Origin of the sequence: Mesonia maritima, from assembly GCF_042433895.1 — a bacterium.
Classification (GTDB): Bacteria; Bacteroidota; Bacteroidia; order Flavobacteriales; family Flavobacteriaceae; genus Mesonia; species Mesonia maritima.
Genome location: NZ_JBHLUA010000015.1, coordinates 27,995 through 85,665, shown reverse-complemented (window position 1 = coordinate 85,665; position 57,671 = coordinate 27,995). Strand labels below are relative to the sequence as shown.

Sequence of the window (57,671 nt, the reverse complement as noted above, 5' to 3'; positions counted from 1 at the left end):
CAACGGTTTCCATCATTCTTTCATCTAAATTTCCCCCTGAAATATCATTGATTATCGCCGCACCGATTTTTACAGATTTTTTCGCAACTTCACCTCTAAACGTATCAATAGAAAGAATTATTTCAGGAAATTCTTTCAGTAAGATTTCAATTACCGGAAGCAAACGTTTCATCTCTTCATCTTCTGAAATATGCTTTGCGCCGGGTCGAGAACTATACGCGCCAACATCTATAAAAGTTGCGCCTTCGGTGAGCATTTTTTCGGTTTGCCTTAAAATATCTTCCTCATTTTTGTATCTTCCGCCATCATAAAACGAATCTGGAGTCAGGTTTAAAATTCCCATAATTTTGGGTGAAGTAAGGTCAATCAAGTTTCCGCGGCAATTTATTGTCATAAAGAATCAGATTACTTTGAATATTTTAAAATTTTCTCCGAAATTTACGCAAAATACAGCGTTTTCATGCAAAATACTTCTGCCCAATATGACGCGGTTATTAAAAAATGCCGCGATTTATTTTCAAAAAAAATGAACGATTACGGGAGTGCGTGGCGCATTTTGCGACTTCCTTCGTTAACCGACCAGATTTTTATAAAAGCACAACGTATTCGCGGGTTGCAACAAAATGAAGTTCGAAAGGTAGATGAAAACGAAATTCCGGAATTTATCGGAATTATTAATTACGCGATTATGGCGCTTATTCAGTTAAAAAAAGGTGTTGTAGAACAACCCGATCTAGACCTGAAAGAAGCGTTAGAATTATACGATGAGTGTGTAGCTGAAACCAAACAATTGATGGAAAATAAAAATCATGATTATGGTGAGGCGTGGCGAGAAATGCGTGTAAGTTCGTTAACCGATCTTATTTTGCAAAAATTACTTCGCGTAAAACAAATCGAAAACAATAAAGGAAAAACCTTAGTAAGTGAGGGAATTGATGCGAATTATCAAGATATGATTAACTATGCGATTTTTGCCTTAATTTTACTCGATAATCAAGATTAAATATGTCGAGGCTTGCTTCGAAATAAAAACTAAATTATAATAAATACGTTATGAGTTTGACTTGAGGTGATTTACTCAAGCAAGATCAATAAAAATTTTTTACTATGAAATATATTGTAGGAGTTGCCAGAATATTTGTAGGAATTTTATTCATTATCAGCGGTTTTGTAAAACTCAACGATCCGCTTGGGTTTTCTTATAAACTACAAGAATATTTTAGCGAAGGCGTTTTAGGCTTAGAATTCTTGCAACCTTTCGCATTAGGCTTGGCAGTATTTCTTGTAGTTTTTGAATTATTACTAGGTGTAATGCTAATTCTAGGATACGCCAAAAAATTTACCTTGTGGAGTTTACTCTTAATGATAATTTTCTTCACCTTTCTCACTTTTTATTCCGCATATTTTAATAAAGTAACCGATTGTGGTTGTTTTGGTGACGCGTTACCCTTAACGCCATGGGAATCTTTTACTAAAGATGTTATTTTACTAGTATTAATACTCCTATTGTTTTTTCAGCGGAAATATTACACGCCATTATTTCAACCGGCTTCTTCTCATAAATGGATTGTCTTTTTAACCTTTACAGGCTGTTTATGTTTCGCTTATTACGTGTTAATGCATTTACCGCTAATCGATTTTAGAGCCTATAAAGAAGGCGTAAAAATTGAAGAAGGAATGCAAGTTCCCGACGGAAAAATTATTCCGCCAATTCATGATTTTGGTTTTTATAATCAAGAAGGCGATTCTACAGATGAAATATTAAATGAAGATAAAGTCTTGGTGGTCGTGGCTTATAACTTATCGAAATCTGAAAACCAAGGTTGGTCAGCAATAAAAAGTGCCGTAGAAAAAGCACAGAAAAAAGGCTATCGCGTGGTTGGTCTTTCTGCTTCTGGACCGCAAGAAATTCAGAAAATAAAAGATACTTATGGGTATAATTTCAACTTTTATTTTACCGATGAAACGGCGATAAAAACAATAGTACGTTCAAACCCCGGCTTAATGACACTTGAAAATGGAACAATTATTCAAAAGGAACACTGGAATGACGCTGATGATTTAAACTTAAACTAAGTGAAAATGAAAAAGGCGCTTCCATATATTTATCATATTCTATGTTCACTTGTAATAATATTATTATTTATTTCGCTTAGTAAATATGTATTTAAAATTGAATTAACACCTATTTTAATAGCAATTTCAACAGGAATTATTTTTCTATTAACACCAAAGTTTAATTCTATTGAAACCCAAAGCGGAACAAAAATTCAAGTAAAATGGTTTTTATTCAAAAAGCCTAAATTCATTTAAAAAGAAAGATTTTGGTCGGTTATATTTTTCAAAAAATAGGCTATTCGTTACTGACCATTTTGGGGGTGATAACCGTTATTTTTTTGCTGTTCAATATTCTGCCCGGTGATCCGGCGCAAATGATGTTGGGGCAAAATGAAAGCGAAGAACAATTAGAAGCGGTTCGCGCTAAATATGGGTTCGATAAATCGTTAACCACCCAATATTTTTATTATGTAAATGATTTATCGCCAATTTCATTTCATTCTACTAATTCAAAAGATTATACTTATTTAGAAAAAGGGAAATATTCAGCAACTAAACTTTTTCAAGTAGCCGAAACAAATGTCGTTTTAAAATTCCCGTATTTACGAGAATCGTTTCAAAAAAATGGTAAAAAAGTTTCCAGTGTTATTGCAGAAACTCTACCAAATACTGCAGTCTTAGCGATTTCAGCAATTACAATTGCTTTAATAATTGGTATTTTTTTCGGAATAATTTCAGCCTTAAATAAAGATAAACCAATCGATAAAGCTATTCAAGTTTTTAGTACATTCGGAATGAGCGTTCCCTCGTTTTTTAGCGCGATTTTATTTGCGTGGTTTTTTGGTTATGTGTTACACGAGTACACCAATTTAAATATGACGGGAAGTTTATATGAATTAGATGATTTTGGTGAAAAAAATCAAATTCAACTTAAAAATTTATTACTTCCGGCAATCGTATTAGGAATTCGTCCCTTAGCCGTTGTTATTCAATTAATGCGGAATTCTCTCTTAGAAGTATTACAACAAGATTACATTAGAACCGCAAGAGCAAAAGGACTTTCAACCCACCAAATTGTGTATCGTCATGCATTAAAAAACGCTTTAAATCCGGTGGTCACTGCAATTTCGGGTTGGTTTGCTTCGATGTTGGCGGGAGCCGTTTTTGTAGAATATATTTTTGGCTGGAACGGACTCGGAAAAGAAATTGTAGATGCGTTAAATACCTTAGATTTACCCATAATTATGGGCGCAGTATTAATAATCGCCCTTTTATTTATAATCATAAATATTATAGTAGATATTATTTACGGATGGCTGGACCCAAGAATAGCCCATTCTTAATTTAAAAGTAAAGAATATGAGAAGAAAAATAGTAGCCGGAAACTGGAAAATGAACGGAGATCTTGCCGAAATGGAAGATTTATTAGGAGAAATTAAAAATCAATTAGGTTCTGTAGACGAAGAAATCACGCTCATTGTTTCGCCACCATTTCCTAACTTATATCCCGCTTTTCAATCCTTAAGAGAAACCGATGTATTAATTGCCGCTCAGAATATGAGTCAACATGAAAAAGGCGCTTTTACAGGCGAAGTATCTGCAGATATGCTAAAAGGAGTTGGTGCGAAAGCGGTAATTCTAGGTCACAGCGAACGAAGAAGTTTATACCACGAAACGAATAAAGATTTAGCTGAAAAAGTGAAAACCGCCCTAAACCATAAAATGAATATTATTTTTTGTGTAGGCGAAGAACTTGAAAGTAGAAAACAGAATAAACAAGTAAAAGTTGTAAAACACCAATTAGAAGAAGGACTTTTTCATATAAATAGCAAAGATTGGGGACATATAATAATCGCTTACGAACCCGTTTGGGCAATCGGTACCGGTGAAACTGCATCTCCAGCGCAAGCACAAGAAATGCATGCCGAAATTAGAAAAATGATCGCCGAAAAATTCACGCCAGAAATAGCCGAAAAAGTTTCTATTCTCTATGGTGGAAGTGTAAAACCTGCCAATGCAAAGGAAATTTTTGCTAAAAAAGATGTCGATGGCGGTTTAATTGGTGGTGCTTCCTTAAAAGCAGACGATTTTCTAGCAATAGCAAATTCTTTTTAAAAATTTATAGCGCAACCCCACAAAAGAGTGGGGTCGGGCTTTCATTACTCGCTTTTTAAAATTTTAGCTACCGCAGAAATTCTAAAAGAGCTCAAACACGAATTCAATCCCTTGCGCGAGAAATAACAAAAGTTAAAGAATTTCCTTGTCTTTTAAATATTTTAAATTTAATTTCAGTAATCTATAAATTAAGTTAAAATATTATCATGAAAAATAAAATATTATTAGTATTCCTGTTTGCTTTTATGAGTTTCAGCTTACAAGCGCAAACTTCTCAAAATCTAACTTTGCAAACGTTTATAAGCGCTGATGAGGTTTTATTCCTCCATGCAAATAAAGAAAAAGTCGCTACTTACAATCTTAAACAAGATTTTTTTGCAATGGAAGAATATGAGATAAAAAACAATGTAGTCTATTTCAAAAATGATTCTATAGCCAATTTAAAAGGAAATAAATTAATCTTAGATGGCAAAGAATATAAGTTTAAAACAAAATTTCTTTCTTTTAAAAAAGCTAATGTTATAGCTGAAAATAATACTTTGCTAGCGATAAAAAGAACTGAAGATAGACTTACTATTGATAATTTTTTAAAATCTTCTTCACAAAAAAATGAGATTTTAAAAGCTTGGGTTATCTACCATTCTTATAATTGGGCTAAAAAGAAAGAAACCAGTCAAGATACTTGGGTATTGGGAGTTGCAGGTGGCGTTGCTGCTTCAGTTGCCGCAGCCTTTTTATAGTTAAATAAAATACATAAAAATATTTTTTAAACATCCTGTTGTAAAGCAGGATGTTTACTTTTGCAAAAAAAAGATGAGTTCATCGTATAAAGGATTTTATTTTAAAGTAAATCCGCTTCAACCCGCCACCGAAATATTAATCGCTCAACTTAATGAAGTAGGTTTTGAAAGTTTTGTGGAAACCGAAGAAGGATTGCAAGCTTTTATTTTAAGTTCAGTTTATAAAGAAGGTTTACTAGAAGAAATTCAGATTTTAAAGTCAGAAGAATTCGAGATAGAATTTACTTCAGAAGATATCGAACAAGTCAATTGGAACTCAGAATGGGAGAAGAATTTTACGCCAATTCTCGTAGCAGAAAATTGTCAAGTTAGAGCGCCATTTCATCCAAAATTAGATACAGAATTCGATATTGTTATCGAGCCTAAAATGAGTTTTGGTACCGGTCATCACGCCACAACACATATGATGATTCAGCATATTTTAAACGAAGATTGGAATGAAAAATCAGTTTTAGATATGGGTTGCGGAACCGGCGTTTTAGCAATTCTTACCGCAATGAAAGGAGCTAAACCGGTAGAAGCAATCGATATAGATAATTGGTGTTACTTAAATACGCTTGAAAATATTGAACGCAATAATTGTTTAGATATTTCAGTTTATGAAGGAGATGTTAGTTTATTAAAAGGCAAAAATTTCGATGCTATTATTGCCAATATCAACCGAAATATATTGCTTAATGATATGGAAAGTTATAATGATTCTTTAAATAATAATGGCTCGTTATTTTTAAGCGGATTTTACAAAGATGATTTACCGGTTATCTTAGAAGCGTGTGAAAAATTAGATTTGAAATATGAAAGTCATTTAGAACGAGAAAATTGGGTTGCTGTTAAATTTGTTAAATAGTTGACTGAAAGTATCTTATTTATTAATTTTATCTTTTAAAATATAAAATATAATGAGTGTTCAAGAGGAAGTTTTAGAAGAAGTTCTTACCGAAACCAAAGAAAAAAAGCAAAACGAAATCGTGGTTTTTAACGACGATGTAAACACGTTTGATCACGTGATAGAAATGCTTATGGACGCTTGTGAACACGATATGTTACAAGCCGAACAATGCACATTGTTAATTCACTATAAAGGAAAATGCGCTGTAAAAACAGGCGATTTTGAAGATTTACAGCCGCGTTGTACAAAATTATTGGAAGCTGGAATTAGCGCTGAAATTCAGTAATTTTTTCTTAAACAACTTATGAAGAGAAGTTTTTTCCTATTCTTGCTATAATAGGAAATTTTACTTCTCTTTTTTTATTTCCCCAAGTGTCATGTATTTGATTTGCTATTAATAGCACCGGATTCTCATTATTTTTTTCTTCATAATGTTTAACAGCCGACCAAGTGTTGAGGTAATTTAAAAGATCTTCATCGTTCCAATTATAGTTTATTTCAAAAGAAGGCGTTTCTAGTTCTTTAAATGGAAACGGAATAGTTTGGTAATTTTGTTCAATATATTTTCGTTCTTCATCCCAATATTCACCAATAATATTATCGTAAAAATGATGAATTATTTTATCAATTTCAGGATTAATCGTTAGTAAACCGTAACCGATAACTGCTATAATTCCGTTGGGTTGAAGCGTTCGTTTTGCTTCTTTAAAAAAATCATCAAATTCAAACCAATGAATGGCCTGTGCCACTGTAATTAAATTAAATTGATGATCGGCAAAATTGGTTTTTTCCGCTCGTTGAACAGTATAATTGATGTTAGTTAACTTAGGTGCTTCCTTCAGTTGATTTTTACTAATATCTGTCGCTTCCACTTGCTTAAATTTTTCAGCGAGAATTTTAGCAACTTGCCCATTTCCTGTTGCGCAATCCCAAGCCTTTTCAAAATTATTGCAAAGTGAAAATAAATATTCGTAAAGTTCTGCGGGATAGTGCGGTCGGTATTTCGCGTACTTATCTGAATCTTGTGAGAAATTATCTTTCATAATTAAAGATAAAAAAAGACTGGCAAATTTGCCAGTCTTTTACGCCTTTTGATTGATGAATGAGAACAACTAACTAATTAAATATCGGCGTTTACTATTCCAGAATTTTTTTCGGCTATTCACGGTAGAATAGTGGTTGTCGTCAGTTTGGGTTTCTAGCGTTTTTTCGCTCATTTCGTTTAAAACAGTCTTTGAAATTTTCATGATGTATCGTTTTTTAATTTGATGTCTTACTTACAAGACGCTCAACTTTTAGGTTTGTTACAGTACTGGGTATTACAAAGTAGCAATTTAAGAAATGTTTAACATTATAGAGCATGTGGAACTATAGATATTTTTCGCTTAAATATTTCCAATAACGTTTAGGAACGTGCTGATGGTGGAGCTTTGTATTTTTTCGAGATTTAATATTTGTGCTGTCAAAATAATTTTTCCAAAGCTGCTGAAATTGCATTTCTTCAGGAGTGAAGAAATCGGTTGAGGTGTTTAAAATGGAATTCGGAAGTTCTAACTGAATTATTTCAACTGAATTTAAATCATAATAAATGCCATAGTTTCTTTTAAGATCATAAATACACCAATATTGGTCGGCGTAACGATTTTTAAAATGTTTAGCGTTTAGCGGTAAAACATTAAAATCAGGTTCAATGGTGGCAAAATATATATTATCTTTTGTTTTTCTAAAACGAACAAAAGCATCCATTCTATGTTTTTCTCTGCCAACTTTTTTCACGATTTGCGAAACTTCTAAAACCGCTTTATTCGCATAATCAGTAGTGATATTTTTAGCTGAATTAATCGCGTGCTGAATATATTGAAAAAGCGTATTTTCCACCCCTAATAATTCACTTAAAAAAGCCCAATAAATTTGTCGGCTTCCTTTTGTGCCGGTTTTTTGCTGAATTTTTTTCCAAACACGATTTGCTTTTTCTTCCGAGGTTATTACTTCTTCTGTTTCTTCAAATAAACTTTCAACGTGTTCATTTTCCTTAACAATTGTGCAATTTTCACATTTAAACTCGTAAGCAGAGAATACCGCGGTTAAAAAACCTTCAAAAGAACCATCGTATTTAAAAATCATTTTTTATTTCAATTTGTAGTTTCGCCATGCTGAACTTGTTTCAGATCTCATAAAGATTTTAAAACTATGTGAGATTGTTTTAAGTGTGCTTCATATTAACGCATCCTGTTTATCAAATAAATTCAACTGATTAGAATAGGTGTTTCTGAATTTACTCGCCGAATTATGAAGAATTAAACTTTTAATTGAAGCCGCCGATAAATCTCGTTTTTCATAATCGCTAGAATTACAAACCATAAAATAGCGCGCTCTATTTAAAGCAACGCCAATTTTTTTAAGGTGTTCCCAATTGAGATTTCTATATTTTCGAGCGCCTAAAATTTTATAAACGGATTTCATTCCCAATCCGGGAATTCTGGCTAACATTTGCTTTTCAGCTTTGTTTACATCTACAGGAAATAAATGTAAATTCCGTAGCGCCCAACTCAATTTCGGATCAATATCACTATCTAAATTCGGGTGCTCTTTATTCAATAATTCTTCAATAGAAAAACCGTAAAAACGCATTAGCCAATCGGTTTGGTACAATCTATTTTCACGCAACATCGGCACTTCTGTACCAATAGAAGGTAAACGCGGATCGTAACTTATAGGAATATACCCCGAATAATAAACGCGTTTCATTTGATATTTTTTATAAAAATAGGCCGCGGTGTACATAATTTGCGCATCGGTTTCTTGTGTTGCACCAACAATCATTTGCGTGCTTTGTCCCGCCGGAGCAAACTTTGGCGTACTTTTTATCAGTTTCTTTTCAGCTTTATATTTTATAATTTCATTTTTGACTTTTTTCATCGGTTGTAAAAAATCTTTCCGCTGTTTATCTGGCGCTAATAATTTGAGTCCTTCTTTAGTGGGGATTTCAATATTAACTGAAAGTCGATCGGCATATAATCCCGCTTCATGCATTAATTCGTCACTCGCACCGGGAATTGATTTTAAATGAATATAACCATTGAAGTTTTCTTCTAAGCGCAATTTTTTAGCCACTTGCACTAAACGTTCCATCGTAGTATCAGGACTTTTAAAAATTCCTGAACTCAGAAAAAGACCTTCAATATAATTTCTTCGGTAAAAGTTAATCGTTAAATCGACCACTTCTTGAACTTTAAATGCCGCGCGTTTTATGTCATTACTTTTTCGAGTTACGCAATACGCACAATCAAAAATGCAATGGTTGGTAAGTAAAATTTTTAGTAATGAAATACAACGTCCATCTTCGGTATAGCTATGGCAAATTCCCATTCCGCTGGAATCGCCCAATCCTTTTGTGGTGTTTTGTCGTTTGCTTCCACTGCTAGAACAGGAAACATCATATTTAGCGGCATCGGCAAGAATAGTTAATTTTTCTTTTATTCGATCGAAGTTCATATTTTACCTTGGAATTTATACGAAATTACGGATTAATTCCTTTTTAATGGATTTATTCCTAAAATTATTTCGGAAATATTCCGTTAAGATGTATATTTGAGTTATGGAAACAGCAATTGAAATAAAACGGTTTAAAGAAGTTCGGGAAGAGAATCAGTTTACACAAGCTGAATTTGCTGAAAAATTAGGTATAAAAAGTTCAACTGCAGATATTGAACGCGGAAGAACAAAACTCGCCGGAACTGTGGTGATGGAATTGTTACGGCAATTCAGTATTAACCCGATGTGGTTATTTGGGCAAAGTCACCAAAAACATCTTAATATTCATCAAGTAGATACGATGCCGAAAGTAATTACGGTAAATTCTGAAGAAGATGAAAATATTATGATGGTAAATCAACGCGCTGCAGCCGGGTATCCGCATAATATTCAAGATGTAGAATGGTATAAACAATTGCCCGCTTTTGATTTTCCGTTACCACAATATAGAAATGCAACGTATCGTGGTTTTCAAGTAGAAGGCGATAGTATGTTGCCAAATTTACGACCAGATGATTGGGTGTTGGCGAAAGCAATTCCGAGCTTAGCAGAAGCTACCGATCATAAAATTTATGTAATTGTAATGTATGATACGGTTGTCGTTAAAAAGCTTCATAAATTAACTGATCCTTCAAAAATCAGATTAGTTTCGTTAAATGAAGAATATGCGCCATTTGAAGTCAAGGTTTCTGATATTCAAGAAATTTGGCAAGTTACCAGTAAACTAACCTTTAGTTTAGATGCCAATTCTGAAAATAGTATGCTAAAACAATTGCAACAATCTATGGAAGAATTAAAAGCGCAACTTGGCTCGCTAAAAAGATAAAATTTGATTTCAATCATTTTACAACAGTAATTTTAAGGCTTGGGCTAGAACCCCTTCTTCTAATCTGAGCAGTTTTGTCTTCTTAACTGATTGCTTTTTAGGTGTCTTTGTGAAAACCGTTTGTCGTTAAAAAATTACTTTATATCAAATAAAAATTTTTTTAATTGAAGAATTTTTAAGGTTGAGTAATATTTGTCTCGGAAATTAATAGTTCTGTAGAATATTTATTAATCAATTAATTCTTTAGCATGAAAAAAGTAATTTTGAGCGCTGCTGCGCTTATGGTTGGGGCAATTACATTTGCACAAAACGATAGTAAAGTTGGTCAAGTTGGTAACGATAACGTTACTAACGTTAAGCAAACCGGAAATCTTAATGATTCTGATGTTATTCAGGGAGACGCTAACACGGCTGGATACTCTAATATCGCAGAGGTAAAGCAAACAGGAAGTTCTAATACTTCTGCAGTAAATCAATTTGACGGTGATAATGGGGAAAACCGAAATAATGAAGCTGTAGTAAATCAAAACGGAAGTTCAAACCATTCTACTGTGAATCAAAGTGAAGATGATCAAATTGCGAATGTTTTGCAAAATGGAACTTCTAACACTTCAACAGTAAATCAATCAGGAAGTGAGAACAAAACTGATATTGATCAGTTAGGGAATTCAAATAAGGCAACAGTAACTCAAAACGGAAACGATCAAGCGGTGAGTGGAGTAGACGTAGAGCCAAACAATTTGAGTACAATTATGCAGAATGGAAATGATAATACTGCTACAACTTCACAGTTAACTGTAAACGGAGTTCAGGCGGATAGAAATACTTCTGATATTATTCAAAATGGAAACTCAAATACAGCTTGGGTAGAGCAAGCAAGTTCATTAAACAATTCTGATATTGATCAGTTAGGAAATAATAACACTGCAACCGTTTATCAAAACAACGATCTTCCGGAAAATGGACAAAATCAAGCGCAGATTTTACAAACAAGCGATTATAACAAAGCGACTATCGACCAAGATAGAGATAATGGTGGAAACACCGGTGGAACTGGAAACTCTGTAGCTTATATTGAACAAACCGGAGGAACTTATAATGAAGCGCTTACTGAACAAAGAGGAGAAGATTTAAGTTCTACTATTTTCCAAAATGGAAGTGATAACTATGCTTATGATGAACAACAAGGAAGAAGAATGACTTCTGAAGTTGACCAAATAGGAAACGATAACTACAGCAAAGTTTACCAAATAGTAACTGATAGTGATTCTAAAGTTTGGCAAGAAGGTGATAATAACAGCAGCAATGTGTGGCAAGAAGGGAAATTTCATACTTCTACAGTTACGCAAATGGGCAATGATAATTTTTCTTCTGTTAAACAAAAAAATCAAGGGCAAACAAGTACAGTAATGCAAAATGGTAACGGAAACTCTGCAACCGTTTTTCAGAAGGGGAACTAATAACCTATTAATTCCTTAATAATAAAAGAGCACCGATTTTTGGGTGCTTTTTTATTATTAAAATTCATTTTAATTATTCTTTAGGGTTATATGACGTTTTAATATAGGTTAGTTTTAAATATTTATTAACCAATTATTTACCGTTTATCTGATTAAAATGAAATACATCAAATAAAATCCTGTTTGATTGTCTATCTCTTAATCATTACTAATATTCGTTGTAGAAATAATTTAATAATCAATAAAATTTTTTTGAAATGAAAAAAGTAATTTTAAGCGCTGCTGCGCTAATGTTCGGGTCAGTATTATTTGCTCAAAATACGAGTGATGCCATACAAGAAGGAAATAATAACATGGCTACAATTAATCAAACAGGAGGAAACACCAGTAATGTTGATCAAAGAGATCTTGACAACGTGGCAACCGTAACACAAGACGGTGAAAACACAAGTACTGTTAATCAAGATTTTGAGGGGCATACCGCTACAGTAAACCAAACTGGAGAGAATACTTCTTTAGTAGATCAACACGGGGAATCACACGAAGGGTATGTTACACAAACAGGAACTAATAATAACTCTACTTTGTTACAGGGAAATCATGGGGCTGATGATGATCACGTAGCCAACATAGATCAATCTGGTACTGATAATGTTTCTTATGTAAGACAAATAGACAATAAAAATATTGCAGATGTTGATCAAGTTGGAGATCGTAACGATGTAAATATTAATCAAAGTGGAGATCATAACCATACTAACAGTAACTCTTCTGTAATTTCTCAAACTGGAAATGATAACAAAACGATGACTGATCAAACTGTTGTTACTTCGGCTAATGCAGTTCCAAGTAATACAGAGGTTGTGACTCAAAACGGAGATTATAACTGGTCTAACTTAGTTCAAAATGGAGATTATAACTCATCAAGTGTAACTCAATCTGGTGGTACTTCTGGTGGTTCTAACGGATATTCTAACGAAGCAGATGTAATGCAAACAGGAGAAGATAATACTTCTACTATTACACAAGGAGCTTCTGGAACTATTTCTGCAGATAACATGGCTACAGTAAATCAATCAGGTATGTTAGGAAATACTTCTACCATTACTCAAAACGGAGCGAATACTGCTACTGTAACTCAATCTAACTAATAATTTAGAAAATTCAATTGTATAATATCAATTGAATAACAAATATTAGGTCTTTTAAAAGGGAGGTGATTTTATAATTACCTCCCTTTTTTATTTGATTTTATTTTAAAAATTCTGATTAAAAAAGACCAATAAATTTTTAGTATATCTATGAATATCAGTTTCTCAGGCAGTGCTTAAAAGTTTCTTCTGTGGAAACTTGAGCCAGGTAGTCTTCAATCCATTTTGGTTGTTGGCTTTTGCTATAATTTTGTGAAATGATCCTGATTTAAATTTTCATCAAAAGCCCTAAAGGTGGAAGTAAAGAATGTGGTGTTGTGTATTTTTCTTCTTTCATTTCACTTTTTTAGCTTTTTATCAAGGTATTCTCGGTGATGGTTAACCAACTAAAATAACCAATATTCTTACTTTTAATTTTTAGAACGTTTAGAAAAACTACAAAGGGTTTCTTTTCAAGGTGATTTTTAATAATTTTTTTTCAGCTTCTTTACAGGTAGTTATAATTAGTATAGCAGCATCATTTTTCATTCGTTGCTTCTTCGAAACTTCTTCGAATTTTCCTCGAGTGAAGGTCTATATTTCCTGGAATTATCGAATAAAACTCGAAGAAGTTACGTAGCAGTGGTGGCTTTTCTTATTAAACCAGATAAGAACCCCTGCGTTTAAACGGCATTTTTTCAGTATATTTAAAAGAACTATTTTAAAATTAATTAACTACTATGGCAAGAATCATCAACAATCCTTTAGGGGACCTGTCCGGAAAAGCGGGTTCGGTCGTGTTTAAAAAAACGAAGTATGGTACATACATAAGTAGTTTACCGAATGTAAATTCTCAAAAGTCCTCGACCTTACAAAAAAAGCAACAAAGCAAAATGAAGACGGTAATGCATTTTTTAACACCACTTCAGTGGATTTTAAAAAATACCTACTTCCCCTTACAACAAAATTCCCCCACTTTTAATCATATTAAATCTTACTACTTACGACATGCTTTAACGTCTAACGGGGAAGGCTATCATATTACCTATTCCCAATGTTTATTGAGTTATGGGGACCTTCGGATACCTGAACAGGTGGAGCTACAAAGGGAGGAGTCACAAGTTCACTTAACCTGGCAGCCTCAAGTGGAACAAGCCATGGCAAAGGCAGACGATCAGCTTTTTGTGGTTGTGTACCAACCGGATTTACATCAATTTTACTTTGTGGAACAATTGGCGGAAAGACAAGCCGGACAAGCTACTTTTGCCATACCGGAAGTTTGGAGTCCTACTGCTGAATTTCATGGATGGGTAGGCTATTACCGTCCGCAAGAACAACAAGCATCACTTAGTGTGTACCTTGGCGAATTATAGATTGTACTCGAAGTTAACTTATCGACATACTTAGGATGACTTACGAGAATTAGACGTTTTCTCGATATAATTTTATTTCGTAGCATTTCCTAACATTACTTCCACTGAGGAGAAGTAAAAGAAAGTGAACCCACGCGTTGCATGTTAAAATACTTAGTGAGTGTAACCTGTACCTCACCTTGCGGGTGTGCAAGCACCCTCGATAATTATTTTAATTCTAAATTTTAAATCATGTTTTATTCTTTTGCATTGCCCAAAAGAATCAAAATTTTAGGCTTATGAAACTAATGCTATTTACTTTTTACAAACGTAATCCTCTCCTTACAGTCGTCGGTTACGATAAAAAGTAACAAAAAGATCTAGGCTTACGAAATTAGCTCTAAATTTATTGATTGGCTCCTAAATTTTAGGAACTCACTTCGTTCAAACAGCCTAAAATTTTACGAAGCCGGCTCTTCAAATTTTACGAGCAATTTTCGATAGGCCGTTTTTATCTTAAAATTAAAACTAACTTCTATTTTCTAAAACTACTTCTCGATACAATTTCACCCTCGCTAAGGCTCGGCTAAAATCACTCGAAGTGACAGGCTAACTATTCAACATTTAAAATTCAAAATTTAGCATTTTATTTCTCATTAAAAAAACAGTCTCTATCCTCTAGCTTCCTGTCTACTGAATGCAGAACACTGAATAAAGAATATCCAACTTCTAGATTCTAGGCTCTAACCTCTAGTTTCCTGTTTGCAGAACTACTTCTCGATACAATTTCACCCTCGCTAAGGCTCGTCTAAAATCACGAAGTGACAGGCTAACTATTGAACATTTAACATTGTTAATTCTTCATTCTATATTACTCATTAAAAAAAACAGTCTCTATCTTCTAGCTTCCTGTCTACTGAATGCAGAACACTGAATAAAGAATATCCAACTTCTAGATTCTAGGCTCTAACCTCTAGTTTCCTGTTTGCAGAACAACTTCTCGATACAATTTCACCCTCGCTAAGGCTCGTCTAAAATCAATCGAAATGACAAGCTAACTATTCAACATTTAAAATTCAAAATTCCTCATTAACTCTTACCTACTAACTACTCAATACTCACTACTCACTACTAATTACTCCCTACTAAACTCTAACTACTAACTTCTCACTACCCAACGATGACTTCAATCCCGGCTTTATTGGCTTTGTATTTTATGTTGGTGATTAATTCGTAATAGCTCCAATTTCGAAATACAAATTCTTCTTTCTTGGCGATGCCTATTTTATCTTCTTGATTCATCAGCATTAAAGTTCCTGCTTGTTGTTGAACGCAGAAATCGATTAATCTTCGGCTATAGACGTGTAAGCGATTTTTGATATAGTTCCGCTCCATTTGATGATAGGTATCTAAAGCTTTTAACTTCCGTTTGCGTCCTTTCCCTGATTTGGCATACGTCACGCCCACCTGTGCGCGTTTTCGAGCGGCTTGAATGGCGAGTCTTCGGTGTAAAAACTCTTCTTTGGTACCGATGGGGAATCGTTTGGTGCCGACTTTAACCACGAGGGGATATTCCAACGAAAGCGAAACTTCCGCTACCACCCCCGGTTTTAAGGCATGCTTTTCTTTTTCCAATTCAAATACCGCCAGCCAAAACGTTTTTCCGTTTTTCAGTTGTAAATGCGAAGTGCATAATTTCAGTTCTCCTTGCGTGACACGCTTCAACAATTTCCACTTATCGCTATGATCCCTGCCTAAATAGGTTTTTAACGGAATCTTAAACAAGCGAAAGCAAAAGGCTTTCTTTTCGTTGTCGTAGACCAATTTGCTCATCCCTTCGGTGGTAAACGGAAAAGGCATATCCCGTTTAAAATTCATCAGCGAACACTCGCCCCCCCAATAGGCATCACGGTTCTTTTTAAAATTACTGTATAAACTTGCCTTTAAGCAAGAGATAATGTTGGTGGGCATCTTGCCTTTAAAACGTTTTGAGGTGACCTGATAGATGGTATTCATCCGGGAGGTTTGTAAGATACCGTCGGGTTCTTTTTGTTCATCGACTAATTTATATTTAATCCCTTCCGATAAATAGAAGAACTCTTTCATCATATCCTGTACATACAGGTGCGCCAGCATGATATTAGCCGTTCTATAGGCGCGATCCTGCCAATCGTAAAGTTTTCCGATCGCTTCTTTACGCTCTTCCGCAGTCGGGAGATCGATGAGTACCTGTATTTTTCGGGTAAGTTTGATTGTGTTCTTTTTCATCTTAGATTCGGTTTTTTGGCACCGCCAACGGGATTACTCTACCGAGGCTTGCCTTGAAATTGAAAATTTGTTTCTAACGGATGCCTTGAAGGCTTGCCCCGAAGGAGTTTGTTTGTTGTTCGTGTTGTTGTTGCATAAAGCTATAGGCGGTCATAAACTCCTGTTGCGCTTCTTTTTGGGAGCAGTTTAATTCTTCCGCAATGCGCGCAAAGGAATACGCCTCTTCACAACGCAGTTGAAACACCTTGGCCTGTGCGGTGGTCATTTCGCCCTCTAACTTTATCGTTTCGCCTGAGTTTTGTTGCCGTTCAAGGGCGTTGTCTTGCTGAAGAATAGTTTTAAGTTCAGCAATGGCACGTTTTACCTCATTAGCGGTTTCGGTAATTCCTTTTCCCATCACCTCGGCAATGGCTTTATACCGAAAGCCATAAGTAATGCAAAGCTCGATGAGCCGACTTCGTTCGGCACTCAAGTAGGGGAGTACCTTTTTAACCTGTTCAAAAGCTTGTTGTGTAGCTTCCTGTTCCAATAGATGTTCATCTTCTTCCGCCACCGGATCGTGCCCCAGCATATAATCTTCATAATTGCCGTAAAAACTGAGTCGGTTGATGGAACGGTTAAACTTATTTTTGGGCCGACAGTAGTAATAGGTGCATTCCCGTTTCATGACATAGCGCAGGAAAAAGAAGATATGCTCGGGTGTTTCTAGGGTCTCCCGATGTTTCCATAGTTTTAAAAAACTTTCTTGTACTAAGGTCTCAATGACAAATTCATCCCGTATCAATTGCTTGCCCAGCCAAAAGAGCATGCGATTGTATTTTTGATAGAGGTGTTCTAAAGCGATGGGCTTGCCTTGTTTTAGGTTTTGGAAGTCTTGGGTTTGCATAGGATTTCGTGTTGAATAAGAGCGAAACCTTATAGAATGCTAAGAGAAGTTAGCTTTGAGGAAAGTTGAGAAGACCTATTATTATATTAAAAAAGGCGTGATACTTAACTTATAGCATCAAGGTACTGGTATACCGCACGACAATAAGTAAGCTCACGCCCGGGCCGTGAGCATTTACACTCATCATCTCGTCGTTAAAAATTACCAGTTTTTGATGCGAGAATCAAAGCGAATGCTTCTAATATTTTTACTTAAAGAAGTTTCGCAAATATATTAATATGGGATAAATATATAAAAAATATTAAAGTAAGCCAAATGGCTTACTTAATTTTTATGTTGTTTTTGGAAATTGCCATATGGCTGAACTTTCAAAAGAAAAAATAATCCTTGCTAATAAGATAGCTACCAGAATAAAAAATCTTCGCGAAGAGTTTACAGGTTCCAAGCAAATGGATTTTGTAAGAAAATATAATGTTGAGAAACAGATTATAAGTAGGTGGGAAAGTCAGATTAAAATTGATGAAAATACTGGTAAAAAGTCTGGAAGAGGAATCACAATTTATACAGTTGATGAGTTTTGTAAAATCATAGGAATTACACTTAAGGATTTTTTTGATGATGATTTATTTAAATGAAACATGGAAAAGTTATTAATTTCTGTGATTGGAAAAAGGAATTCAGGAAAATCTTCAACTTGGAATTCATTATTTGGTAGAACTGTTAAGACAGGAACTAAATTGAAAAAATTATATCTTAATGAAACTGAATATGTAAATGTTTTTTTAGTAAGTGGAAGTCCTGAAGAACGTGAAACTTATGTTGGTCAATTAATAACTGTTAATAATCCTACAATTGTTCTTTGTTCGATGCAATACAGAAAAGATGTTTGCCAAACAATAGATTATTTTATTGACAAAAATTACCACATTTATACTCATTGGTTAAATCCAGGGTCTAAAGATCAAAATGAAAAACCCGAATTGGACACCCTTGGAATTTTTAATTATTTAATTGGACTAGAATTAACAGTTGGAATTAGGAATGGAAAAGTTGATTTAAATAATAGAGTTCAGGAAATTCGTGAATATATCTACGGATGGTCAAAATATAGAAATTTAATATTAAGAGACTAGTAAATATGAATTGATATTATTTATAGAATTCAAATATCTTTTGTAAAATGGAATTTTTTAAAGCTAATTAAATTTTTAAACTGACTAATAAATTCTTTCTAATTAATCTATATTAGAAAATGTTGTGACAATTTGAATATGAAATGCTAGAAAAACCCGAAGAAATAAGAAAAGTAGTTTATACTACCTGTGAAATTCTAAAGGCAGATGGAAAAAATCAATTACTAGAACTTCTAAATGATTCCGAATTAAATGTCGAAGAAACAGGTTATGATAATTTTAATGGTGGTATTTATTTCTTCACGGTTTATTTAAATGTTGATGTTGAAACATTTGTAAAGGTTAGAGACCGAATTGAAAAGATAGAAGCAGAACTTTTAGAGTCATTTGAAATCGGAACTCGTCATTTGGAAAGTGAGTCAATTTCAAGTGTTAGAATCGTGCCTAAAGCTCAACCCAAGATTGATTGGACGAAGATTTTAGGTTTAACCTCAAAAAAAGACTTGATTAGAGATATAGAATTTCTAAAAAACACAATGATATCTGTTTCAACAGGGGGTCAACGAATACAGGAAATAAATGATGAATACAAACTAAAATTTAATGCTGTAAATAAAGCTTTACAAAGATTAGGGTTTCAAAATCCTAATCACTTCAAGGACTTATGGGATTGGTATGGGAAATGGAGTTCTGACTTTATAACTTATCGAGAAAGGCGAGCATTTATTAGAGAATTATATAGTTCGTTAGTTCAAATTCTTCTTGAAACTGAAGAAGCAGAGTCTATTAATGTGACAATAGATTTAAAAGGCTGGGAACGATTGGAAAGGTCAGTTCAAGAAATTAGAAAAAGACAAAGTGAAGCTTCAAAAGAAGAACAATTTCAAGTAATCGGATTACTTTGCAGAGAAACCATTATAACATTAGCTCAATCAGTCTTTATTGAGGATAAACACCCTATTTTAGATGATACCCAAGTAAGTAAAACGGATGCTAAGAGACTGCTAGAAGCATATATCGCAGTTGAATTATCTGGTTCCTCTAACAAAATACTGAGACAGTATGCTCGTTCGACTTTAGATTTGGCAAATGCTTTGACACACAAAAGAACTGCAACCAAAAAAGATGCATCATTGTGTTCGATAGCCACTCTATCATTAATTAATTTTATTGGAACAATTGAAGGAAGAATATAAAAATATAAAGAAGCAGCCGTAGCTCAGCAAGGTAGAGCGCTTGCTTTTAAAGCAAGAGGTCGCAGGTTCGATCCCTGCCGGTTAATACTGTTTTGAGAATGGCGTTAACCGGTGTGGTAGAACAAAAAATTATGCCAGACGCAAACACACATAAACACTATGAGGCATATGTGAAAAATGTCCAAGATTTTCTAATTGCTGAAAAGGAATTAAAGAGAACAATAAATCGTGCATTAAAAACAGGCAAAACTCAAACGGTTGAGATTCAAACTAAACTATATGCTTTGCTTTATTCTACTTTTTCAGAATCACGTTTTATGAAAGTGATTCTAACACCTTATGGATTTGAGCAAACTGAAGTAGATGAAATTTTAAAGCAACCCTCTAATCTTGAGAAATGGTTAAAGTGTCTAGAGTTAGCTTTTAGAAAGTTCAACCAAACAAAAAAAGGTTCTGAAATTCCAAATAAAAAACTAGAGCTTTCTCGGATAATAGAAGCATATGTATTAACCCCTAGTATTTTAAGAAACAAGATTGCTCATGGTCAATTAACTGTTGCATTAAATAGTAAAAATACTTCTCTAAATTATACTATCACTGGCAAAATACAAGCGTTAGATTTTGTAGAAATCAGCAAATGGTTTGTTATAAATAAATCTTTATGTGATATTTTGGAAGAGTTAATCGAATCGCCAAATAAAGGTCATTTTAATAATTACTACACTAGATTTCAACTACTAGAATCTTTTATCTCAAGAACAAAAAAATGGACAACTGAAACAAAAATGGGTACAAATAAAATGAAAAAAAGACCCCCACAAAGACTTATATAAATCTATATAATTAAAAAAATAAAATAATGCTCAATCAATCCTTCTCAAGTGAGAACTTCAATTATATTTTTAAAAGAAAACAGAAAAGGAAATTTTGATAAATCTCATTTTAATAGAGAGTATTTAAGGAAGCGTCAAGAGTTTAAAAAAAATTTAAGAGAAAAATTAAATCTAAAAAGTGTTAGATAATTTGCAGAAAGGATAGAGTAGAGAAATTAATAAGGAAAAAGATGATATAGGTTGATTTTTTGTGCAGAGTTAGATTAGTCTAATCTTTATAAAAGACCATTTAGTAAGTTTAAATCGGATATTTTAACAGAATTAGGAATAAGAGTTTAAAAATACTTTTCGGTTTTCTTAAATTCTGTAATTTCACTATAATCTTTTAGTTTCTATTTTTAATTAACCAATCATAAATATTTTCAACAAAAGAGAATTCTTCTTCTGAAACATAATAATCATGTACTGTTTTATTTCTTATCTTCTCTAAATGTACCATCCATTTAGTTTTATCTTCCTTATTTCCTGATTTTTTCCCTTCCTCTAATCTAGAATATTCCTTTTCAAATATAGGTCTCCAGTTTTTTAAAGCAATAGAACGATACGCAATAATAGTTAGGCAATCCCAGTTTTCTACTTCGTTATCCTCATCTTCTATTTGCATATTTTTTTCAAAAGCTAAATCATGCGCTTTTTTTAAAGTACTTGGGGGAACTCCTTTTTTCAGCCAACCTCCTCCAAATTCATTAATTAGCTTTTCTTTAAAATCTTCTTTAAAAAAAGTTTCTATCTCCCTAACATATTCGAATGTTTTCGTATTATATTCTTTCTCTTCTTTTTTCCTATATTCTTCTAATCCCGAGGGACTAAATTCAGGGTGATCATCCTGAATCACTTGTTGCAATGTTCTCCAATATTTTGTATCACCCGCCGTACCATATGCTTTACGTAAATTTTTTTCAGTCTCTTCATCCATATCTTGAAAAAATATAATTAATGAGTCAAGATAAGTTTTACTTTCATCGAAAATTACCTTTGGTTTATGTGTTTTTGATATTATCTCTTTATGAAGTAAATGATCAATTATATCACTTTGAATTTTAATGATTGCATATATCCCTTTATTTATAACAATAATACTATTGGGATCATCCCAAAGGTTAGGAACACAATTCTTAAAATAATTAAATGTAAATCTGAGTAATTCAGACAGTCGATTATAACATTCATCTAAATCTCCATTGTAAAATGAACCTAATCTCTCTATTCTATTCTTAGAAACCTTTCCTAAAAAATTGCATTTCTTCAATGCATTCTCGAAAGCTTGCTGAGTAATTATTTTGTTATCTTCACCTATTGAAATTTTATCATATAAAGCGGAATTTCTACTTTCTCCTAAAAATATTGCAATTCTAGATCGTAAAGCTGTTAATTGTTCAGTATAGTTATCTGATGTCCATAACAAATCAGCATTCAAAGTATTTCTCAAGTTTTTCGAAACTGCTTTTTGGTTTTCATTTATTTGCATAAATAGTTTTACCTGTTCTGTTCTATTCAAATTTAGAAAAGCAACTACAGGGATAGAGTTACTAGTTTTGTAAATTGAATTGGCATAGCCATAAAGTCTATGTTGTCCATCAATTATAAAAGCAGATCTATATTTTTTTGGTAAGTAAAGAAGGCCAATTTTAGATATACTTGAATCACTCTGGGTATTAGCTTTTTTAAACTCTAAATCATTTTTATTGCCTGAATCAATACTAATTATTATAGAATTAGGAAAATAACCTTTTTTATCATCTACAAACTTATGAACAGATTTAAGTCTATTTCTTTTTATAATACGCTGATAGGTGGGCATCATGTTTAGATTAGCTTTATTTCTATGTAAAACATAACCTATTTTCAAAAGCTTTTCGGGTTCAATGGAAAATGAGTAATAAGTATGTCCTCCCATTTTTCCTTTAATGGCAGGAATTTCATTATTCATTTCAGGTATTTCTTGACCATAAAAGATACCGCCTAAAAGTTGATATCGTGTGGCTAGACCTATTTGTTTTAACATTTCATAATAGTAACTAATTGCTTCATCATCAAAATGAATTCCATTAATACCTTTCAACCGCTCCATGTCATTATGAGATATGGAATAATTTTCAGTTGCTAAAATAAATTGAAATTTAAGTTTTTCATCAGGAAAGATTTGCCGTAAAGAAGTCCTTATACCGTGCATTTTACTTTTATAAGCTTCTAACTCCTTTTTGAAATCCCCATTCTTATTTTTTTCCTTAGTTGATTTACACTCAAGGAGGATAATTGATTCTTCGTCTTTTGCTAAAACATCTATTTGCTGAGTAAGGTTTGGATTATGCTTATCATACGGTATTTCTAACTTTCTATTTAGATTCATAAATTTAAATCCTAAAGAAGCAAATAAAGACCAAACTTTATCTTCAAATAAGATATCATGACTTTTTTCCTTTTTGAATCTTTGTTTATTAATAAATTCTTTATCTAAAAGCCATCCATTCTCAGTATATTCTTCTATTTCTGCTACATTTTTTTTGGGAATACTGACAGTAAAGTGATCTTTTTTTCTTTTTCGAAGTTCCTTCGCAATGTCATTTTCAGAAATGATTTTTTTAAATAATTTCAATTTTACTTCTTCTGTCATAATTAAATATTAGTAAAAATGTATTCTTCAATAATTCCCCTTTTGGAATTATTGCCTCCGATTAAACTAGCTCTATTTTTCACAAATCTTTTATCACCTTTATGGAAAATTTCTTTGACTTTCTCATGAGCTGCATTTGTTAAAATATAGTAAGCATTTCTATTTTTAATGAAGTCAATATATTCACTGAGTCTATATTGATCTTCAAGTGAAAAAAGCCTTTGATTATATTTTATAAATCCATTTTTATTATGTGAAACTGTATAAGGAGGATCTAAAAAAACTAGATCTCTTTCTTGTATATAATCCTTATTTATCTCAAAATCGCCCCATTCAATTGTGGAATTAAGAAATCTTTCACTTAAACGGTAAATTTTTTCTTCTTCTATAAAATTTTTAGTCCTATGTCCATAAGGAACATTATATTTTCCTTTCAAATTAACTCTATATATGCCATTGAAAGAAGTTTGATTCAAATAAATGAAACGCGCTGCTTTAGCATATTCATTATTTAGTTCTTGTTCTCTTAAATGATAATAAAACTCTTTAGTGTTTTCAAATGTTTTAAGATTATCAATTACGTTTTTTGGATTTTCTTTTACAGCCTTATAGGTGTCTATAAGGTCTTTATTTAAATCAGAAATATAGGTGTTATTGGATGGGTTAACTGCCAAAAAAATAGAAGCCCCTCCAATAAAAGGTTCATGATAATTATTGAAATTTTCAGGTATTAGTTTATTAATATGCTTAACTAACCAATTTTTCCCACCAGCCCACCTTAAAATTGGACTAGCATCTGTAGCTTTATTTTCTATCACCTAAATTAATTTATTAGTTTTTAAAACTAAACTTTTTTTAAAACAATAGAAAATGTATCTGTTAAAAATTTAACAGGTGACTTGATTTTTTATATAAATTGAGGCTAGAATATTATTTAATAATTCCTTCTAACAAATTAAACCTTGATATTGTATGGTATTAGACTTTGAGGTTTTATTAATTTATTATTTACTAAGTGAAACTATATAGTATTTAAATATTTTTTTTAGTGAGATTGAAATTTGATATATTATTACATATTAGAGGATTTTTACTAATAATTTTAACGCTTCACGAGCAATTAGGGTATATACTAAAATTAAGGGTTGAATTCCTATAAAGAAATTGGAATATATAAAGAGAGGAGGAGGTTAAAGTAAAAATTTTTTTTAAATAATTTTTTAGCTTTTTTGACATAGCATTAAAAATCTAAACTCTTATTTTGGGACTAAATAATTAAAATAAAAAACGCAATTATCTAAATTTAAGATAATTGCGTTTTTGTTTAGTGACCTTGCCAGGATTCAAACCTTTTATCTTAAATTACAATAAATATATATAAGACCTTTTGTTTTAGGATTTTGTAAGAATTGTAGTTGTCTCTTAATTTGATATTACAACAATTTCTATTAGATTTGGGGGAAATAATAGGGGAATATGGCAAGTATCAATTTTAGACTTAAGGGAAAAAATGATATATCAATTGTTTATATAAGATTTAAACAAGGAAATCAGTTTGACTTAGAAACATCTACTAAATTAAAGGTGAAAACAAATGATTGGAGTAAGGCTAAACAAAAATTAAAAATAAACAATTCTGATTATACTAAAGAAATCAATCAAAAATTAAGTAAACTAAAAACTTTTGTTGAAGAAGAGTATTTTAAAACTTTAGGTGAAGGGGAGACGCCGGATAAATTTTGGATTAAGAATGTTATTAATAAATTTTTCAAAAAAGATATCATTCAAACGGATCAACAAATAAATTTAGATAATTCATTCACTGGTTTTATTGAAAACTTCATTGAAGAAGCAAAAAATAGAATCAACAGAAAAACAGGAAAAAGAATATCCGATAAGACCATCCGTTGGTATAAGATTACGAAGAAAAAAATAGAAGCCTATGAAAAGTCTATTAATAGTAAATTTAGTATTCATGAAATTGATTTGAAGTTTCATAAAGGTTTTATTTCTTTTTTAGAGGATAAACAAAAGCTAAATGAAAACACTATAGGCGGTCATATTAGACGTATACGTTTATTCTGTGGTGAGGCAGAGCGGAAAGGGCTGAAAATTAATATTGAGTATAAACATAAAGACTTTTATATTCCATTTAAAACCACTGAGAATATTTATTTAAATGAAAATGAGATCGAACAAATCTTCAAGCTAGATCTTTCTTTCAGTGAAAAATACGATAATGCTAGAGACTGGCTAATCATAGGTCTCTGGACTGGTTTACGCATATCTGATTTATTTTCTCTAAGCATGAATGATATAGAGGATGGACTTATCTTTAATTCTAATAAAAAAACTGAAATTCCAGTAATAATTCCTATTCACCCTCAAGTAGATAAAATCTTAAAAAAAGGAAATGGTTTTCCAAAACCTATTAGCGAACCTAAATTAAATCAACGAATAAAAAAAGTTTGTAAAATTGCTAAAATTAATAAACTAGTAAAAGGAGCAAAGATGGTTAAGCAATCTCAAGAAGGAAAGAAAATATACAGAAAAAAAAGTGGAATTTTTCCAAAATACGAACTGGTTTCTACACATATTTGTAGAAGGTCTTTTGCGACTAATCACTATGGAAAATTAGATACTCTTACCTTAATGAAAATTACAGGTCATAAAACTGAACGCCAGTTTTTAGATTATATTAAAATAACACCTAAAGAATATGCTCTTAAGCTGAAGGAGTACTGGAAGGAAAAAAGCATAAATTAATATAGAAATAAAATGACTATATAAGTTATTGCTTGTATTGATTACTATTTTTAATTTCTATTACTTGTTAAATAAATCGTTTTTGGATGACATTAGCAAATAAAAAGGCTGCAGTTTCCCACAGCCTTATGCTCTAACATTAACTTAACTAAAATTTAATAGAGTTTGATATTGGTCAGTATTTGCTATACGTTTTATATACTCTATAAATTTTTACCCCAATTATTAAATTGAAATGTTAGAAATTTATTTTTTACTCAAATAAAATTTAAAAAACATTTACTAGCATTTAATCTATAATTTTTTTAGCCGAAACAGCTCCAACTATTTTCTAATATTTATAACTTGGTTTTTAATGGATTAAATGGGTTTTTAAAATGTTCTTCAAAAATCTATAATAATAATGAGTTAGACAATACGTGATTTTACGTATTTGTTAAAATTAAATTATTGGTTGTTAGATAATAAAAAAGCGCTTAGTTTCAATAACATTTATTTTAGATAATTTTGGATTGAATTGGGATTAGCAGTTTTAATGCTGCTGCTTTTTATGATAAGCAATTTTTAATAAATTTAGGATCTCAACAAATTTGCTATTTAATGAACTTTTCAGAAAGATAGGTTCGTGAATTCCCGTATTGACAACTTCAAATTTAAATTAGATATTTGTAAATAAAGCCTTTTTATATATGCATTCATTAAAAGAAATAAAGAATATGTATTTAGAGAAATTAAAAACTAATCTTAATAGCCTAAAAAAAAATCCTACCTCTTCAGATCTACTTGGAATTTCTAGTATGCATAAAAATATAATGACTGTCAAGAAGGATGTTAGAGATCTCGCGGAAAATGTGAACGATCAATTTGTTGATGCTATAAATAATGATAAAATTGCGGATGAATTTACGGATGATGAGCGGATGGTTTGTTATGATGAATTTAGAAAGGAGTCAATAAAAATAGTTTCACATTTTAATCGGAATTTTCTCAAAAATAATTAAATATTTATGAGGACATTTTCTTCTTTTAAAGTTTTAAACAATGGAAAGTCTTTTTTAATTTTATTATTTTTTATAATGTACAACAATTCCAAATAAACCTCTTTAGATATTGGTACCAATTTTAATGTTTTTTTATTGAGAATATAATAAACACCAGCTAATTTACCAATTCCATACCATCTATTATTAAAAATTGAAGTATTACTTAGATTGTTAATGGAAGCATTATTATTAAATTCTATAAAATTGTGATAATAGAACCAACCTTCCCACTGACCTGGTTCTTTAATTAATAAATTTTCGAGGTTTCTAAAAATTTTAATTGTACAATCTTCTAATTCCTTTTTATTCTTTCTATTCTTGGGAAATTCGATGTTATCGCAAAATATATCAACAGAATTTGAATTAATATCTCTGTTCAAAAGAATTGTACAAATAGGGACTTTTAATAAGCTTGCAATTACTGCAATCCCCTTTCTAACATACATTTCAGATTCTAAGAAAGGAATTTTAATAAGGTTTTTTTGATTTTTCGTCATTCCTCCAGTACCGGAATTTCCATCAGCATAAAATACAAGACTATAACCTTCCTCTATTGCTTTAAGACATTTGAATACTACTGTTCTCTCTTCTGCATTTATAATTTCAAAATCATAGGCATTTACATTTAATTCCTCAGCAATTTTATTGTAAGATTCTACTGTAGAAGTTCCTTGATTCTTTATATAATTATCATCAGCAATTAATTTAAAAGGGACTGACCAAGAAATTAATAATGAATTTAATAATCTATACGATGAATAATGAAAGGTTACTAATATTCTATTTTTTAGATTAAAATCTATTTTTTTAACTCTGCGTATTAAATCATAATTTCTTTCATCTCTAGATGATAATATTTGATAGAAAGCACTTTCTTTAGCAATTTTTATGTGCTGATCAAAATTTAAGTCTGGTAAAAGTGCGCCAATTGATGCAGATATAAAATTAAAGTCATGTATCCATTTATCTGATTCAAATATATTAATATTTTGGATTGAATTATACAATTCATTTATTTCGTTACTTTTCATAAAAGAAGTCTATTATTTGGATTAATAAATCTAAGAAAAAATGAGTGTCAAGTACATTATCGGATTTAAGGTTTGCTTCGACAATGTCTAAACCAATAACTTCTAATTCACTAAAAATAGTTTGAAGTCCTTTCATTAACACATTAGGGGAAATGCCATTAGGTAAAGGATCTGTTACACTAGAATAAAATTTTGGATCGAGTACATCCATATCTAATGTTATATACACTTTTTTTTTATTTATCTTAGTTATTATTTCACTAACCTGATTCAAAAAAGCTTCGTTAGAATTACTAAAATGAAAAAAATAATTTGGTATTTTAGTCAAATGTAAAGAGTCGATATTTACATAATCTCTAAGTCCCAAGCTATGTACCTCATTCTCCTCAAGTAAAAGTTTAGCAATTACCGAACTATGACTTGGTACCAAATCATAAAAAAAACATTCTGAACTTAAAAAAAGGTCATTGTGAGCATCTATGTGAATACACACCAAATCATTAAATTTTCTTTTTACACCATTAAAAAGGGGGTATGTGATAGAATGATCGCCACCTATAGCTATAAATTTATTATCTTGATTTACAATCTTTTTAGAAAAATTGGAAATCTTTTTAAATGATAAGTCACTGAATTCTCTAGGATTTATAAAAACATCTCCTATATCACAAACATTTCTATAATCGTTTTGTAAAGTTTTCTTTTTTATTTCCGCTGAATAATTATAGGAATGAATATTTAGATTATATTTATTACCATACTTTCTTGCTATAGTATTATTTTTGTTTAGATTAGATTCGCTGTCATTTCCTAACTTATAAGGGACTCCGAAGAGGGCTATTTTATCAAAAACCTTATCAATGTTCATAAATGGAAGTCCTAAATAAGTTACTTGAGGCCTCACAAAAAAAGAAGATATATCTTTATAAGTAGTTCCTCGTTTTAAAATTATATTTTCTTCAATAAGTACTTCTAATAATTCATTTGGGATTGTATAAATTATTTCTCTTTCAAGTCCAAATAATTTATTATAGGGCTCAGAAAATAATTTTGATAATTCATTGGGAATAACAATAATTTTCTTTGTAAACTTATGTTCTAAATAACATTTGTTAAAAACATTCTTTACGCTAAAAAACGGTGACAAATAATAATTATTCATAAAATAAATAAGTCCTCTTTTAATTTTAAAAGAGGACTTTGGTTTGAAAATTTACTATCTCTTTAGTCGAGTCTCCACACTCATTGCAGGTACTTCCAAATCAGTATCGTTACCATTACAACGATTATTGCAACGTTTGGTTTCTTTCTCTACTTCTTCTCCATTTTCCCAATCCATTTTCATTAAAATTTCTTGCATTTCATCAACAGAAAGACCTCCTGGAAAAGTTGGTTTCTCATACTTAAGTTTTACTTTAGTGATTTTCATAATAATAATATTTAAATTAAACAATAGATTAAAGTTTTATTTCATAATAAGCTCTTTTACTTTTTTTAAAGTTTTTTCATCATCATCAATCAAGATTTCGGGAGCCACACCTTTTTGATCTATACTTTCACTTTCAGTAGTAACATAATTGGCATTTGGCACAAATAGATAAAAGTTGTCAATTAGTTTCACTTTTTTAGTACTTAGCATCTTACCAGCCGTTCTTTCTCCAACTAAAAATATATTATTTTGCTTTTTTAAGGCATAAGCTATAGGTTCGCAAGTACTAGCGGTACTCTCATTTACCACTATATATATAGGCTTATTAAAAATTCTATCACCCGGAAACACTTTAACTTCAATACATTCATTTTCTTCAATTGCATCCATAAAAAGATTTAAATCTCCCTCTGAAAAAACAAAGCATGAATCATAGGATTTTTTTTCTGCCTCATAGAATGATTTTGATAAAAAATATCCACCACTAGTTTCTGAATTGACCAAAAATTTACTTAACTCTATTGCCGGACCGATACTACCACCAGGGTTATTTCTTAAGTCTATTATTAATCCTTCAGGATCATTTTTAAAAATTTCATCAAAAATTTGATCGATAGTTTTCTTTTCATAACTGAAAGAATTAATATCTAAAATCCCTAATCCATCCTCGAAAGCGTATGAAATTTCATTTAAGTTTTCTTCAAGAATTTCTTCTTCATTTTCAATATCTCTCCAAATAGCAATATGTGAGTGAGGTAGGCTTCTTAAGTAATAAAATATTGAAAATACATAATGCAAATCATCTATAGATTTAGTAGAGTATTTCAATACTTTGTCTTTAAAATTTTGATATTTAGATTTTTTCAGAAATACAGGATTAAAAAAATTACCTTCAAAAGCAATAAAAAACTTTTCTGATATCTTCTGATAATCAGCAATCTGAGAAAGTTTGTCCTTAGTTAACAAACTTCCGGTTATTGTTCCTTTTTTTACCCCTTTGCTAGTTGTAACATTTCCTTCAATTGAATTATTATGGAATTTCCCTTTGAAGTAATAGTTTCCTAACGGTGAGTAAAATGCCGTTTTAAATTCACCTTGATTATTATAACTCCCATCCAAAAAAATTAATCTTTTATCCTTAATTCCAGAAAACCAGTTTATTTTAAGCCGATCTAGAAAATTGAAATTTTCTTTGTATTTATTTTGTAAGGAGCCTCCATAGATTTTCCCATTACTATTAGTGTTTATTTTTAAATAAAATCTGATATCTCCAATATCATCAGATTTAAAAGTAACAAGATAAATATCTGTGCTATCCAATTTAGAAGATTGCCCCTCACAAGATAATGTTAACATTAAAAGTAAAGTTGTAATTAAAAATTTCATAACTTAAAACTTTTCCGATTTTATTACCAGAACATAATATTCAAATTTCAAATAATTAAGTTTTATACACAATACGTGATTTTACGTAATTTTCAAATTGAAAGGAAATATTTTATACGTGTTTTCCCGTATTGTTATTTTAAAACTTAAATTAGATATTTGAGTTTAACCTTATAAAATTCTTTTATGATACTAAACAGTGATACGGGTTCTAACATAACCCTAGAAGAAGCAAAAAATTATACTCATACATTTCAGGAAAACAATCAAGAGGCGATTAAATCTTTTTTCGTTGGTGCTAAAAAACTTCAGCAAATTCTTTCGCAAGATGGTTGTATAGGAGTGCGTATATATAACGGTAGTAATACTCAAAATTACCATCAGTCTAATCTCGTATTAGTAGGTGTAGATAAAAATGGAGAAGATTTAAGCGAGGGCGTGATTATAGAAAACTTGGCTCCTTGTCCCAGTAATTGTCCTCAATCTAGCCCGCTAATAAAATATTAAATTTGTATAATCTCTTTTTTTATACAGCTCTTTTTTCTGGTTTTATTCCATTTATAATATTAGTTTATAAAAACAAGGCGTTTTTTTTAAAGCAAGCAATAATCCCATTTATATGGTTAACAGCTATTGGTTCTCTTTATGAATTTGTGGGGAGTGTCCTCCTTAAGATCGATTCTTCCTATTGGTTTCAGGTATATTCTTTGTTAGAATTTATGTCACTATTTTATTTCTTTTACTATTTGGTAAACCCCCAAAATAAAAGGATGTTTAAGTTGCTTTTATTGTTTTTTGTTATTACTTACATTTTATCTTTTTATTATTGGATAGAGTATAATGCTCTCGTATCTAATACTATCAACAAAAGTCTAGTAACCTTATTAGTATTTCTTTTTTCTTATTTATGGCTAAAAAAACTATTTAGAAAAATGAATATTCCTAATTTGTGGAAAAATTGTAATTTTTACTTTATCTCTGGTCTGACAATTTATTATGCAAGTACATTCTTATTATTTTTGTTAAGTGACTTTATCATAAACAGCAAACAGCTTTATTTTTATGATTATTGGTTGGTAAATGTATTAGCTACACTAATGTTAAGGGTATTTTTAATGATAGGCGTATGGAAAATGAATCGGAATTAAAATTATTTTTTTGGTTAGGTACTGCCATTATGATCGGGCTAGTTTGTCTAATTTTGTTGCTAACGGTTATTTATCAAAAAAAACTGCATAAAATAAAACAGGAAGAAGCTGAAAACTTATTGAAAATATCCTTAGAATCTGAAAAAAGAGAGCGAAAAAGAATTTCTTCCGACTTACATGATAGTGTTATGGGAGATTTAAATGCAATTCGTAATTACTTGGCAATACTAGATAATACTGAGCAAAATTCAAAAATTCATAAAAATCCAATATTAGGAGAAGTTGAAATCGCTCTACAAACGATGCAAGAAAATATACAAGGGATAAGTTATAATTTAATGCCTCCCTCCTTAGATAGCTCAGGTTTAGTCGCTACTCTGGAAAATTATTTTGAAAGAATACAAAAATGGAACAACAAAACTATACATTTTCAGCATAAACCCTCCAAAATATCAGTTGCTGAAAATATTGGGTATGAACTTTATCGTATTAGTCAAGAATTGATAAACAATATGATTAAATATGGAAATGTTAAGTTTATTTTCTTTTACCTAGAGTGCGATGAAAATCTTCTTAGACTAACGGTGAAAGATGACGGAATTCCATTCGATTTTTATGAAAGCGTGAAGAATAGTAGAGGAATGGGATTAAAAAATATACAATCAAGAATAAAGCAAATAGAAGCAGAATTGGAGCAAATTCCGATAGAAAAAGGAAATGAACTTGTGATCACTATAAAAAATCTATCATAATGCTAAAAATAGCCATTGCAGACGATCATCAACTTTTTAGAAAAAGCCTTATTCTTTTAGTCAATAGTTATGAAGAAATGGAAGTCGTCATAGAGGCTTCTAATGGAGAGGAACTTTTAGAGGAGTTAAAAATAACAGAAGTAGATATTGTATTGATTGATCTCCAAATGCCAATAATGGATGGTTTTGCTACTATACCAGAAATAAATAAAAATTATCAAAAAGTAAAAATTTTGGTGCTTACCCTCCTTAATGATATGGTTACCATAAAAAAAATCATGGAATTAGGAGTGCAAGGTTATTTTACAAAAAATACAAACCCACAAGAACTTAAGAAGGCTATTTTAAAACTGAGTAATGACGGATTTCATTTCGAGAAAAAACTAGCATCAATCATAGAAAATGTTGTAAACGCTTCTAATAAAAAACCGAGTATATCAATAAATTTCACGGAAAGAGAAATGGAAGTGCTTATTTTAACTACAAAGGAATATTGCGGAACCGAAATTGCTCAGCGCATGAATATAAGTCCACGGACGGTAGAGAAGCATAAACGTAATTTAATGGATAAAACTGACTCTAGAAATTTCATAGGGGTTATAATCTACGCTTTTCTACATAAACAATTATCTTTTAATGAGTTAAAGGATTAAAAATACGTAAAAACACGTATTGATGTCCGGATAAATTACTTTTAAATTTATAAAATAATATTAATTTAAAATTTTTATAATTATGGAATTTAACGGATTTAGAATTACTCCGCTTGGAAACGCGGAATTAAGCATTGAAAACAACGTACTTCGGGTTTCAGGAATTTCGGAAAGCGGACTAGATGGTGTTTCAATTGACACAGAAGGAAAAGGAAATTACACAGTTAATTTCGGACAATTGGGAATGATTGCAGAAAGAAATGGTGTCTTAAAGACCACTACATTGAAAAGAAACGGTTTACAGCAAGTTGGGACTTTTTTCGAATCTTTTAAGTGGTTAGATGAAGATGAAGGTAAAGTAGTTTCCGGGTATAATTTAGCATATTTACCTAAAGATTTTACTGTTTTTGGAAAATTAGAAGGAGAAAACGTTTTTGAAATTGGCAGTGGTGATCTAGAACCTGTCGAGGAAATACCACCATCTGCAGAATGGCTTGGTATTGTAGCCGCTTTAATTGGTGCTGCAGTCGCAGTTTGGAAGGAATTAAGGACAAAAAAAACCACAACAGTTGAAACTACACGGGATGGCGAAGGAAATATTACACAAGTAAAAACAACTGTAACTGAAGATCCGGAACCGTTTGAAGTTGAGGTTAACGGAGAACTTTATACTGTAGATGAGTATGGAATTGATTATAACTATAACATACCTTATGAGTTGATAGGCAATCCTATGGTAGAATATGAAAAAATAGCAGAACAGATTACAGGTGTTAATCTAGGGGAATTTGAAATTACTTCTATTGAACAAGGATAAAAAAATGGTTCTAAGTAGAATTTTGTTGGTAATGTAAGAAGTCTTTTAATTGTCAAGTCGAGCGCAGCGCAGCGAGACCTCATAGTCTCTCGACTGTGCTCGAGGTGACATAATCATAAATGCACCTTAATTTTACCACTACAAATCATATAAAGTCAAAAAATTAATTTATATTAATTTTTTTTGGACACAATTTAAAACTAAACAAATGAGAAATAATAAAAGTCTAAATGCAATTTTAATTATTACTTTCTTATTCTGCTTCAATACAATAACAGCACAAGATACCATAATATTTTATAAAAAAATCATAACAGCTCATGACACAATAACGAAAACTTTAGATGAATCCGGTAAAGAAATTGAAGTAACAACTACCCCGGTAGAAGACAAAAATATTGACTGGGAAAAATTTGATAAAAGCTCTACTATTGCTAAAGACAAAATTAAAGCTGAAGATATAGAGGGTCTTTGGAAAGCTTATGAGGGGCTTTATAGATTTTATGGGCAAAAAGAAGAAATCTTGTATGGGCAGAAAAAACAAACGGAGCGAGTTGAACATATAAATAAAACAGAGCATAAAGAACCTGTGATAATTGAAGTTAAAGGAAACACTTTTCGTAGAAATAGTAAATCAGATTTTGAGGAATTCTACATTAAAGATAATATGCTCATATCAAAAAAAGGAGAAAAACATGATATAGGTATAATTAATAAGATTACGCCCAAAATATTAACGATCTCTTGGAAGGATGGTGACAACTACACAAGATATTTCTATAAGAAATAAGAAACCAGTACAAATTATTTTATCGTTTAATTGTAAGAAATAAAAACAAGAGTGTAATTACCCTGAATTCATTGTCAGGGTTTTACCTTTTAATGGTGCCTTTTATTAAGCACAGATTAAAGCCAAAAAAATCATTAAAATAATTTAAAAATATAACTATGAAAAAATCAAGTTTATTAGTATTGTTATGTTTAGTCTTCACTACGAACTTTCTCAATGCACAAGAAGAAGAAACAAAAGAGTCAAAATTGGAGATTTTTGTTCATGCTGATATTGGAAATGGAATAATAGAGAATGATTTAGAGCCAAATTATAATGTAAATGCCGAAAACGGGGAAATTCTCCTTAATTATAAGTTTTGGAAAACACTTGGTCTAGCAACCGGAATAGCGTATAGTGAAATTAATGGGAACGGTTTTAGTTCAAGGGGTGACTTTTATCACAAACGAGCGATGCTAAAAATCCCTTTATTATTGAGTTTTGATACAAAATTAGGAGAAAAATTTAGAATGATTTCTACCTTTGGGGTATACTCACAATATGTCGTAAAAGATGAATATAGTTTTTTATTAAGAAAAATTGACAATGTATATGAAGGTTGGAATTTTGGTAGTCGATTAGGAATTAGCCTTATATATCAAGTGTATGATAATCTTGGGATTGGAGTTCATTTTAATTATCAATCTGATTTTAGCGAACTTGAAAACAACAATCAAATTGTTAATGATAAACAAAAGATCAATAATTTGAACACATTCGGTTTAATAGCAACATTCGGACTATAAAAAAAAGATGTCGAATAAATGATCTCTGTTAGTCTGAATTGAGTGATACCCAATGCTGGAAGTATTGCTTTGGATTGCCTACTAATGTTAGTGTTCAGCATCCACTTTTGTCTTAATTCTTTTTTGGTAACAGAATATGAGCGATTACAGTTGGTTGTGCACCTTTAAACTCCCATTTTCTTCCTGAAATGAGCATTTAGGGTTTACAATAAGTTAAGTATTCTCGTTTTAATGTTTCAGTATTCAAACAAATTCATATACTTGACTGTTTTCATTAAAAATCACCTTAAATGCGCTTCTTTAAAATCAATCTGCTGTCTCTAGGTTTTTTATGCGAGTGTGAAAATCATCATTACTTACAGTACTTTTTCTTCATGCGTTAATGCAAACTAAACACTTTATTCCAAAACTAAATAATTAAAAATACGTAAAAACACGTATTGATTTTACATTATTTTATATTCATTTTTGAAGATGTGATTATAAAACAACAGTTAATTTAAATATTTTATAAATTATTTTCATCTTTCTTTATCAAAGTTGTTTCTTAATTAAAGAGTAATATAGAAGAATATTACTATTATTTTCAACTGAAAAAACTCAAAACTCACATCTATGAAGTTTAGTCAAATCATTCTAATTGCGACAATTTTCATTATATCATCATGCTCTTCTGTTCCTAAAGAAACAGTTACGTTATCGAGAACAATTGGCAATGATCTTCGTGAATTGGAGCAAAGTCATACTAATTCAGTAAATATCTTATTTGCTAAAATAAATGAAGATATAGATACTTTTATCGATGAGGTTTATGCTCCCTACATCATTAATTATGTTTTAAAAGATGAGTATTCGTCATACCAAGATGGAGAAGAATCGATATATACCTCTATGATTAATGCTGCCAACACCAATAATAAAGAAACCTCTGATAAGGTTCTAGATGATATGAGTCAATTTTTAATTGCTGCAAAGAATCAAATTGAATCTAAAAGGAAAGAGTTGCAATTGCCAATTAATACTCAAAGAACGAAAGTGATAAATTCAATTACAAATTCTTACCAGAATGTTATTTATGCAAATAGTACTATAACAGGCCATTTGGAGTCAATTAGAAAGGTTAAAGAGGCGCAGGATGAAGCAGCAGCCATGTTAGGAGTAGAAAATGCAAACGAAAAAGTAAATGAACAGTTGCTTGATATTTCTGATAAGGTATCGGGAGCAGTCTTAAATGCAAAAGAAATTGATCTAAAAAGTGATGAAGCTTATAACAAGCTTGAAAAGGTTATAGATAAAATAAAAGAATTGACTAATCAAAATTAAAAGTTATGAATAAAAATAGATTTGAAGAGTTATTTAAAGAGGCTGACAAGGCTTTTGATGGGAAATATAATAAAGAATTAGATGATCTAACAGGATTGTCTAAGAAAGAAGTAGACTCTATAACTCCTGACACAACAGATTTGCGAGTTTATTCAGTATTAATTAAAGTAGTAGAAAACGCTTCGAAAGAGAATTTATCCAAAGCTCAATTGGTCGAAGATATTAAGTCTCTTGGAGAAACTGCTATAAAGATTGCGAAAAAGGTTCCGCAGCTTGCTGTTTTATTTTAAAATTTTATAGAGATGAAAAAAATCAAAATTCTTTCTATAGACGGTGGAGGAATAAGAGGAATTATGCCCGGAACTATTTTAACTTATATAGAAGAGCAACTTCAGGAAAAAACAGGAGAACCAAACGTGAAAATCGGAGAGTACTTTGATTTTATAGCTGGTACAAGCACTGGCGGCATTTTATCTTTGGTTTACTTATGTCCAGATAAAAACGGGGGATTTAAATTTAGTGCAAAGCAAGCATTAGATATTTATTTAGATCGCGGGGACGAAATTTTTGATGTTACTTTAGGTAAAAAAATTAAGAGTATTGGGGGTATTTTAGATGAAAAATATCATGAATTTGAACTAGAGCAAGCTTTAAAAGATTATTTAAATGAGGTAAAACTTAGCCAGGCTTTGAAGCCCTGTTTAATAACTAGCTATGATATACGCAATAGGAAAGCTCATTTTTTTACAAGTGCGGACGCCAAAGAAGAAATTTATGATTATCACATGAAAGATGTTGCTAGAGCAACTTCTGCAGCCCCTACTTATTTTGAACCATCGAAAGTGAAATCGCTATATGGAACACCTCATTATTTGATAGATGGAGGTGTTTTTGCTAACAATCCCGCACTATGTGCTTATGCAGAAGCGAGAACTTTGGATTTTTCAAAATTATTAAGCGATACTGAAAAACCCAATAAGCCTACGGCAAATGAAATGTTTATTCTTTCTATTGGTACAGGTGCTGAGAAGGAACCTTATTATTATAAGGAATTCAAAGACGCTGGAGCAGTTAAATGGATTAAGCCTCTTATTGATATTATGATGAGCGGAAATTCTGAAACGGTCGATTATCAGTTAAAACAAATATATCAAACATTAAGTATTGATGATTGTAAAGATTACTATAGAATTCAACCGGATATAATAACTGCTAATAATCAAATGGATGACGCGAGTTTACCCAACTTAAAAGCATTACATCATGATGGTAAAACATCTATTGAAAATATGAAACAACAGATTGATGAAATAGTTGATAAACTCATACAATATCACTAATAATTTAGCGGAACCAAAAAATAGAATGAATAATAATTTTATAAAAACATGATGATGAAACGATTAATGTATTTAAATTTTTTAATCCTTGCACTTGTAATTGAAAGCTGTAGCTCAGATGATGATTCCAGCAGTGACAATGGCGGTTCAGAAATTCCAGACACCCTCGTTAGCGGAGAGCTATTTGGTGAGCCTTTTACTGGCAACGGTAGTAGTGCCTATGTTATCGAAACTTTTGATGAAGAACGGCTTTCTGTATTTTTGAGTAGTGAAGATGTGGGTTGTGAAACCAATCAGTTTTCAGAGGCTTATACCATTACCATTTCAGGACCACGTACTGAAGGTTCAACTAATGATGTATTTGTAAGTTTTAGCGATCCAAATTCTGAAGATTTTATTACTGTAGGTAGTGGTATCGACTACGAGATTATATCCATCACCCAGACCGAAATTGAGGCCAAAATCCGTGTAAACAGCTCGGACGGGAAAAATAACCTTGAGGGGAAATTTACAGCTCCAATCTGTTCAGATGACGAAGGATAATAATTAGATTATAGAGGGTAACTTCTAAGTTATCCTCTATCTTACTTAGCTTTTTTAAGCTATCTGAAAAATGAAACTTAAAGTTCTTGTACGTTAAATTAAGAATAACTTGTAATAGACAGATAAATCTTGTCAGTATCTTTTTGGGCTACTGATAAGTTTGAATATATAAGGAAGAGTTTGAAAATTTTAAACTCAAAAGTTATTATTTTCTTTTTGATTTAATTTTTATATATTTAATAGTGAGAACTTTTTTTGTGTTTAACTTTTCGAAGTTATTAATCAAGGCTATTATTATAGTTTTCATCTCTAAACTTATGAATTAATCATTTTTAAAAAGCATAAAAATGGCTTATTATTTTTTTGCAAACCCTACGGAAATAATTTCCCAAATTTCTACAAAGTCATTTGGAGACTTACCTGATTTTGTGGAAAACCAAGTTACCTACGAAAGATACAATTTAGAGAGTAGATTTGAAATTGAAGATGCTGCTGCTGCTTATGCAATTACAAATGTAGCAGGAGTTCAATAATCTAATGGTAGAATATTATTGAATACATCTGAATCCCTTATGATGGAAAATAAATCATAAAATAATGGTAAGTTGAGGAGTAACTATTTCGTTCTATCTTATGATAATTTTTTATAGAGCACAGGTTAATTATGAGATTTATTTTATTAATGAGGAAGTTTTAAAATGAAATACGTACATCTTATAATATCTAAAATTTTTAAAATGGCAATATATAAAGAAAAATATATTAGATCGGGCTGAGCCTCTGCAATACTAATCAATGAAGGAATGAAGCTTTAAGGTAAGTAACCTAGTTTTAAAGGTTTTTTTAGAAAAAAATATAATGTAATATACGTATTTTCCCGCATTGTTTCTTTTATTTTATTCGTTGAACTTTAAAGTAAATTAATTCCGTTTAAGGTCTTGTTTTTCCTCCCTCTTTAAAAAATAAGTCCATTATTGACCCCATATTGCACGTTGACCAATGCTGTGGTAACTGCAAATTATTAAGATATTTTATTTTAAAAACATTCTTTTTTATATGCATTTTTTTATAGATCCAGCAAACTTAACAACACAATTAGCAGGAGATGCTTACGGTCCTTTATATGCTGACCCTGAAAATATATATAGAACAACGTCTAGATTTGATCTTACAACCGAAGCAAAAGCATTTGCATGTCGAAGTGGAATGATGCTAGTCCAGCAATCTACAGACGATAATTCCTTAGTTAATCTTATAATTAGGCCAGATAATAATCTAGAAGTCCCTGTAGATGTAGAATATTATGTATATAGAGGTGTTCGTAAAGATTCTTTAATTAGTGAGAACGGTAGCTGCACTATACAAATATACAATGCTGCAACAAGTAATGATTTAATTAGTAGAATGAGACAAGATTCGCTTATTGATGATTTTTCTTGTTCGCAAATAGGATATGATAATTCGTTATTAGATACAGATCTTATCGATGATTTTTTTAGTTACAAAAATTTACAGATATCCCCGGTGTGGGTTAAAGAAGGTGAATGGATTGGAACTTTTGGCACTTCACATAAAATCGGTTTTGAAATAGTTTTGAAAAGTAATTTCAATAGTTTCGACTTAGGGTTTTTGAGAGCAGCATATAATCAAATAAATGTAACAAACCTCAATGGTTTTGAACAGAGATTAAAACGTGAAGAAATTTTAAAATTTATAGATCCAGCTGCTTTATATGGCATGTATTTTAATGAAGGTGTGAAGTATTATGACATAAACGTATCTAATAATACTCAAACTACTAGTACAAATGCTAGCAATAATAAGTTTTTATATACTAAATTAATTGAAAAATTTTATTCGAAAAATAAGATCTATGTTGATATACGAAGTGAAAAAGGATACTCTTACAATTTTTATCAAAATTACAAGGTGTCTGGGACAGACTCTAATAATATCCAAATAAGAACTCAATCAGGAAATAGCCCATTTAATGCACAGGAATATCAAACAAATCAATGGCCCATACTCATATTGACAGCTACCCACACTTCAGGAAATCAAAACTCTTTAAAACTTAGTTTACGAATAGGTGATAACATAAATCCTATTCTTTATACTAAAACCAATCTAAGTAAAGATAAAGGTAATAGTAATAACGGGGTTACATCTCGATATTTTAAAACTGCTGATCTTATTGATAACGGTAATAGTCCCGACCACACAACTTGGACAAATGTATTCAGAATACTTTTTCCAAATACACAGTCAGGAACTTCCCGTGCTTATATAAGCAATTATGTGAGATTACATTATTATAGAGCAAAACACAATTCTAATAATGTTAATGATAGTGTATTGGAGAATATACATTATTATGATTCTGCATTTTGTTCTATTGACATCCCACAATTTAGCTTAACGGATAATTTAGATGTAGGATCTGTTGAAAGTGCTAATCCAAGATATGTTAGAGAACCAATGCATTATGATGCAAATCATCCTAATTATGATGCGAATTATAACCTTGAAGGAACCGGTAATTTTGAATTAAACATGATAAATGGTGCTTATTGGGGAGATGGCCGTGTTCTAATGTATGCAAGAATTGAATATGAAAATACAGCTAAGGTTTCTGGAAAAGAATATCTAAATACTTATGAGCAACAATTATCTTCATTTATACAAAATCCTTCATATAGAATTATAAGTGAAAGATTAAAGTTTATTTGTCGTGAATATGATATTACAGGTAATATCAATAATACTAAAATGCCAAGTATCAATTTTTTTAGAAGTAATGATTTAGCTGATTCTGGAAAAAACCATAAGGAAAACTGTATGCTATTAGGTTTGACTATTGATGAAATGATTTCAATAAAAGCAGATACACAATTAAGTGATAACCATCAACGTTTTATTCATTTAGAACCTATAACGGGTAATCCGCAGCAAGACAATAATGCTAATGGATATTTTGCTTACACGGTTAGACTTCAAGGTTTTGATGATAATCAAAATTCAAATATAATTACACCGCAACATAATGATAATGACATTATAGTTTACAGTAGAGATAATCAATTTTTTAGCTCTTACGCTTTTTCTGAAGATGAAGATATAACAGCATTACAAGACGGAACTGCTTTAGATAATCGAATAGAGTTTCGAGTTTACCATGACGGCATTATTAAGATAACAGACAATGTTGATTTTGCAATTGCACTAGCTTACAACCAAGAAAGAGTTTACTATGTTTATTATAACACACAAAATAATACTTCAGAAATACAAGGTTTAGCTGAAGGTGAAGCAAATGCCGTTAATGGATTAGAGTTGGTGATGGCAAATGAGATGGATAAGCAAAGTGGAATTTTGGGTGCAGTCCCTAATGGATTTGTACAATTTATAAACTATGCTAATGAAAATGTTCCTGGTGTAGATGCTACTCGGTCATATGAAAATAATAGTGGCGATATTGTCACTGAAGGTAATTATAATATAAGAAGGTATAATAATCAAGGAAAAAAATCATTTATGGTGAGAGTTGTTACAGAATCTATAACTGCAACAAATGGAAATGTCACTAATTACTTTAGAGATACAGCTATAGGATTTGATTTGAAGTTTCAAGGAACTTTAAGATTATATGCCAGTCCACCTCTTGCTGGAGCTGTTTTAGGTGCTTTAATACGGGCAAACCAAAATGTAATAAGCGAAGGATTTGCTTATATAAAAGGTTCTTGTTATCCTAGTTCACAGCATGTTAATGGACAAGCATTTGATAGTAATTATACTTTTGTACCTGTGGATGATCAGAATTTTATTAATGCACTAAACTTTTTTGGTTTTGGGTTTCATTATATTGGCGATGAACCATATCATTATAATAACTTAAACGACCTTCCCAATACAACACCAGATATTTGGTGGAATTTACATGACGGACATTTACATTCTCAAAATGTAGTATTAAATGATGGAAATAAAGTTTTATGATAAAGAGTAGTTGCATATTGTCCATTTTATTTTTTTTTCTGTTTTCCTGTAAAGAATCAAATAAATTTGATAAACAAGCTTACATTAAGGATAAAAAAGGTGCTAAGAAGGATACTTTTCTTGTGAAATATTTTAGTGCAATTGATATTCCGTATTTACTTGAGGAGGAAAAAGACTCAATTTTAAACAGGAAAGATAAAATAGTAGAAGATAAAAAATTTAGAAACAGATTTATAAGTAAGGCAAGAGCTAGGCGCAGTGGCATTAGAAAGTTTAATTATATACCATACAAAGGAAAAAAAATACCTGCACCTTTCAAAAGGTTTTTATTGCCTAATGAATTAGAAAAATTCAATAAAGATTCTTTAGCCCAATTTATAATTCTGTATGAATTATATAAACAAAGGTTAAAAAAGGTTGGCACTATTATTAAATATGACTTATTGTCCAATGACGAAATTCAAAAGTTAATTCAAAGCTCATTTAAAGATAGTATTCATTACAAAGAATTAGCAAAAAAGCGTTTTTTAGGAGATAGTATTAAATTCTCAATAAAGTATAATAGAATAACTGATAGCTTACAAAGTATTATTCATCCTATAGATTCTATATTACCTTTTGGTCCCAAACCTCTAGGCCAACTTGTAGAAAACAATAAAAATTTTTTAGGTTTTTATATTAAACAAGGTGGTGATTCTATTACAGAAGAGAAAAAAAAGAAAAGAAAAGATATCTATGATATTTGGATGTATTTTCTAAAACTGCATCCTTATGTAGATGCGGATTTATCAGAAGATTACGAACAAAAATTATTGCCGCCAATCGAAAACTACAAAATGTTAGAAAATACTCTTTTATCTACATTAATACAGGATGGTTATCAAAAAGAATTTAACCCCGTAAATGGAAGTTTTGTAACACGATTACCTAATATTAATAATTATGAAATTTATTATACAACAACAGGAGTAGATTACCCTATAGGTTGTGGTGCGTTTGCAAAAAAAGAAGAAGATTGCTGCTTTGCTAGAGATGGTTATGATTGTAATAGTACAGGCTATTTAGTTCTTTATAATCGTGAAGAGAAGTTCGCCACAGTTATTCCTGCCTTTATTTTAAATAATTCGCAAAGTTATGGGTTTCAAATACAATTTTTTTATGTAAGTAATAAGACAATTTTTATATATCAAGGTTATTCTATGTATAATCGGTTTGTAGATGAAAATGGAATGCTTGATCGATATCTACATCATAAAGATGGGAGTACAACTAGTGCCAGAGGTTACAAATCTGTTGGTCTAGCAAAGGCTTATGAGATAAAAATTCTAAATAATGAAATCAAAGTATCCAAAATAAAAAAATAAACATATATTATGGCCAGATATATACCACCATTATCATTACTTATTTCAGTAAATGATTTACCCTCTAGCTTGGGCTTTGTGGAAAATAGTTTAAATTCGATTTTTTCCAAATTATACTTTAAAGCCTTCTATACTGAGGGGAGCATTCATACTCATGAAGTTAATTATAATATCACAATCGTTAGTTTTGAAAGATTAGGACTTAATCTTGGTGGTGAAGAAGGTTTTTCTTTAGTACTTAATCCTGGCTTTGTAGAGGGAGATACTTCAGAATTTCCTATGTCAATACTCTATAATTGGCCATTGTTAAAGTATACAAAAAGCTTTGATTTAGAATCGTTTAGTTTTTCAATTGAAGCAATTTATTCTTTATTGTTAGAGTTAGGAAGGATTGATGAGGTTCAACTTTTCAGTATGTTTATGAATGTCTTTTATCCAGACTATGGAATTGATCAAAGTGATAGTGAAGAACCATTTCAGATATTTATAGATGATTTTAATACCAATAATAATCCTGCAACTCCACTAACGCTTAATGTAGGGGGGAATGAAATAGAAATCATAGAAGATTTAATTACACAATTGTCTTCTAATGGTAATGAATATTCTGTCTTTGATTTTGTACTAAATGATTACTTATCAAGCGATGATGATTTTGGTTCTGTTCAAAAAAAACTAGAACGCTTATTTTATGATGTATTTGGCAGTTTCACAGTAGATAACTTTCAAAAATTTCTGACACCAAACTTTTTAGCTTCTCTGAACAACCTATTTTTAGCCCTTGAGTTTCCTAGATCTTGGTTAAAACCGGTAGATGGTCAAGGAGAAGTTATAGAAGATGATAGCGCGAAATCTTTACTTACTTATAATGTTGGAGGTGTATCCTATCATTCAGAAAAAGGTTTTGAATTTATCAACCCCGATAATTTTGATTTAACGCCCTCCCAAATAGGGGATACAGGACTTTTGATAAATATTAATAATCTAAAATTTGATTTTAGAACAGATAGGAATATCCCTGAAGCCGATGCGGACAGAAGACCCAATGAGTTTCAAGGGGTTTATGCGGATTTAGTTTCTATCACACTCCCCAAAAAATGGTTTTCTAATGCAGACTATTCAACCTTGCAGTTGGCAGGGCGTAATCTTTTAATTGGAACAGGAGGAGTCTCGGGTACTATTTCCCTAGAGACCTTATCAGGAGATTCTAATAATGGGAATGCATACTTAGGTACACAAATTGGTAATTGGTTTATAGGGTTCAATTATTTTGATGTACGCTTAAAGCAAAATATCATAGAAGATGTTCGTATAGAAGGCTTGCTAACTATTCCAGGTTTAAAAGAAGGTAATGCTGATGCAAAATTAATGATAGTAGGAGACATAGAAAGTAACGGCAATTTTGAATTGACGTTCAGTGATCCTCAAGGAGTACCTTTTACCCTTTTCGATTTTGTGACATTTAATATTCTTTCTGCTCACTTAGGAGAAGTAAACGATAATTTTTTCTTGGGGGTTTCTTGTGAGATTTGGTTTCAGGATGATGTAATGAATAAACTAATTGGCGATCAAAAAATCATTATTCCGAAATTGAGAATATATGAAAACGGAAGGATGGAGATAGAAGGAGGTAACACAAGCATACCTACCAATATTAGTTTAAATTTAGGTCCTGTAGAAGTAGCCGTTACAAATGTGCACTTTGGCTCTCACCAACAAGACGGTCGTAACTACAATTATTGGGGTTTCGATGGGGCTATAAGTATAGATCCGTTAGGTATTGATGCCCGTGGGGAAGGCATAAAATATTATTATACCGTTGATAATGATGATTACAATGGGGTGGGCGATTCTTTTATACATATTAAAACTATCGCTATAGATTTAATCATACCCGGTACAGCTAGTCCTGAGGCTGCCATGGCTATAATTAATGGCGCACTATCCATACCAGACCCTGGAGAATCCGGAGAGTATCAGGGTGAAATCTCTTTAAAGCTTCCAAAGGCAAAAATAGCCGCCTATGCTGCTATGCGTTTACACCCCAAATATCCTGCTTTTGTGGTAGATGCAAATGTAGATTTGCCGAAACCTATTCCTATTGGTCCTGTGGGTATTTATGGATTTAGAGGATTATTAGGTTATCGATATCTTGTAGAAAAAGAAGCTGTAGGCTTAGCTTCCGATGCCAAATGGCAGGAATATTATAAAGCCCCACCGCGTGGTATTCATATTTCAAAATTTAGTCAACCTGAAGATACAGAAAATTATCAGAACCCTATTGCATTAGGTGCAGGAGCCATTTTTGGGACTAGTTTTGATGGAGGGTCTTTACTTTCGGTAAGAGCTATGCTTGTACTATCTTTACCTACAGCAGTGGTAATTGATGGAAGTGCATCTATCCTTGCCAAACGAATAGGATTAGACAGCCCTACCGAGCCTCCTTTTTATGCATTTGCTGCTTGGGGACCGAATTCTCTTGAGTTTGGAATAGGTGCAGACTATTCAATACCGGATACAGGAAACAATAGAGGGTGGCTACTTGATATACAAGCAGATGTAGAGGCTTATTTCCCTTTTAATAATCCATCGGGATGGTATGTAAACTTTGGTACGGAACAAAATCGTGTAAGTGCTGAGTTTCTCACATTATTTACCACGCAGTCTTATTTAATGTTATCATCTCAAGGAATTCGGGCAGGAGCAAAAGCTTCATTTCTTTTAGAAAAGAGATTTGGCCCTGCAAAGGTTAAAATTAGTGCATATGTCGAGGTAGGAGGTCAGATAAGTTTTGAACGGCCCCAAATAGGAGGCTTCATAGGGGCTGGTGGACAAATATTGGTAGATATTTGGGTTTTGAAGTTGGATATAGGTCTTGATGCTTTATTGGCTGTTGAGGCAGCTAAACCCTTTTTGATCTATGCTAAATTAGATGTGAGAGGATGTATTAAGGTATTATTTGCCAAAGTTTGCAAAAGTTTTACCGTAAAACTTAAATGGGAATACGACTCTACTGTAGACCGTACCCCCGTACCTCCGTTACCTTATACAAACTCTTCTCGGGAAACTGATCGTACAGAAGAACTTGTTAAAGGAGTCCATATGCTTACCAATAAAACTTATCCTATTCAAAAATTAGAAGTTAGAAATTCGGGAGTAGCATATATACCAAATGCAGCAAATATTGATACGATTATTCCCTTGGATACTTATATAGATTTAAAATCTGTGAAAGGGTTGATTCCTAATATTAATTCTCAGAAGATAGGAGGGAATGTAAGTGGAGCTCATAACTATACAGATTTAATTCCTCCACAAAAAGTTGTGCGTGGAGGAAATGAACTACGACAAGTAAAGCATAAATATTCTATAGAAGAAATAGAATTAAAAATATGGAGTGGCAACAGTTGGGAAGATTATGAACCTTTTAAGGCGGTAGTAGAGGAAGAAGAACGTGATCAATTACCATCTTTAATAGGATATTGGCAAAAATCTGATAAGCAATACAATACTATAAGGTTGATGGCTACCACACCTATGACTTATACTGAAGCCGGAGAACCTGGGTGGTATGTGCCTGAAGAACATGGGATTACTGCTTCTCAACTATTTTGTAAGGATGAAGAAAGATCAATACATTGTGGCAATTTTCTAAATAAAGAAGTGGGGAAAGAATATTTTCCACCTGCGCAGTACTACGGACATTATATTAATGGAGCGTATTTTACATTAGAAGGCACTTATTATGTTTATGATGATCTAGAGGATAATCAAGATAAGTTTTTGATTACAAACCGTTCCAACACTCATGGATTCAATAAGTCGTTACAATTTGAAAATCATAAACATCTGGTATTATTGTTAGAAGAACCGTCTATTGAGGTTCGATTGAAATTGAATTCTGATGCGAGTTCAGTTACCATAAGTTATTATAAATCTGTTATTAGCGCTGGTATAATTCCAGTTTATGAACTCATTCACGAAGAACAGAAAACTGCAGCGGAGTTACAAAATGAAGTGATTTATATAAATGAAAATGAGCATATTTCTAAAGTTATTATAAGACCGGTGGAAGCCAATCAGGAAGAAATAGCTCAGCTAGAGCAAGAAATTGCTGCCATGTTTCAGCAAGATTATCGAAACAGTAATGGCATTATAACTGGAGGGATACCAGCAAACCCTGAATTATATCAAGAGCTTAAGGATCAATTGGATAGTTTGCGTGGAGCAGGCTGTTCTATAGATCGAGGAGGCGACAATGATGGGGGTCCAGGGAATGGAGAAGACGAAGATTGCGAAAAAGACGAGGCTCTATGCGGTCTTTATGAAGATTTGCTCAACATATTTAATACATGTTTTTTATTTCCTATTAGTTCTACCTCACAAGTTGATCAATCTTGTTTTGATACTTTTTACCAAGAATTACAATCTTTTATAAATAAAAACCCAGAGTATAGACTAGAGGAAGTATTAGAACCTGAATATAGTTTATATTTTGAATTAAGGAGAGAGATTTCTGGATGGTGGGAAGAAGGAGGAGAAATAAACATCCGAAGTTATGTAAATTTTAGAGATACTGCTTTTATACTCTTAGAGCGAATCCGTAGAGCAGGAAATTGCCACTGTGGTACTGGTTATAGTTTTGATCCTTTAATTTGTCATTATTACAACACCTTAAATGCATTACTAGCCCAATATTTTACAGTGAACCAGGAAGAAGAAATAGGTGACAATTTATCTTATTACAATGTGGTTTATGAAATAATTCGTAATGGATTGATCAACTCAACTCTTCTTAATCAACCTGAAATGGTTGAAGAAATATCTCCGCTATTTGATTTATACCGACAAATAAACGAAGCTTTGCAAGAAGGAGAACAAACTTTGGAGATGTTAGATGAATTGAAAACGACCTTAGCATCTATTGTAGCTATTTTAAGGCGAGAAGGTTATTGTGATTGTGAAACAGGATCAGATGTACCCGGGCTAGAAGGCAATTACAATTGTTATACTTCTTTACAAGAATTTTGTTGGATGACCGTTGAAAATTTTGAATACAACGAAACTATACCGGGACAGGAAGCTATTGAGGAGGATTATGAAGCAATGGTAGAAGCTATTGAAAATACTGCTCAGCCTATATGGCGCCCAAATTCAAAATACTATTTACGTTTTCGTCTTAAGGATGAAGTGGATGGAGGAGAAAATGAAGGGATTTATGATTACTATTATGGATTTAAGACGGTAGGCCCTATTGGCCACTATCATTTAGATCCCAATGTAAATGATTTACCTGTGGGAGCTAATACTGATAATTTCCCTTTAAATACACTTTCTGATTATATAGATTTTAGAAGATCATATCCTGATGCTAAAGGGAATTTATTAAAAGCAAAACCGCTGTTTTATGGATTTGCACAATGTAAAATAAATCTCTTTTTTTTAAAACCGATGGTTTATCATATGTTAACAAGCTGGCCATCTTATCAAGGCCTTCCGTTGTTAAATGGAGATATGCACGTGGCAATAAAAGATCCGGTAACGGAAGAAATCATTCCTTATCCTTTACCTTCTAGTTACGAACAAGATAGTGTACCTATACCGCAATCCTTATCTTGGAATCAAGATTTAAGACCACTAAGTCCTATTCAATTGGAGACAATGAATAATTTGATAGAATATGCTAACGAAAATTATGCAGATATGGAATGTACTCCTGTACTAGGGAGGCCTATAGTACCAAGGAGCCCCACATTCTCATTAATTTTAACCAACTTGAAACCAGAGAAACTATATACGGTTATTATTTACAATGCATTTGATAGTAATGGAAATGGGAGTTTGGAAGATAGTGAAAGTAAGCAAATTCACGAATATGTATTTAAGACTTCCCGTTACGAAAATTTTAGAAAACAAATAGAAAGCTATTTATTAGAAGGTGAAGAAAACTCCACTCCCACTCCTGCAATATTTGATTTGCCAATAGCTTTAAATAGCAATGATATAGATATCGCATACCAACTTATTTCTGATCCTACTTATACAGGTAGTAGTAGTTTAGAAAGACAATTTTATCATAAATTTGATAGAATAATGGAAGGAGTATTTGGATTTGAGCCTTTACCTGTAGCTGTAACTACTGAATTCAATAAAATTATAGATAGTAATACAGGAGATGTAGTTGCTTTACTGGTACGAAACCCTGAACCTTTTAATAATCCGAAAATTCCTATTGCAGAAATAGAAAATACAATAAAGGTTATGGCCTCTGAAACTATGGATGCTGTAGGCTATTCTGTACTCTTTTCCAATGACTATTCACAAGCATTAATAATGAATACTTCTAAACATCTGTCAGATGAATTTATAAATCTTAAGTTTATTTACAAAATTTGGGATGGCTCCGAATACATTGTAGAAGAAGAACCGGGGGTACCGAATGACGAAAAATTAAATACCGTATATATCAAAAATATAAGCATCAATCCTGAAAATTAATATATTATGAATAGTTCAGAAATTATACCAAGTTTAGAACAGAGCCTTATCACCACAGATAGAGACTGTATACAATTAGGAAGTGAAGAGGTAGCTACTATTTTGGTAAATTTAAAAAGTGAAGAAGGCGAAATAATAGAAGAAGGAGGTGCTGATGTTTTAATATATGCTGAAGGTATTGAGATATCAGAAACAGAGGATAATAAAGATGGAAGCTATAGAGCTTTTATTTCAGGAGCTCGTGAAATAAACGAAGCACGAGTTGGATTTCGTTTAGATGGAAAGCCTAGCACTAAATTGATTACTATTCGTGTTCAGGAAAGATGTCCGGAACCCTTCATTGATTTTGAAAGAACACAACTTATAGCTGAACCCCCAGAAATTTTAAATGATGGAAAAGATTATAGTACTTTATTATTACAATTATATGACCGCGAGGGAAGATTATTAGATGATAAGACTCCTGTAAGTCTTATGGCTAATAGTGGTATATTAAGTTCAACGGTTTTTGATGCTGAGCAACGATTATTTACAGCATTTTTTCGCAGTAGAAGAGTAGGGGAAGTGGGTGTTTATGTAAGTGTTAGAAATGTGCGTTACCCTGTTACTATAGGTGAGGTAAGAGTCGTAGATCCTGAACCACCCGAAGAAGAGTTTTCTATAATACCATATGAGAGTCATACGATGTTACAATCTTCTAGTTTATATCTGCAAGCAGCGGGATCACCAGGGATAGATAGCACCAAGGGTATTCATTTACGCTGGATGTTAAGAGGAGCACTAGGAGAATTGCATTTGCCTAAAGGGAATCTAGCAGAACCTAACCAGACTTTTAATCGGTCTGAAGATTATGTAAAGATATATCGGGCGAAATATTCGAAGGTTTCCTTTACTTTAAATTTAAATAGAGAACGCCCCGCAGTAATTGATCATGCCAACCGTCTCTGGATATACAGAAAAGAAGAAACTAGAGAGATCTATCTCTATTTTAGAAATGCTGCTAAGTATGATAGCTTAATAAGTAATATGAGTGCTGATATTAATCATTCGAATTTTATAGCTCTCTACCATCCAGAATTATTGGAATTTGAGTGTAAGGATGATTTATTTTTTAAAGCTAGTTTAGGTAGCTCTGAATCTTCTCAAACTTCAAATAGTACCATACAGTTAGAGACCTTGTCTGTTCCTGAAAATAATTTAAATTCTAATAAGATTCTTTCTTGGCGCAAGACATACCAAAGTTCTGAAATTAATAATATTTCTCCTGTATGTGAAAATGGCAAGAGTATTCGTTTTAAATGTTTTGATTGTGATATTGATTTTATAGAATTTGAATTTTATCATGATTTTCTACAGAGGACGAATAATAACTCTAATGATGGTTGGAGATTATTAGGTGATTTTTCTTTAAGTTTAGATACTCCAGAAGTAATAGAGCGATTAGAACCAACAAGTGGATCTGTAAATGGCTCATGGCATCAATATGATGAAGCAGCCACGGTTAACATTAATAATTATAAAAATAAATGGGATGGTCCGGTAACGAGTGAAGATAGAAATATTCAGCAGTTAGTAGAAAAATTCATTTATTTGAGTAATAATTCTTCTAATCCGACAGGGAGTGAAAATGTGGCTATAGATGCTACAGAATCGCTTGATATATCTCTATTAAACTTACTTGTATTGGCTAGTCATGATTTTCACATAGCTCGAATGTTGGGATTGGGAAAATTGGATATTGAACAAACTGTTTTTTCGGATAGTTACGTTTACATAGCAGAGTATTACACTGAAGGAGATTTACAAGACGGACAAGGAGAAAGGGAAGCTCACCATTTATTTATGAGCTTACCCACTTCTTTAGAAGATCAACGATTACCTATACCTCTTGATATAAAGGAAATAAAGCCTGGGGTATATTATGGTTATGATGGGGAAACATTTAGTCTTACTGATGATGATGGTTATAGTTATGATGGAAAAACACGTTACATAAGTATTTTTTCTGAGGAAGAGACCAATACATTATATAACCCACCTTTTTATATTAGTTATAATGAGTTCTTTGCTCATTCATTTACTTATCCTGTTTATACAGGTTTAAGACATCGTTTAAATAGTGAAAGTCAATGGAGAAAACCGGAATTATCTAATGATGAAGAATATCAATATTTAAAATCTAATGGCAGTATAGGTGAAAATGAAACTATACCTCTCTTACCTCCTGAAAATGGAAAACCATTGTATGTTCATAATCAAACAGAAAGTGGTGTTTATCATTATAATCCTTATGGGATAAATTGGTTTTCCCGGGCCAAACCCAGTGAGCGAGTTGTCTCCATAACAACAAATATACAACCCAAAAATAATTTACTTCCTCCTAGTAATTTAAAACCCGTTTTAGTTCAGCCTGAAGAACCATTACTATTTACTTCTGCTGAAGATCAAGAGTTATTAAATACTATAACTTTATCTGATAAAACTCTTGTAAGACTTAGTTTTAATTTTAATACAAAGCAAGATTTAATATCTTATACAGTTGATGATGATTCGATTACCAATGCTGATTATGAGCAAGATCCTGAATTGGTTTTCTCTGATAGCGATGAGGTTTTTGCTGATAAAGTACAAGTCTTCTTTAGGGAGAACTTACCACTAAAAATATCAGGTAAAGCTACAGGCGTACAAAATCATCCTTCTGATCCTTTTTTAGCATTAATTAATACAGGGCCTTATGATATAGGAAGTTCTGGTGGACCTTTAGAGCAGATTGTTCCGAGTCTTGATAATGGTGATGAAACACGTTTTGTTGGGGGGGTAATAAACATTGGTAATCAAAATTATATTATTCAACAAGTCAATAATTCTGGTAACTGGCCACAGTTTTCTGTATACAAGAAATTGATCGGAGATCAGTTGACAGCTATTGTACCTTCAGATGATATTGATCCGGCAAATTTAGAAATGCCTGTATTGTCTTCTGATGGCTTGTTTATGGCTACTGAAAACATGCAAGATGAAATGAATTGGGCAAGTGCAAACCCGATGAATTTTGAAATACAAATTGGCAATAATTGGAATGTACATCGAGAAATTTTAGAATTAACTAACGAAGCGGGTGACACCCGGAGGATTTTAGAAAAGAGTCGTGGGATTTGGTCTGAAGAAAATCAAGGACATAGTCTAGTTGAAAAGTTTTTTGAAGAGGAGGCAATCTTAGACAGTAATGGAGAACCTCAATATGATACCAATAATAATTTAGTTACTCAAACTGTCCATAAAGGCCTATATAAAATAACCTTCCATGGGGTCAACTTAGCTCATCATCCTCAGTTTAATACTAATGTAAATCAACCTAAGGTAGATTGGTATAAAGGTATTGTTCGTCTATTTACTGAAGAAGCTCTGCAGGGGAGCACACCTACTCTGAAAAGAAAAGTACTTGACGTAATTACAATAGAAAATATTGGTACTACTAATGACCTAGTTGTATATGCTCAGGATACAACTTTTAATGATGATTCCGATTATGATGAGGTAGCTACTGGAAATAATCTCACTGCTAATTTTTACCCGGGATACAAAGCTCATCTTTATTCAGACCAAGCAGTAAGTTTAAATGAAACGAACACACTACCTGATGAAGAAGATTCTAAATACACCATTTTTGGACTTCGGGTGACTGAAAGCAATTATAATTATGAGTCAAATATAGGTGCACCAGGCTTAATGCTCGCTCAAAAAATTGTTTTACCTCAACAACCGGAACCGCCTGAAGGATCTTTATATGCTACTCGACCTGATTATTTTGGTAGAGCTACCTATACTTTTACAACGAAATACAACCATCAACCCCATGGGGTATTATTTTACCGTACTAGTGAAGAATCATTACTCCACGCCTTATATAGTCGAGAAACTATAGCTGAAATAAGAACTGCTTTAGAAAATTTAGGAGGTAATGATGAAGATTATTTAACAAATAGGTGGCAGAATTTTTTTGATTTTAATACTTTGATTACTGATGGGGATTATAGTGTATATCCACCTGCAGGTGTTTCAGATGACGGGTATAAGTTTCCTAACCCTGATAAAGCAGCTCTCTTTGATTGGGCTAATCATGTATTAAGTGAGTTAGGACAACCTTTGATCTCCGCTAACCCGGGAACTCTTACCGTGGGAGACCCGGTATTAATAGAATTTGTAAAAGGAGCTATCTTTAACGCATTTGTACCTTTAACTGAAGTACCTATATTATATCAATATATTCCAAATAGTTCATATCAACCTATTGATAAAAAACAAGTAATTAAAGATAGGAATGGGAACGCTATATCTCCAACAAACCCGGATTTTGAAATGGCTCCAATGATGAAAGTTATAGGAACAAATCCTCATGAAACACAATTTACAGATTTTAAATTAGATGGAACCTCTAATAATATATATTTCTATGGAGCTAGAGAAATGGGGTCTCAAATGAAACTAGGACCATTCAGTACTTTTTTAGGTCCTATTAAACTTGTAAATTCGAAAGCTCCTAATTCTCCTGAAATAAAAAGTGTAAAGCCAATTTTAGAAAATGAAATTACAGGAGTGAGTTCAGCTATTGAAATAAAAATAAATAGTTATCCAAAAGTAGAAAAAATTAAAAAAATAAATTTATATAGGGGTACAGATAGAAGTCAATCACAATCTATACGAAGTATGAATTTGGTAAATACAGTAGAACTTGAAGAAGGTAGTGAAAGTTCTTGGCAAATTAAGGATAATTTTGATGATCTTGATGAGGTTCCTTATTCAACTGCTCTTTATTACCGAATAACGGTAGAAAGAGAAGTTGAATATGCAGATTCAACTAATAATATTATTACTGCATTTGCACCATCAAAGCCGTCTAAACTAGTGGCTAGCTTGGTGGTAGAAAATTCGTTGCCTTCTGCTCCGCAATTAAAATACTACTCTACAACTCCAATTGCTCAAGAGATTCAAGATATAGTGTTATACTGGGATAAAACTTGTTATAATGGCATTTATCATTTATACAAAATGAATAATCAAGGAAATTGGGTTAAAATACATCACTTACAGTCTAATAGTGAGACTATATTCCTTAATTTAATTGATACAGACTTAGCTACAGATAGTTTATTAATTGAAAATGCTGATGGAGAGAGTATCTATCATCATTTTAAGGTAATTGTAGAAAACAATACCGGAATGTTAAGTAGAGAAGAAAATATTCTTACTGTACATCAGATAGAAAACTGGACAGATATTGCTGATTACAACGAATAACAAATTTTAAATAAATGTATGGCTTGAATATTGGTCATGAGAAACAATAAATGAGGTATGTCAGCCTCATGAATAGCAAATAATTTGTGAATTTCTCATAATTAGAACTGTTTGATTGTCTGAAATTATTGTTTTTCATAGTTCTTGTGGTAACGCAAGAACTATGAAGTTTGGCATATGCTACGGGCAAAATTTTGGTATTATGAGCTGAACGTTATTATAATTTGCCATCTAAGTTTTTGTTTGTTCCCTTATCTGGTTCAGGATTTAGTATATGGACTTTTGAATTTTCTAGTTCAATATGTAATATTATATTAAATCCTGTGTGAAATAGAATTTTTCAAAAATGAATTACTTTTAATAACTCATTGCTCAAGTTTTGTTAACTTAAAAAGTTAATAATTAAAAGGTTTGAAATTTTTTTAAAAAAACTCACAGAGCCAAATAAAAAATGTATGAAAAATCGAATTAAAAACGATGGAAATGATGATAAAAGTGAACTTACCAATGAGTTAATAGGAAAGGCTAAAGAGAAACAATTATTTATTCAAAAGATAACTGCTGAATTAGAGAAAGGAGTGGTTTTACTAATTTAAGTAAAGAACAAATATTGGCAAAGGTTAAATCCTTATTAAGATGATTTTATCAAATAAATAGGTGTTCTTTAATCTAAAATAACCACTTAAATCATTATTTCATATTTTCAATTTCCCCGAAAAGATCCTTCAAAGAAATAGAAAAATACTTACAGATTTCTGCAAGCGTACTAACCGTGATATTGGATCTGTTAGCTTCAATTCTTGCAATATGGATTCCGAGATCATTATAGACTTCTTCTTGAGTAAGCCCTTTTTCATTTCGTAATGCTTTAATCTTTAAAGCAATTTTTTCCAGTAACTCAATATTTCTAATCTGTTCTCCCATGGATTTGGGAAAATGGAAATTTTTATTAATATTTGTAATGACAAAAACGTCATTTATATGAAGAGAATTTTTATACCCGTCTTGTTGTGCGCTTCGTTTTTACTAAACGCTCAAAACACTGAAGAACTACAAAACGAAATTGAGTATTTGCAGGAGATTAATTCCACTTGTAATCTCTTAAATACCAATGGAAATGTAGAGGTAGTCAACAGCAATGATGATTTAGATTTTAAAATTATTTCTGTAGCGGGATCTACAGATGCACAGATGATCACGCTCAAGTTTTTAATAAAACATGAACTTGTTAATAAAGAGTTTGATCTCCACGTCGGCTCTGGAAAACCCTTAGCATATAATGTGGTAGGGGAAGCTCTAGAATTTAAATCGGCCGATTTCCCTAATTCTCCGAGTCAGATTCATAGGGGAGTAATGGGCGTAAAAGTACCAACTAGCGTGCCAGTTCAAGGCCAAATTGAATTTCAAAATGTTCTCCCCGGTACCACTCAATTATCCTATATAGGATTGAATTATTATTTACTGAATTTAAGAGGAAATAGAGATCGAGAGACATATGAAATTGAAATTAGAAACATATCTGTGGATTGGAATTAATAATTAAAATAACATAGCA

Annotated in this window: 49 protein-coding genes (1 of these 49 cut by a window edge); 35 read left to right on the top strand and 14 right to left on the bottom strand. The window is 31.8% G+C overall.

The features are described 5' to 3' along the window. Positions 1–394, bottom strand: partial view of a dihydropteroate synthase gene (gene folP / locus ACFFGL_RS12460; protein WP_309727588.1) — the 5' portion only. 431 nt of this gene lie to the left of the window's left edge; the window shows 394 of its 825 coding nt (coding positions 1–394); its start codon is at positions 392–394; its stop codon lies beyond the left edge, outside the window. 66 nt (positions 395–460) lie between these two features. On the opposite strand from folP, the gene ACFFGL_RS12455 reads away from it, so the two are divergent. The 8 genes from ACFFGL_RS12455 (at position 461) to ACFFGL_RS12420 (ending at position 6,148) form a co-directional block, all read left to right on the top strand. After that, positions 461–1,003, top strand: coding sequence for a DUF1599 domain-containing protein (locus tag ACFFGL_RS12455; protein WP_309727587.1), 543 nt, complete (start codon positions 461–463; stop codon positions 1,001–1,003). A gap of 104 nt (positions 1,004–1,107) precedes the next feature. Continuing rightward, on the top strand, positions 1,108–2,076 hold the full coding sequence (locus ACFFGL_RS12450) for a BT_3928 family protein (RefSeq protein WP_309727586.1): 969 nt from the start codon (positions 1,108–1,110) through the stop codon (positions 2,074–2,076). A gap of 6 nt (positions 2,077–2,082) precedes the next feature. Next, entirely contained in the window at positions 2,083–2,313 is a 231-nt protein-coding gene (locus tag ACFFGL_RS12445) for a hypothetical protein (RefSeq protein ID WP_309727585.1), read from the top strand. An 11-nt stretch (positions 2,314–2,324) separates the two neighbouring features. Next, positions 2,325–3,401 carry an ABC transporter permease gene (locus tag ACFFGL_RS12440; RefSeq protein ID WP_309727584.1) on the top strand — a complete coding sequence of 359 codons (1,077 nt, stop codon included), beginning with the start codon at positions 2,325–2,327 and terminating at the stop codon, positions 3,399–3,401. Between the two features lie 16 nt (positions 3,402–3,417). Then, entirely contained in the window at positions 3,418–4,173 is a 756-nt protein-coding gene (gene tpiA, locus ACFFGL_RS12435) for a triose-phosphate isomerase (protein WP_309727583.1), read from the top strand. Positions 4,174–4,379: 206 nt separating this feature from the next. After that, positions 4,380–4,913 carry a hypothetical protein gene (locus tag ACFFGL_RS12430; protein WP_309727582.1) on the top strand — a complete coding sequence of 178 codons (534 nt, stop codon included), beginning with the start codon at positions 4,380–4,382 and terminating at the stop codon, positions 4,911–4,913. A 73-nt stretch (positions 4,914–4,986) separates the two neighbouring features. Continuing rightward, complete coding sequence (gene prmA, locus ACFFGL_RS12425; RefSeq protein WP_309727581.1) at positions 4,987–5,820, top strand: 50S ribosomal protein L11 methyltransferase; 834 nt, start codon at positions 4,987–4,989, stop codon at positions 5,818–5,820. Positions 5,821–5,872: 52 nt separating this feature from the next. Next, positions 5,873–6,148: an ATP-dependent Clp protease adaptor ClpS gene (locus ACFFGL_RS12420; protein WP_309727580.1), complete on the top strand. Its 276-nt coding sequence runs from the start codon at positions 5,873–5,875 to the stop codon at positions 6,146–6,148. 16 nt (positions 6,149–6,164) lie between these two features. Here ACFFGL_RS12420 and ACFFGL_RS12415 read toward each other — a convergent pair whose 3' ends face one another. The 4 genes from ACFFGL_RS12415 to ACFFGL_RS12400 form a co-directional block, all read right to left on the bottom strand. Continuing rightward, the gene (locus ACFFGL_RS12415) at positions 6,165–6,905 is read right to left on the bottom strand and encodes a class I SAM-dependent methyltransferase (protein ID WP_309727579.1); all 741 of its coding nucleotides are present in this window, start codon (positions 6,903–6,905) and stop codon (positions 6,165–6,167) included. A 69-nt stretch (positions 6,906–6,974) separates the two neighbouring features. After that, positions 6,975–7,109 (bottom strand): hypothetical protein, encoded by a 135-nt coding sequence (locus ACFFGL_RS12410; RefSeq protein WP_309727578.1) that lies wholly within the window; start codon positions 7,107–7,109, stop codon positions 6,975–6,977. 121 nt (positions 7,110–7,230) lie between these two features. After that, positions 7,231–7,986: a TIGR03915 family putative DNA repair protein gene (locus ACFFGL_RS12405; protein ID WP_309727577.1), complete on the bottom strand. Its 756-nt coding sequence runs from the start codon at positions 7,984–7,986 to the stop codon at positions 7,231–7,233. A gap of 90 nt (positions 7,987–8,076) precedes the next feature. Beyond that, positions 8,077–9,357, bottom strand: a complete 1,281-nt coding sequence (locus tag ACFFGL_RS12400) for a putative DNA modification/repair radical SAM protein (RefSeq protein ID WP_309727576.1) — start codon at positions 9,355–9,357, stop codon at positions 8,077–8,079. A 103-nt stretch (positions 9,358–9,460) separates the two neighbouring features. Between ACFFGL_RS12400 and ACFFGL_RS12395 the strand changes: the two genes are divergently transcribed. The 4 genes from ACFFGL_RS12395 (at position 9,461) to ACFFGL_RS12380 (ending at position 14,185) form a co-directional block, all read left to right on the top strand. Continuing rightward, positions 9,461–10,222, top strand: a complete 762-nt coding sequence (locus tag ACFFGL_RS12395) for an XRE family transcriptional regulator (protein ID WP_309727575.1) — start codon at positions 9,461–9,463, stop codon at positions 10,220–10,222. A gap of 248 nt (positions 10,223–10,470) precedes the next feature. Then, positions 10,471–11,682 carry a hypothetical protein gene (locus tag ACFFGL_RS12390; RefSeq protein ID WP_309727574.1) on the top strand — a complete coding sequence of 404 codons (1,212 nt, stop codon included), beginning with the start codon at positions 10,471–10,473 and terminating at the stop codon, positions 11,680–11,682. Between the two features lie 290 nt (positions 11,683–11,972). Further along, positions 11,973–12,833 (top strand): hypothetical protein, encoded by an 861-nt coding sequence (locus tag ACFFGL_RS12385; RefSeq protein ID WP_309727573.1) that lies wholly within the window; start codon positions 11,973–11,975, stop codon positions 12,831–12,833. 719 nt (positions 12,834–13,552) lie between these two features. Continuing rightward, entirely contained in the window at positions 13,553–14,185 is a 633-nt protein-coding gene (locus ACFFGL_RS12380) for a DUF6266 family protein (protein ID WP_309727572.1), read from the top strand. A 1,149-nt stretch (positions 14,186–15,334) separates the two neighbouring features. On the opposite strand, the gene ACFFGL_RS12375 is transcribed toward ACFFGL_RS12380, so the two are convergent. Continuing rightward, the gene (locus tag ACFFGL_RS12375; protein ID WP_309727571.1) at positions 15,335–16,432 is read right to left on the bottom strand and encodes a transposase; all 1,098 of its coding nucleotides are present in this window, start codon (positions 16,430–16,432) and stop codon (positions 15,335–15,337) included. A gap of 73 nt (positions 16,433–16,505) precedes the next feature. Continuing rightward, a complete protein-coding gene (locus ACFFGL_RS12370; protein ID WP_309727570.1) occupies positions 16,506–17,318 on the bottom strand; it encodes an RNA polymerase sigma factor in 813 nt (270 codons plus the stop codon). Positions 17,319–17,674: 356 nt separating this feature from the next. Here ACFFGL_RS12370 and ACFFGL_RS12365 point away from each other — a divergent pair, with 356 nt between their 5' ends. From ACFFGL_RS12365 to ACFFGL_RS12350, 4 genes are all read left to right on the top strand, one after another. After that, positions 17,675–17,953, top strand: a complete 279-nt coding sequence (locus ACFFGL_RS12365) for an XRE family transcriptional regulator (RefSeq protein WP_309727569.1) — start codon at positions 17,675–17,677, stop codon at positions 17,951–17,953. A gap of 3 nt (positions 17,954–17,956) precedes the next feature. Further along, a complete protein-coding gene (locus ACFFGL_RS12360) occupies positions 17,957–18,451 on the top strand; it encodes a hypothetical protein (protein ID WP_309727568.1) in 495 nt (164 codons plus the stop codon). Positions 18,452–18,594: 143 nt separating this feature from the next. Further along, entirely contained in the window at positions 18,595–19,647 is a 1,053-nt protein-coding gene (locus ACFFGL_RS12355; protein ID WP_309727567.1) for a hypothetical protein, read from the top strand. A 98-nt stretch (positions 19,648–19,745) separates the two neighbouring features. Then, positions 19,746–20,480: a hypothetical protein gene (locus ACFFGL_RS12350; protein WP_309727566.1), complete on the top strand. Its 735-nt coding sequence runs from the start codon at positions 19,746–19,748 to the stop codon at positions 20,478–20,480. A 385-nt stretch (positions 20,481–20,865) separates the two neighbouring features. Here ACFFGL_RS12350 and ACFFGL_RS12345 read toward each other — a convergent pair whose 3' ends face one another. Beyond that, positions 20,866–23,154: a DGQHR domain-containing protein gene (locus ACFFGL_RS12345; RefSeq protein WP_309727565.1), complete on the bottom strand. Its 2,289-nt coding sequence runs from the start codon at positions 23,152–23,154 to the stop codon at positions 20,866–20,868. A 2-nt stretch (positions 23,155–23,156) separates the two neighbouring features. Then, complete coding sequence (locus ACFFGL_RS12340) at positions 23,157–23,972, bottom strand: DNA adenine methylase (RefSeq protein ID WP_309727564.1); 816 nt, start codon at positions 23,970–23,972, stop codon at positions 23,157–23,159. A gap of 658 nt (positions 23,973–24,630) precedes the next feature. On the opposite strand from ACFFGL_RS12340, the gene ACFFGL_RS12335 reads away from it, so the two are divergent. Both ACFFGL_RS12335 and ACFFGL_RS12330 read left to right on the top strand, forming a co-directional pair. Next, complete coding sequence (locus ACFFGL_RS12335; protein WP_309727563.1) at positions 24,631–25,920, top strand: site-specific integrase; 1,290 nt, start codon at positions 24,631–24,633, stop codon at positions 25,918–25,920. 689 nt (positions 25,921–26,609) lie between these two features. After that, the gene (locus ACFFGL_RS12330; RefSeq protein WP_309727562.1) at positions 26,610–26,921 is read left to right on the top strand and encodes a hypothetical protein; all 312 of its coding nucleotides are present in this window, start codon (positions 26,610–26,612) and stop codon (positions 26,919–26,921) included. On the opposite strand, the gene ACFFGL_RS12325 is transcribed toward ACFFGL_RS12330, so the two are convergent. From ACFFGL_RS12325 to ACFFGL_RS12310, 4 genes are read right to left on the bottom strand one after another with little or no spacing between them, the layout of a single operon-like run. Continuing rightward, positions 26,918–27,994 carry a lysophospholipid acyltransferase family protein gene (locus ACFFGL_RS12325; RefSeq protein WP_309727561.1) on the bottom strand — a complete coding sequence of 359 codons (1,077 nt, stop codon included), beginning with the start codon at positions 27,992–27,994 and terminating at the stop codon, positions 26,918–26,920. The genes ACFFGL_RS12330 and ACFFGL_RS12325 overlap by 4 nt on opposite strands. Continuing rightward, on the bottom strand, positions 27,984–29,156 hold the full coding sequence (locus ACFFGL_RS12320; RefSeq protein WP_309727560.1) for an arginase family protein: 1,173 nt from the start codon (positions 29,154–29,156) through the stop codon (positions 27,984–27,986). The genes ACFFGL_RS12325 and ACFFGL_RS12320 overlap by 11 nt, the downstream gene beginning before the upstream one ends. A 54-nt stretch (positions 29,157–29,210) precedes the next feature. Further along, positions 29,211–29,423 carry a hypothetical protein gene (locus ACFFGL_RS12315; protein WP_309727559.1) on the bottom strand — a complete coding sequence of 71 codons (213 nt, stop codon included), beginning with the start codon at positions 29,421–29,423 and terminating at the stop codon, positions 29,211–29,213. Positions 29,424–29,459: 36 nt separating this feature from the next. Beyond that, on the bottom strand, positions 29,460–30,809 hold the full coding sequence (locus ACFFGL_RS12310) for a S41 family peptidase (protein ID WP_309727558.1): 1,350 nt from the start codon (positions 30,807–30,809) through the stop codon (positions 29,460–29,462). A gap of 186 nt (positions 30,810–30,995) precedes the next feature. On the opposite strand from ACFFGL_RS12310, the gene ACFFGL_RS12305 reads away from it, so the two are divergent. From ACFFGL_RS12305 to ACFFGL_RS12230, 16 genes are all read left to right on the top strand, one after another. Beyond that, on the top strand, positions 30,996–31,316 hold the full coding sequence (locus ACFFGL_RS12305; protein WP_309727557.1) for a hypothetical protein: 321 nt from the start codon (positions 30,996–30,998) through the stop codon (positions 31,314–31,316). Between the two features lie 619 nt (positions 31,317–31,935). Next, positions 31,936–32,709 (top strand): sensor histidine kinase, encoded by a 774-nt coding sequence (locus tag ACFFGL_RS12300; protein WP_309727556.1) that lies wholly within the window; start codon positions 31,936–31,938, stop codon positions 32,707–32,709. Beyond that, positions 32,709–33,362: a response regulator transcription factor gene (locus ACFFGL_RS12295; protein WP_309727555.1), complete on the top strand. Its 654-nt coding sequence runs from the start codon at positions 32,709–32,711 to the stop codon at positions 33,360–33,362. The genes ACFFGL_RS12300 and ACFFGL_RS12295 overlap by 1 nt, the downstream gene beginning before the upstream one ends. Before the next feature lie 82 nt (positions 33,363–33,444). Continuing rightward, entirely contained in the window at positions 33,445–34,179 is a 735-nt protein-coding gene (locus ACFFGL_RS12290; protein ID WP_309727554.1) for a hypothetical protein, read from the top strand. Positions 34,180–34,387: 208 nt separating this feature from the next. Next, positions 34,388–34,969, top strand: coding sequence for a hypothetical protein (locus ACFFGL_RS12285; RefSeq protein ID WP_309727553.1), 582 nt, complete (start codon positions 34,388–34,390; stop codon positions 34,967–34,969). A 158-nt stretch (positions 34,970–35,127) separates the two neighbouring features. After that, complete coding sequence (locus ACFFGL_RS12280) at positions 35,128–35,754, top strand: hypothetical protein (RefSeq protein WP_309727552.1); 627 nt, start codon at positions 35,128–35,130, stop codon at positions 35,752–35,754. Between the two features lie 615 nt (positions 35,755–36,369). Next, complete coding sequence (locus ACFFGL_RS12275; RefSeq protein ID WP_309727551.1) at positions 36,370–37,077, top strand: hypothetical protein; 708 nt, start codon at positions 36,370–36,372, stop codon at positions 37,075–37,077. A gap of 5 nt (positions 37,078–37,082) precedes the next feature. Next, positions 37,083–37,367 carry a hypothetical protein gene (locus ACFFGL_RS12270; RefSeq protein ID WP_309727550.1) on the top strand — a complete coding sequence of 95 codons (285 nt, stop codon included), beginning with the start codon at positions 37,083–37,085 and terminating at the stop codon, positions 37,365–37,367. Between the two features lie 12 nt (positions 37,368–37,379). Then, positions 37,380–38,417 carry a patatin-like phospholipase family protein gene (locus ACFFGL_RS12265; protein ID WP_309727549.1) on the top strand — a complete coding sequence of 346 codons (1,038 nt, stop codon included), beginning with the start codon at positions 37,380–37,382 and terminating at the stop codon, positions 38,415–38,417. A gap of 51 nt (positions 38,418–38,468) precedes the next feature. Beyond that, positions 38,469–38,960 carry a hypothetical protein gene (locus ACFFGL_RS12260; RefSeq protein WP_378928532.1) on the top strand — a complete coding sequence of 164 codons (492 nt, stop codon included), beginning with the start codon at positions 38,469–38,471 and terminating at the stop codon, positions 38,958–38,960. A 347-nt stretch (positions 38,961–39,307) separates the two neighbouring features. Continuing rightward, complete coding sequence (locus ACFFGL_RS12255; protein WP_309727547.1) at positions 39,308–39,493, top strand: hypothetical protein; 186 nt, start codon at positions 39,308–39,310, stop codon at positions 39,491–39,493. A 523-nt stretch (positions 39,494–40,016) separates the two neighbouring features. After that, positions 40,017–42,956, top strand: coding sequence for a hypothetical protein (locus ACFFGL_RS12250; protein ID WP_309727546.1), 2,940 nt, complete (start codon positions 40,017–40,019; stop codon positions 42,954–42,956). Beyond that, positions 42,953–44,320, top strand: a complete 1,368-nt coding sequence (locus tag ACFFGL_RS12245; protein WP_309727545.1) for a hypothetical protein — start codon at positions 42,953–42,955, stop codon at positions 44,318–44,320. The genes ACFFGL_RS12250 and ACFFGL_RS12245 overlap by 4 nt, the downstream gene beginning before the upstream one ends. Positions 44,321–44,329: 9 nt before the next feature. Further along, positions 44,330–50,818 (top strand): hypothetical protein, encoded by a 6,489-nt coding sequence (locus ACFFGL_RS12240; RefSeq protein WP_309727544.1) that lies wholly within the window; start codon positions 44,330–44,332, stop codon positions 50,816–50,818. Between the two features lie 6 nt (positions 50,819–50,824). Continuing rightward, positions 50,825–56,116 carry a hypothetical protein gene (locus ACFFGL_RS12235; protein WP_309727543.1) on the top strand — a complete coding sequence of 1,764 codons (5,292 nt, stop codon included), beginning with the start codon at positions 50,825–50,827 and terminating at the stop codon, positions 56,114–56,116. 455 nt (positions 56,117–56,571) lie between these two features. Next, on the top strand, positions 56,572–56,712 hold the full coding sequence (locus tag ACFFGL_RS12230; protein WP_309727542.1) for a hypothetical protein: 141 nt from the start codon (positions 56,572–56,574) through the stop codon (positions 56,710–56,712). 94 nt (positions 56,713–56,806) lie between these two features. On the opposite strand, the gene ACFFGL_RS12225 is transcribed toward ACFFGL_RS12230, so the two are convergent. Beyond that, positions 56,807–57,040: a helix-turn-helix domain-containing protein gene (locus tag ACFFGL_RS12225; protein ID WP_309727541.1), complete on the bottom strand. Its 234-nt coding sequence runs from the start codon at positions 57,038–57,040 to the stop codon at positions 56,807–56,809. A gap of 57 nt (positions 57,041–57,097) precedes the next feature. Between ACFFGL_RS12225 and ACFFGL_RS12220 the strand changes: the two genes are divergently transcribed. Further along, the gene (locus ACFFGL_RS12220) at positions 57,098–57,652 is read left to right on the top strand and encodes a hypothetical protein (protein ID WP_309727540.1); all 555 of its coding nucleotides are present in this window, start codon (positions 57,098–57,100) and stop codon (positions 57,650–57,652) included. Positions 57,653–57,671: the final 19 nt, after the last annotated feature.

Bases quoted from the DNA above. Each gene is read 5' to 3' on its own strand.
- ACFFGL_RS12385 (WP_309727573.1), top strand. From the start codon at position 11,973: ATGTTCGGGTCAGTATTATTTGCTCAAAATACGAGTGATGCCATACAA.
- ACFFGL_RS12265 (WP_309727549.1), top strand. From the start codon at position 37,380: ATGAAAAAAATCAAAATTCTTTCTATAGACGGTGGAGGAATAAGAGGA.
- ACFFGL_RS12285 (WP_309727553.1), top strand. From the start codon at position 34,388: ATGAGAAATAATAAAAGTCTAAATGCAATTTTAATTATTACTTTCTTA.
- ACFFGL_RS12335 (WP_309727563.1), top strand. From the start codon at position 24,631: ATGGCAAGTATCAATTTTAGACTTAAGGGAAAAAATGATATATCAATT.
- ACFFGL_RS12345 (WP_309727565.1), bottom strand. From the start codon at position 23,154: ATGACAGAAGAAGTAAAATTGAAATTATTTAAAAAAATCATTTCTGAA.
- ACFFGL_RS12375 (WP_309727571.1), bottom strand. From the start codon at position 16,432: ATGAAAAAGAACACAATCAAACTTACCCGAAAAATACAGGTACTCATC.
- ACFFGL_RS12325 (WP_309727561.1), bottom strand. From the start codon at position 27,994: ATGAAAAGTAACGAAATAAATGAATTGTATAATTCAATCCAAAATATT.
- ACFFGL_RS12365 (WP_309727569.1), top strand. From the start codon at position 17,675: ATGGCTGAACTTTCAAAAGAAAAAATAATCCTTGCTAATAAGATAGCT.
- ACFFGL_RS12445 (WP_309727585.1), top strand. From the start codon at position 2,083: ATGAAAAAGGCGCTTCCATATATTTATCATATTCTATGTTCACTTGTA.
- ACFFGL_RS12355 (WP_309727567.1), top strand. From the start codon at position 18,595: ATGCTAGAAAAACCCGAAGAAATAAGAAAAGTAGTTTATACTACCTGT.
- ACFFGL_RS12310 (WP_309727558.1), bottom strand. From the start codon at position 30,809: ATGAAATTTTTAATTACAACTTTACTTTTAATGTTAACATTATCTTGT.
- ACFFGL_RS12230 (WP_309727542.1), top strand. From the start codon at position 56,572: ATGAAAAATCGAATTAAAAACGATGGAAATGATGATAAAAGTGAACTT.
- ACFFGL_RS12245 (WP_309727545.1), top strand. From the start codon at position 42,953: ATGATAAAGAGTAGTTGCATATTGTCCATTTTATTTTTTTTTCTGTTT.
- ACFFGL_RS12270 (WP_309727550.1), top strand. From the start codon at position 37,083: ATGAATAAAAATAGATTTGAAGAGTTATTTAAAGAGGCTGACAAGGCT.
- ACFFGL_RS12330 (WP_309727562.1), top strand. From the start codon at position 26,610: ATGCATTCATTAAAAGAAATAAAGAATATGTATTTAGAGAAATTAAAA.
- ACFFGL_RS12295 (WP_309727555.1), top strand. From the start codon at position 32,709: ATGCTAAAAATAGCCATTGCAGACGATCATCAACTTTTTAGAAAAAGC.
- ACFFGL_RS12370 (WP_309727570.1), bottom strand. From the start codon at position 17,318: ATGCAAACCCAAGACTTCCAAAACCTAAAACAAGGCAAGCCCATCGCT.
- ACFFGL_RS12420 (WP_309727580.1), top strand. From the start codon at position 5,873: ATGAGTGTTCAAGAGGAAGTTTTAGAAGAAGTTCTTACCGAAACCAAA.
- ACFFGL_RS12390 (WP_309727574.1), top strand. From the start codon at position 10,471: ATGAAAAAAGTAATTTTGAGCGCTGCTGCGCTTATGGTTGGGGCAATT.
- ACFFGL_RS12255 (WP_309727547.1), top strand. From the start codon at position 39,308: ATGGCTTATTATTTTTTTGCAAACCCTACGGAAATAATTTCCCAAATT.
- ACFFGL_RS12300 (WP_309727556.1), top strand. From the start codon at position 31,936: ATGGAAAATGAATCGGAATTAAAATTATTTTTTTGGTTAGGTACTGCC.
- ACFFGL_RS12220 (WP_309727540.1), top strand. From the start codon at position 57,098: ATGAAGAGAATTTTTATACCCGTCTTGTTGTGCGCTTCGTTTTTACTA.
- ACFFGL_RS12455 (WP_309727587.1), top strand. From the start codon at position 461: ATGCAAAATACTTCTGCCCAATATGACGCGGTTATTAAAAAATGCCGC.
- ACFFGL_RS12320 (WP_309727560.1), bottom strand. From the start codon at position 29,156: ATGAATAATTATTATTTGTCACCGTTTTTTAGCGTAAAGAATGTTTTT.
- ACFFGL_RS12225 (WP_309727541.1), bottom strand. From the start codon at position 57,040: ATGGGAGAACAGATTAGAAATATTGAGTTACTGGAAAAAATTGCTTTA.
- ACFFGL_RS12275 (WP_309727551.1), top strand. From the start codon at position 36,370: ATGAAGTTTAGTCAAATCATTCTAATTGCGACAATTTTCATTATATCA.
- ACFFGL_RS12360 (WP_309727568.1), top strand. From the start codon at position 17,957: ATGGAAAAGTTATTAATTTCTGTGATTGGAAAAAGGAATTCAGGAAAA.
- prmA (WP_309727581.1), top strand. From the start codon at position 4,987: ATGAGTTCATCGTATAAAGGATTTTATTTTAAAGTAAATCCGCTTCAA.
- ACFFGL_RS12415 (WP_309727579.1), bottom strand. From the start codon at position 6,905: ATGAAAGATAATTTCTCACAAGATTCAGATAAGTACGCGAAATACCGA.
- ACFFGL_RS12350 (WP_309727566.1), top strand. From the start codon at position 19,746: ATGGCGTTAACCGGTGTGGTAGAACAAAAAATTATGCCAGACGCAAAC.
- ACFFGL_RS12380 (WP_309727572.1), top strand. From the start codon at position 13,553: ATGGCAAGAATCATCAACAATCCTTTAGGGGACCTGTCCGGAAAAGCG.
- ACFFGL_RS12400 (WP_309727576.1), bottom strand. From the start codon at position 9,357: ATGAACTTCGATCGAATAAAAGAAAAATTAACTATTCTTGCCGATGCC.
- ACFFGL_RS12395 (WP_309727575.1), top strand. From the start codon at position 9,461: ATGGAAACAGCAATTGAAATAAAACGGTTTAAAGAAGTTCGGGAAGAG.
- ACFFGL_RS12410 (WP_309727578.1), bottom strand. From the start codon at position 7,109: ATGAAAATTTCAAAGACTGTTTTAAACGAAATGAGCGAAAAAACGCTA.
- ACFFGL_RS12240 (WP_309727544.1), top strand. From the start codon at position 44,330: ATGGCCAGATATATACCACCATTATCATTACTTATTTCAGTAAATGAT.
- ACFFGL_RS12260 (WP_378928532.1), top strand. From the start codon at position 38,469: ATGATGAAACGATTAATGTATTTAAATTTTTTAATCCTTGCACTTGTA.
- ACFFGL_RS12290 (WP_309727554.1), top strand. From the start codon at position 33,445: ATGGAATTTAACGGATTTAGAATTACTCCGCTTGGAAACGCGGAATTA.
- ACFFGL_RS12280 (WP_309727552.1), top strand. From the start codon at position 35,128: ATGAAAAAATCAAGTTTATTAGTATTGTTATGTTTAGTCTTCACTACG.
- ACFFGL_RS12450 (WP_309727586.1), top strand. From the start codon at position 1,108: ATGAAATATATTGTAGGAGTTGCCAGAATATTTGTAGGAATTTTATTC.
- ACFFGL_RS12235 (WP_309727543.1), top strand. From the start codon at position 50,825: ATGAATAGTTCAGAAATTATACCAAGTTTAGAACAGAGCCTTATCACC.
- ACFFGL_RS12430 (WP_309727582.1), top strand. From the start codon at position 4,380: ATGAAAAATAAAATATTATTAGTATTCCTGTTTGCTTTTATGAGTTTC.
- ACFFGL_RS12305 (WP_309727557.1), top strand. From the start codon at position 30,996: ATGATACTAAACAGTGATACGGGTTCTAACATAACCCTAGAAGAAGCA.
- ACFFGL_RS12315 (WP_309727559.1), bottom strand. From the start codon at position 29,423: ATGAAAATCACTAAAGTAAAACTTAAGTATGAGAAACCAACTTTTCCA.
- tpiA (WP_309727583.1), top strand. From the start codon at position 3,418: ATGAGAAGAAAAATAGTAGCCGGAAACTGGAAAATGAACGGAGATCTT.
- ACFFGL_RS12250 (WP_309727546.1), top strand. From the start codon at position 40,017: ATGCATTTTTTTATAGATCCAGCAAACTTAACAACACAATTAGCAGGA.
- ACFFGL_RS12405 (WP_309727577.1), bottom strand. From the start codon at position 7,986: ATGATTTTTAAATACGATGGTTCTTTTGAAGGTTTTTTAACCGCGGTA.